The following is a 57671-nucleotide window of genomic DNA, read 5'->3' on the forward strand; positions in this document are numbered from 1 at the left end:
TGCGCATCGCTAAATCGTCCGTTCTTCATCGTAAATCTCCTCAGATATCTTGCCGAGAAAATTCTACTTTTGAACACCACTAATTTTAGGGGGGATTACCCCCGGACGCTTCGGAGAGAACGGTTGAACGCGGCTCTTTCGGTCCGGTCTTCAAGTCCTCGACCGTCGCACGCTTACGCCACTTCGCGACGGTTTTGGGATTGATGTCCAACTCCTTACTCAACTGCGCGAGCGAAGCTTGCGATCGCTGTATTGCAGCTCTGACGGCGTGCGTTGTCGTGGCGCTCTCGTGACGAACTTGTCCCACAATGCTTCCTTCCAGGCCTGAGAAATGATCGCACCATCAAACCATGCGATCAAACACCTAGACAGCCACGGTACCGCTATTCAGCGCAACGCAAACACCACGAGTGCCAGACAAAATATCGTATTAAGCACCCAGATCACAAGAGAAACTCGGTGCCGCAAACTGATATGTCTAAGCTGATTAGTCATAGTCGAAACGCTCCGACAGGATGTGGCGAGACGGAGTGCCTCGCGTTATCAGGTGGTCTTCAACGATATCCATCATGATTCCCGGTCCGCACATCACAAAGAGCCATTCTTTAATTTCAAGTGGCGAGAAAACGCGGTCGATAAGCGCCGGATCTATAAAACCCTTCTCTCCCTGCCATGCCGCCGTTGGTTCCGATACGACATAGGTGACGTCTTCCTCATCCAGCTCATCGCGAAAGGCGATCTGATTATCCGTCCGATTTCCATAGATCAGCTTCACCTTGCGCGGGTCGCCGGTCTGTCGAAGTTCCCTGAGAATGCCCAGCAGAGGCGCAATACCCACACCTCCCGCGATCAAAGCGATGCCCGGTTCGTTGCGGCCATCGACAGTCAGGCTGCCATAGGGGCCATCAAGATAGGCAATTGTGCCAGGTTTTATTTGGCCAACTGTCCGCGTGAAATCGCCAAGCTCTTTAATCATAAAAGAGATTTTTGATCCCGCTGCGGGCGCTGAGCAGATGGAAAATGGGTTCTCTTTCAAGGAGAAAGCACTATGCCCAACATTCAGCCAAACGAATTGCCCCGCCTTGAAATCCAGACCCGGATGTTTTTCAGGCGCGACGGTCACCTCCCATTGCCCGGGCGTCAAACGGGTGACAGAGGTCACGCGCCACGGGCGCGCTGTTTCCCGAAGCGGAGCGACCAGGTAGACATAAATCAACGACACAATTGCCAAGCCGGTCATCACCAACCATAGCCAAGTCATCACGGGTTGCGATCCATAGCGCCCCGCATAGACCGTGTGGTGCAGCAAAAGCGCCGCGATCAACGTGGCGCCAATTCCATGCATCAGGCGCCACGTCTCGTATTTGTAATCCAGCTTGGTACGCCCGACAGCAAGAAGAACAAGGCATGGCAACAGTAGGAAAGCTGTTATGCCGGAAGAAAGATCATAGAAATCAGTGGTGATCGTAAGCTGCCGCGTGGGATCCCACGGACGCTGACCACCGGAAGCCGTGCCACGGTAGAGGAATGGGTGCAGCATCGCAAAAATCAATGCAGTTCGCGCCATCATCTGATGAACCCGCATTGTCACGTCCATCCCGATGCCCGTCGAAATTTTTTTGAACCGACCCGACAGAACGAACTCCATGAGGATCATCGAAAAGGCAAGAATTCCAAGACCAGAGGCGAGTTCATGGCGGAATGGGCGTGGCGGTCCTCCAACAAGCCAAGACGCTAACAACGGCAGCGTGACAGCGGCGCAATAAAGGATAATCAACAAGAGCGGTTTCATAGGCTTCTTCTGATCCCATTCCTCTGCTGGTAACGCATTTCATCTCGAAAGCTCGTTTTCCAGCCACAATTCGTTTTCGCTCCATGCTGCGGGGCGTCAGAGACGTTTCCAAGGCGCTTTTTACAGTCTTAAGGCTCTGGTGTGAGCAAGTGTTAGTTCCGAAGCCCCGCTCGATCAACGTGAACCGCCCTTTCGAACAGAGGTGGTTAAAATAGTGACCGCGACGCTGCTTACGCGAGACCGATTTTGGCAGTTCCAGAGCCGTGAAGGCAACCAAGCGGCGCAGGACAGCACCGAACAAACAACCAGATTTGCATGCTCGGACCAATCCTCCCCAGACAACATATCACACCGCGACAATGGCCTTTTCAAACCCTAATGACCATTACGCCGCGTTGAACCGAGGCCATCATCAAAGACTGATGGTCGGGATCCGATACTAGCGTGCCAGGGTGTCAGCCGATCCGCCCTTTCAGATATCCGACCGCAAGGGCCAGAGTGGCAATTTTCGGATAGTCGACCTCGGGAATATCGACGCCAAGCCGTTGGTGCAGTGCTGTGACAAGGTTCAGGAAATCCATCGAGTCGAGCTCCAGATCGTCTTGCAGGTGATCATCCTCACCAACGTCGCCCGGGTCGATGTCCGGGGCGACTTGGGTCAGCTCTTCAAGAAAGGCTTGGCGGATTTCGGCGTCGGTCATAGGGTCTCCGGTGTCTGTAATGCCGCGTCGATTGCGGACAGGAATTTGGCGCCGCGACGTCCGTCGCTGACACGGTGGTCAGCGGAGAGCGTCACGGTGACGGTCATGCGCGGGGCGATGGTATCGCCGATGATCCATGGCCGGACCAGCGGCGCGCCAAAGCCAACGATGGCAACCTGCGGCGGGTAGATCACAGCCGCCATCGCATCGGCACCGGTGTCGCCCATCGCCGAGATGGTGATCGTGCCATCGGTCATTTCCGAAGACCGCAGCCGTCCGATACGGGCGCGCGCGACCAGATCCCGCATCTGGGTCATGAGTTCGTCTAGCGGTAGGGTTTCGGCATCGTGCAATGCAGGCGCCACAAGCCCGCCACCGCGCAGCGCCACCGCGATACCTGCGTGAACTCCTTTGGCCGGGTGAAAGCCTTCGGCATCGTAGTGGCCGTTCAACTGCGCAATCTGCGCGGCGGCAAGGGCCGAGGCCTTGACGAACAGTGCCCCCATCAAAAGACGCTTATCGGGCGTGCGCGCGGCGTTGGTCGCGGTCAGCCAGTCGATCGCGACTTGCAGGTCGACGGTCTGGGTCAGGTAGTAATGCGGGATCTCGCGTTTTGATCGGGCCATTGCGTTGGCGATGGCCGTGCGCATTGCTGCCATATCCAGCCCGGGCTTGGCACTGGCTTTCAACGGCACCTCAGCAAGCGGGGCAGCTTTTGCGGCCTCGACATCCGCCAAAAGAACCGCGCCGCCGGGACCCGTTCCGGTAAGCGCTGCGAGGTCAATCCCGCGCTCGGCGGCAAGTACCCGCGCGGCCGGGGAGGCAGGTGGGGCTTCGCCGACCTGAGGCACGACGGGCGGCGTCGGCGCGGTTGGCAAAGGGGCCGAAGCCGTCGGCGCGGGGGCCTCGGCAGGTTTCTCAGGCTGGGCGGGCGCTGTTGGTGGTGCGGGCCTGGCCGTGGGTGCGACCTCTTTGCCGGGTGCACGGATCGTCGCCAGTGGCGCGCCCACGGCAACCGTGGCTCCGATCTCTGCGTCGAGCGTTTCGACCGTGCCTTCCTCAAAGCATTCGATCTCGATCGCGCCCTTCTGGGTTTCGACCACGGCCACCACATCGCCCCGGGTGACGGTGTCGCCGGGCTTGATCATCCATTCGACCAGAGTGCCCGCTTCCATGTCGGCACCGAGAGAGGGCATGGCAAAAACGGCCATCGGATCAGCCCTTTCCCATGGCGGCACGCGCCGCCGCAACAATGGCGACAACCTGCGGGATCGCCGCCTGTTCCAGATGCGCGGCATAGGGTATCGGCACTTCGGCCGAACAAACCCGCCCCACCGGTGCATCCAGCCGCCAAAAGACGCCTTCGGTGATCCGCGCCGATACCTCGGCGGCAAGGGAACCGGTGCGCCAGCCTTCATCCACCACCACCGCGCGGCGGGTGCGCGCGACCGAAGCGAGGATGGTTTCATCATCAAGCGGGCGTAATACGCGAAGATCTATCACCTCCGCCTCGATCCCTTCCTTGGCGAGTTCCTCTGCCGCCTCGAGTGTCTTGAAAAGCGAACCGCCGTAGGTGATAAGCGACACATCCTTGCCCGGCCTTCGGATCGCGGCCTTGTCGATGTCGACGGAACCGGCGTTTGCGGCGATCTGGCCTTTCATGTTGTACAGCATGACGTTTTCAAAGATCAGCACCGGGTCCGGATCCGCGAGGGCCGTCTGCAGCATACCGCGCGCATCCTCGATCGTTGCGGGTGCCAGCACCCTGAGCCCCGGAATATGCGCATACCACCCTTCCAACGAATGCGAATGCTGCGCGGCCAGTTGCTTGCCCGCACCGGTCGCCATGCGGATCACAACAGGACAGCCGAACTGCCCGCCCGACATATGCCGGATCGTGGCGGCAGTGTTCAGGATCTGATCCAGCGCCAACAGCGAAAAATTCACGGTCATCAGTTCGACAATCGGCCGCATACCCGCCGCCGCCGCACCGATACCCGCGCCGGTAAAGCCGGATTCCGACAGCGGCGTGTCGCGGATACGGTCCTCGCCGAATTCCGCCATCAGCCCCTTGGACACCGCGTAGCAGCCGCCATAGGCGCCGACATCCTCGCCCATCAGGAATACACGATCATCGTTTGTCATGGCCTCGCGGATCGCCTGTTTGACCGCCTCGCGGTAGGTGGTCTCAACCATCTCACCCGCAGGCTCCGCGACGGGCGGTGCAGGGCGATCCCCGGCCATGACGTGTTTCGTCAGGGTCTCCACCGGCTCCCACGCGCCTGCTTCGGCAAAGGCCACGGCTTGGGCAATTTCGTCGTCGACCTCGGCAGTCATTTCGGCGATATCCGCCTCGTGGATCAGGCCGTTTTCCAGAAACCAGCGCTGAAACCGGACGATCGGCCCCTTGTCCCGCCACTCGGCAATTTCGGCCTTTTCGCGATAAAGCTGCGCGTCGAACATCGAATGCGCGCGAAAACGGTAGGTGCGCGCCTCGAGCAGATACGGCCGCCCGGTTTCCCTGATCTTTGCCACAGCGCGGCGGGCAGCGGCCTCGACGGCGACCACATCCATGCCATCGACCACTTCCCTCTCAACTCCATAGGCTGCGGCCTTGGCGTGGATGTCGGTCTGCGATTCCGTGCGCGCCAGCGCCGAGCCCATCGCATAGCCGTTGTTTTCGCAGACCCATAGCACCGGAAGATCCCAAAGCTCGGCCAGGTTCATCGCCTCGTGAAATTCCCCCTCGGCCACAGCGCCTTCACCAAAGAAACAGGCGGTGACGTGTTTTTCGCCGGTCATCCGATCCGCCAGCGCCAGACCCGCCGCCAGAGGCAGGCCGCCGCCGACAATCGCATTGCCGCCGTAGAAGTTGCTGCCTGCGTCGAACAGATGCATCGACCCGCCGCGCCCGCCCGAACAGCCATTGGCCTTGCCGTACATCTCGGCCAGGATCGGACCCATCGCGACGCCGCGCGCCAGGGCGTGGCCGTGTTCGCGGTAGGTCGCGACGATACGATCGTCCGGCCCGAGAACCGGGATCACGCCCATCGCCACAGCTTCTTCGCCATCGTAAAGATGCAGGAATCCGCGGATTTTTTCACGCGTGTAAAGCTCGGCGCATTTATCCTCGAACCGGCGGATACGGATCATGCCCCGCAGCAATTCGTGGACATGGGCGCGCGTCAGATGTGGCTTGATCTCGTTTGTCATTTCTCGTCCGCCTCCAACGTGGAAATATCCCCTTCGGGCAGGCCCAGTTCCCGGGCCTTGAGAAGGCGGCGCATGATCTTGCCGGAACGTGTCTTGGGAAGCTGCTTGCGAAAGACGATTTCACGCGGCGCCACGGCAGCGCCCAGCCGTTTGCGCGCCAGGCCCCGGATATCCCGTTCAAGCGCCTCGGACGGCTCAAAACCGGGGTTCAGCGCGACATAGGCCTTTACCACCTCGCCCGCGGTTTCGTCGGGGATACCGATGACGGCGGCCTCGGCGACCGCTTCATGTTCAATCAGCGCGCTTTCCACCTCGAACGGGCCGATCAGGTGGCCCGAGGATTTGATCAGGTCGTCGGCGCGACCGACAAACCAGAAATATCCGTCCTTGTCCTGCATGGCGAGGTCGCCCGACAGATACCAGCCACCGACAAAGCATTTGTCATAACGGGCCTGTTCGTTGAGATAGGCGCGCATCATCGAAGGCCAGCCGGGGCGCAGAGCCAATTCACCGATCTCGCCCGAATTGCATTCGCGCACCGCACCGTCTTCGGCGCTGACGATCCCGGCTTCGATACCCGGCAAGGGCTTGCCCATTGATCCGGGATGGATGTCCATTTCGGGGGTATTCGCGATCATGATACCGCCGGTTTCGGTCTGCCACCAATTGTCGTGGAACGGCTTGCCGAATACCTCTTGTCCCCAGACCACCCCTTCGGGGTTCAGCGGCTCGCCGACGCTGGCGAGAAACCGCAGCTTGCTGAAATCATAGGGCTTTGCGGCGTCCTTGCCCGCCCGCATCAACATGCGGATCGCGGTGGGCGCGGTGTACCAGACCTGCACGCCTTGATTCTGCAAGATGCCGTACCAGCGGTCCAGATCGAATTCCGCCTCGTCGACGATCATCGTCACCCGGTTCACCAGCGGCGCGATGATGCCATAAGACGTGCCCGTGACCCAGCCCGGATCAGCCGTGCACCAGTATATGTCGCCGGGTTTCAGATCCAGCGCGAAGCGACCCGTCGCGGCATGTGCAACAACCGCGCCGTGCACATGGACCGCGCCCTTGGGCTTGCCGGTGGTGCCGGATGTGAAATGGATCAGCGCCATGTCATCTGGCGTGGTATTTGCCGTCTCGAAACTGTCGGCGGCGGCGTCCATGGCCGGGCGCAAGGCAACGCAATCCTCGGGCACATTGCCATCGCTCAGGATCAACACCAGCCTCAACGAGGCAAGCTCCTTGCGCCAGGGGGCGATCTTTTTGCGATACAGCGCCTCTGTGGTGACAAGAACGTTGCCCTCGCCAATTTCCATCCGCGACTTGATCGGCTCGGGGCCGAATGCGGCAAACAGCGGGGTGAAGGTCATGCCAGCCTTCAGCGTGCCAAGGGCCGCAGCATAAAGCTCGGGCACCCGCCCCACCAACGAATAGACCCGCGCGCCGGGCTTCAGCCCATGTTCTGTCAGTACGTTTGCAAAACGAGCCGCATCGGTGGCAAGTGCTGCATAGGTGATGTCGCGCTGATCGCCGTCCTTGCTGAGCCAGCGGATCGCGACCTGATCACCATGGCCCGCCGCGACGTGCCGATCAAGCGCCTCATGCACGATGTTAAGCCCGCCGCCCGGCAACCCGTCCAGCATGGCGCGCGCGTCTTCCCAGTTAAACTGTGCACGCACCGCATCTGTCAGATTTGCAGCTGCGCGTGTCGTTTCGTCCTTGGGTATTGTCGGCCATGTCATGAATTGTCCCCCTCAGGTCAGCCTATTCACCCCGGATCCAACTCACCTTGACGTAGGTCAAGAGCGTCCGGTGGAGGATGGCACCCGCACCACCCGAGGGCAGCAATCCTGTATACTCGGACAAACCCTGAACCTGACGTTCATTGATCAATCAGGGCAATACCCGTTTGCCAGCCCCCATAGCACCCGATTTCCTACAGGATCTGAACAGGCATCAAATATGAGACCGAACTAAAGTTGGATGCCGATTGACAATGGTTCGAGCGGCACTTTGCCAAGCGACACATGTCCTGATGCGGCATGGCTGCGGGTCTTTGTTGCGCTACTGTGCAGCGCGGAGCGCAAAACGGTGGAGTGCAAAGACAGCCAAGGTCGCCCTCGCGTGGGATATGGCTGTGGACCGCGCCAGACGCTGGCGGATGCCGACATATCTAAGAAGCGGTCGATGGATCGCAGCAAGTGATATTACGAATCGTAATCCTCGATCGAGAACTCTAAAAACAACCCTCTTTGGGCCTCTTGCCTCGGTCTCGACACTACAGAAGAGGTGGTGCTGCAATGTCGGCCGATTTGCGGCCTTGCCAGTGTGCAGCAACGTTTCACATCAGGCTGCTATTTTGATGGGGTCAGTTTTGTTGGAATGCACATCGTTGGGGGGCAGGATACCGTGGGTCGAATATGGTCACTCGGCGTTATAGACGGTCAGCGATTTGAGGACGGCGCCCCCAGGGTGTGGGCCTTCTGCCGCGTCTACCACAGGTTCTCTGAGCTCTCGCGCTTCGGCTGACAGCACAGGCTGGACTGCATCAGCTTCAGCAACGCGCACTGATGCAGTCCAGCCTGTGCTGTTTGCTCACCATTTTTTGCCTCGCGTCCCGAGCAGTTGCACCGAGGCATCGCCGGAACATCGCGTTCGACAACAAGCTGACGCAACTTCTCGATCCTGAGCGTACTGGCCGTAGCACGATCCGCCCCTCATCGCGTGAACACAGAGGCCATGTTTTGGGCCGCGACTCAAATCCACTTGCTGATCCGCGCTGCATGTGACTCGTACTCCTTCGACAATTCAAGTAACGCCATCTCTTCGAGGATCGCCACCAGCGCGATCCTGGCCTTGAACTCCGAAGTGCCGCCTGCATATGGCGCTGGCCAGTCGGCATGATATGACCACCCAGAAGCCGCCGGACCCAATTCAGAAAAAGATTCACCAGATGACTCCCAGCAGGCAAACGCCCAGATGCTGAAACGACTTGGGACCATATCCGGCCTGACATTGGTCAGCCGCATAGCCGGGTTAGCGCGTGACCTGATGCTGGCCGCCGTGCTTGGGGCCGGGCCACTGGCGGATGCGTTCATGCTGGCATTTCGCCTGCCCAACCATTTCCGCGCGGTCTTTGCCGAGGGCGCGTTCAACGCGGCATTTTTGCCGACCTATGCCGCGACCCGGACACAGGACGGCGAAAGCGCGGCAAACGCACTTGCCTCGACGGTGCTGGTCTGGCTCACGGCTGTGAACCTTCTGCTGCTGGCTGGTGTCATGGCGGCGCCCGGGCTGACGCTGGATCTGCTCGCTCCGGGGGTCGACACGAACGAAGCGGCACTGACGCTGCACCTAATGCGGATCACCTTTCCCTACCTGCTCTGCATGTCCCTTGTGGCCTTTTTTTCGGCGCTGCTGAACGCACACGACAGGTTTGCCGCTGCTGCGGCTGCGCCGATCCTGTTGAACCTGTTCATGATTGGCGGCCTTGGGGTTGCCCATTTGTTTCCCACAGCAGCACACGCCGCCGCCTGGAGCGTCTTTGCAGCTGGCATCGCGCAGGTCACGTTGCTGATCATGGCAGCGCGCAGCGCGGGGATATCGTTGCTCCCCGGTGTTCCGCGGGTGACACCGGCCACGCGGCTTTTCCTGCGCAGGCTCGGGCCTGCCATCCTCACCTCGGGCGCGGTTCAGGTGGCGGTTTTTGCAGACACGATCCTCGCCACCTTTCTACCCGCAGGCAGCCTTTCGCATCTATATTACGCCGACCGAATTTATCAGTTGCCGGTGGGGGTCATCGGCATCGCCGTGGGCACGTTGCTGCTGCCTGACATCGCACGGCGCGCCGGGGCCGGTGATGACAGCGGCATGCTCCGTTCCGCCAGCCGCGCGTTGCGGCTCTGCGTGGATCTGGCGGCACCGCTGACGGTTGTAATGATCGTACTGGGGGACTGGATCATGGCGGTTCTGTTCGTGCGCGGCGCCTTTGACATGGCGACGGCGCAGGCCTCAGCCCTGATCCTTGCGGCCTATAGCCTGGGGCTGGTGCCGGGGCTGTCGGTCCGCGCGCTGGTGTCCTGCTTTCAGGGACGCGGAGATTTGCGCACGCCGTTTCGCGCCCTCGCCATCGCCACGGTGGTGAATATCGCATTGAAGCTATCTCTGGTGGGGTATCTTGGGGCTGCGGGTTTGGCGCTGGCAACCTCTGCCGGCCTCTGGATCTATGTCGGGACTCTGTTCGTGTTGGCACGCTCACGCGGGTTCGTTGATCTCAGAATCGGTGACATTCTCATCTCTGCCTTCCCCTCCCTTTTCTGCGGCGCCGCGCTTTATGCCTTGCGCGACCCGTTGCTGGCCTGGTGCACGGCAGTGGCAGGTGGCTGGGGAATGATGCTGGCGTTGGTCGTAGGAGGCCTGAGTGCAATGGTTTTCGTACTGGCGACCCGGCTGGCCCTGGGCAAGGCTTTCGGCTGACCTAGCTCTGGAACATGAACGCCAGCGCCACCGCTGCGGTGAACAGCAGCGTCGTCGTGGCCAGCAGGACGCCAAAGACCCGCCCCCCCACGTGACGAAGATCCTGCACATTGCTCAGTAGCCCGATCGCGGAAATCGCAAGGATGAACAGCCCCCGGGACAGATCCGAAACGACCGCCCGCACCGCGTCCGTCACTGGCAGCAGGCTGGCAAGAACGAAAAGCACGACAAAAGCCACAACGAACCACGGCATTCCGATCCGCGCCCCCTGCCCCCGTCGGCTAAGCGTCAGCGACACGATGAGCAGCACCACCGGCAGCAGCGCGACCCGCATCATCTTGGTCAGCGTCGCCGTTTCGCCGACCGCATCCGACACGGAAAAGCCGGCGCCGATGACCTGCGCCACATCATGGATACTGGCCCCGATGACGAATCCGGTCTGCCAATCGGACAGACCCAGCGCATGCAGCAGCACCGGGTAAAACACCATGGCAAGAGTCGACAGGCCCGTGGCGATCATGATGACCGCCATCGTATGGCTGCGGGGCACCCTGTCCTGAACCAGCGCGCTCAGCGCCAGCGCGGCGGAGGCACCGCAGATTGACACAGCACCGGCCGCCACGACCGCGGCTTCGGTGCTCCACCCGACGCGGCGGCCCAACCAGATGCCAAAGCTCATCGACAGGACCAGCAAACCGACCACGCTGATCACCGCTGACAGGCCGAGCATTCGGAAGGTGGCGACCGATACGGCCAGCCCCAGCAATGCAACACCGGCCTTGAGCAACGTCCCGGCGGCGAATTCCAGCCCCGGCCGCGCCCGCGCATCTGTCGACAGAAAGGAAAGTGCCATACCAATCAGCAGAGCGAACAACATCGCCGGCGCGTCATACCGCTGCGCAATGAACGTAGCGGCCAGACTGACAGTCGCCGTCACGGCAAGCCCGGGAACGAAGCAATGTAAACGCGCCCAAGCTTTGCGGGAGCGGTTGGCAAGTTCGGGTGCGCTCATGCCTGAAGACTTTCGAGGTTGTGGATGACAGTTTCGTTCACCGAAGAATCCAGAACGTCGTGGGCCCCGAATTTCACGTTGGAGATTGTGAGCAGTAATCAGGTCAAGGCAGAACAGTATTTCGCCTGGGCAATCAACCCTTCGACATGGGTAGTTGCCATTTTTGGCACGTCGCACACCAACCTGGGAACTTGGGGGGCCGTTACGTCACGCCAATGCAGAAAACTCATGCGCCGGTAGCACACGGTTGTACACGACTTTCGCCAAACCGGTGGTGCGCTTGCCCGCCATGGGTGCGGCTGCTAGGACGGCGGCAGGTCATGGAACAGGGCAGCAGATGCGTACGGCCATCGGTACAAGCGACTATTACGTCGGAGGCGAGACCTTCATCAATCGGCACATAGAGCTGCTCTTCGGCGGTGATACGGTGGTGGTCTGTGGCCGCTCCAATGGTGAAGACCCCTATGACAAGCCGATCTTTGAACGTCGGGCGCCGTTGGGCGGCATGGATCTCCTCAGCCTGCCCTTCTGGACCCTCTGGAACCGCGCACAACACGCCACCTCGCGCGTGCCGTTCGGTCAGGCAAAGCGTGATCTGGCGGATTTCCTGCGACGCGAACGGGTCGAGGTCATCCTCGCCGAATTTGGCACCCAGGCGCTGGCGCTGGCACCGCTGGCGAACGAGCTGGAAATCCCGATCTTCAGCTATTACCGCGGAACTGATGCCTCCAAGGCGCTGCGCGCACGGAAAATCCAGGTCGCTTACCGCAAAATGATGCCGCGACTTGCCGGGGTGTTTTCCGTCTCGCAGTTCCTGCTTGATAACCTCGCGCGGCACGGCGTGCGGCACGACAACGCGCATGTGATCCCCAGCGGCGTGGATGTGCGCCGTTTCTTTCCCACCGATAAGGACCCGCTTTCCTGCCTTGCCGTGGGCCGCTTTGTCGAAAAGAAAGCCCCGCTCATTACCCTGCGTTCCTTTGCCGAGGCCACGGTGGGCACCGGTGCAAGGCTGGACTTTATCGGTGACGGCCCGCTCCTTGCCCCCGCCCGGGCACTGGCAGATGAATTGGGAGTCGCCGACCGCGTGACGTTTCACGGCGCGCAGAAACATGACTTTGTACGCGAAATATTGCAGCGCACACAGTTTTTCCTGCAACATTCGGTGACGGCGGCGGACGGGAATACCGAAGGATTGCCAACCGCTATACAAGAGGCGATGGCCTGCGGATGCATCACGGTTTCGACCCGACACGCGGGCATCCCCGAGGCCATTGACGAGGGAGAAACCGGATTTCTGGTCGAAGAGCATGACGCGAGCGGCTTTACCCGGGCGATCCGGACCGCGCTGACCGCTGACAACCTTGCCCAGATGTCGGCCAAAGCCCGCAGCACCGCCGAAGAGCGGTTCGACAACGACATCCTGCTGCACCGGCTTGAGGCTCAGATCCGCATGACGCTGGGGCGCTAGGGATTTGGGTCTCTACCGGGTCCTGATCACCCTTTTCGCGCTGTGGCAGATGGCACGCCTGGCGCTGGCGCGGGACTGGTCCGCGCTGGCGCAGCGGCGCGGTACGGTTCTTCCGGATAATGCCGGTCCGCACCTGTGGCTGCATGCCGCCTCGAATGGGGAACTGGCCTCGGCCCGGCCGCTGCTACTCGCCCTACGCGCCGCGCGGGCCGATCTGGGTGTGCTGATCACCTGCAACAGTGCGACCGGCGTGGCGCTGGCGAAAAGCTGGGGCCTGCCCGGGCTGTCAGCGCACCTCGCCCCGTTGGACTTGACGCGCTTCGTGCGACGCGTGATGCGACACTGGCAGATTGTTGCGCATGTAACGATGGAGGCCGAGATATGGCCGAACCGGGTTCTCCTCTGCCCCGGTCCGGTCATGGTGCTGGGCGGGAGGATGTCCGAGGGTTCGGCGCGCGGCTGGGGCTATGCCAAACGCCTTGCCCGGCGTGTGCTGGCAAGGATCGCATTTCTTTCAGCCCAGGACACCGGTTCGCGGGACAGATTCCTGAAACTGGGGCTACGCGCAGAATCCTGCGGACCGGTTGTTGATCTGAAAGCGCTTTATGCCCCCCCACCCGAACAGGTCCCGGACGAGGCGTTGCGTAATGCCTATCCCCGCGCCAGCACATGGCTGGCCGCCTCTACACATGTCGGCGAAGAACAGGTTGTGATCGAAGCACATCTTGAAGCCCGCAAGGCCCGGCCCGATCTGCGGCTCATCTTGGCCCTACGCCATCCGAGCCGCGCAGAAGAGGTTGCGGGACTGCTGCGCGCGGCGGGGCTGACCTTTGGCCGCCGTTCTTTGGGGGACAGCGGCGCCGAGGTGCTGCTTGCCGATACAATGGGCGAAATGGCGCTTTGGTATGCGCTGGCGGGGGTGGTTTTCATTGGCGGGACACTGACCGACCGGGGCGGGCATACGCCTTACGAGCCGACCTTTTTTGGTGCCGCGATCCTGCATGGCCCCGATCTGCGCAATTTCCAAAAACCTTTTGCCGTGCTGAAAAAGGCCGGTGCCGCGCAGGAAATCAGCGATGCCGCCGCACTGGCCGCAGCACTTGTTGCCTTGAAGGATCCGGCCCGTCAGCGCGACATGGGCACCCAGGCACAGGCGGCCTTGCGACAGGATACGGGGCTTGAGGGATTGATGGAGCGGATTCTTTCACTGCTCCCGAAAAGTTAAATGCTGTTGCCACGTTACCGCGACACTGGCCCCAACCACAGCAGACGTTAACGATTTCTTGAAGTCGCCGCACGAGAGTCTATCTAGGCAGGGTGTGCCAGACGGGACGTTTGCATGATCCAGTACAGCCTTAAATGCGCCAGTGACCACCGGTTCGACTCGTGGTTCCAGTCCGCTGATGCTTTCGACAAACTGCGGCGTAACAAGCTGATCAGTTGTGCGGTCTGCGGCTCGGATTCTGTCGAAAAGGCTATCATGGCCCCTAGGGTGAACAATTCGGCACCGGCGGTTGACCGCGCCCTGAGCACCGCCAAGTCACCGGCAGAGCAGGCACTTGCGGACATCCGAAAACACATTGAAACGACATCGGACTACGTTGGCCAGGACTTCGCGCGCGAAGCCCGTGCCATTCACGACGGCGACGCCCCAGAACGTCCGATCTGGGGCGAGGCCCGTGCGGACGAGGCAAGGAAACTGATCGAAGACGGTGTGCCGGTGGCGGCCCTGCCGTTCCTGCCCACGCGCAAGACCAACTGACACTCAAACAGAAAGTACCGCCCATGACCGTGCTGATCACAGGGGCCAATCGCGGCATTGGCAACGCGCTATACACGACACTGTCAGCCCGGGGGGACAAAGTGATCGGCACCGCCCGGAATGCTCAGGGATTTCTGCCCCTGGATGTAAGCGATCCCGCATCGCAACAGGCCCTCGCCGATGAGATCGTGGGGACGCCGCTGGACCTTTTAGTCTGTAATGCCGGCGTCTATCTGGACAAGGGCCAAAGCCTTGCCGATGGATATCCACCGCAGATGTGGGCCGACATGTTCGCGGTCAACGTAACCGGGGTATTCCTTACCGTGCAGGCGCTGCTGAGCAATCTGAAACTGGCAAAGGGCGCGAAAGTGGCGATCATCTCGTCACAGATGGCGTCGTCCGAACGTGCGCAGGGGGGAAGCTATATCTACCGCGCCTCAAAGGCGGCGGCGCTGAACCTCGGGCGCAATTTGGCGGAGGATATGTCGGACCTCGGAATCGCCGTGGGAATCTATCACCCCGGCTGGGTGCGCACCAATATGGGCGGAAGCGGCGCTGCGATTTCGGTTGATGAATCGGCCGCCGGTCTGGTGCAGCGGTTCGACGCACTCAGCCTTGCGACGACGGGCTGTTTCGAAACCTTTGACGGGCAGGCGCATCCCTATTGAGCGTGGCTGACCCATCCGGGTTCCCTGCCGCCTTTGCTGCCGCCTGGGCCACCCGGGACGGTAGCGCCATTGGTGCACTTTTTACCGAAGATGCGGATTTCGTGAACGTGGTCGGGCTGTGGTGGCGCCAACGTGCGGACATCGCGCGGGCGCATGATTACGCGTTGAAATCGTTCTTTGCCGAAACCTACCTGCGCCCCGGCGTTATCCGGGTGCGACAGCTGGGTACAGATCACGCGGTGGTACACTGCCGGTTCCAAATGACTGGGCAACTTGCATTAGATGGAAGCCGCGCAGGCGACCGCCAGACCGTGATGAGCTTTGTCCTGGAACGCCAAGACGGCGGCTGGCTGGCTGTGTCCGCGCATAACACTGATGTCGTGCCGGGAGCCGAAACCTATCTGTTTGGCGATGAGTTCGGCCCGGTGGACTATCGTAATGGCTGATGAGTCTTCTCTTTTCTGGGGCGGCTACGCTTGCCGCACTGGCAGAAACGAAGGACGCTGGCCTGCGTGCTCCCCGGAGTATTTATGGACAGATGAAACGGAAAAAGGGCAAAGCGCACAAACCCAAAGCGTTCTGCCCCTCTTGCACTGCCACTACACCGCGCGTAAAGCACGTCACGATTGTGACCCCGGGAGAGTCCCATGCCCGTTCTCGTAATGAAATTCGGCGGCACCTCTGTCGCGACGCTCGACCGGATCCGGCGGGCAGCAAAACGCGTTGGCCTGGAAGTGGCCAAGGGCTATGACGTGATCGTCATCGTCAGCGCCATGTCGGGCAAGACCAATGAACTGGTCGGCTGGGTAAATGAAACCTCGCCCTTTTTTGATGCGCGCGAATACGATGCTGTGGTGAGCTCAGGTGAGAACGTGACCGCCGGCCTCATGGCCCTGACCCTGCAGGAGATGGATATTCCAGCCCGCAGCTGGCAGGGCTGGCAAGTGCCGCTTTTGACGACAAGCGCGCATAGTTCGGCACGGATCGAAGAGATCCCCACCGACAACATCAACCGCAAGTTTGGCGAAGGTATGCAGGTGGCCGTGGTCGCCGGTTTTCAGGGCATCAGCCCCGAAGGCCGCATTACCACCCTGGGCCGGGGCGGCAGTGACACAACTGCCGTTGCGTTTGCCGCCGCCTTCGATGCCGAGCGGTGTGACATCTACACGGATGTGGACGGGGTCTATACCACCGATCCCCGCGTCTGTGAGCGTGCCCGCAAGATGGACCGCATCGCCTTTGAAGAAATGCTGGAACTGGCAAGCCTGGGGGCGAAGGTGTTGCAGACCCGCTCGGTCGAGTTGGCGATGCGCTACAAGGTCAAGCTGCGGGTGCTGAGCAGCTTCGAGGAACCGTCGGACACGGCTGGCACGCTGGTCTGTGCAGAGGAGGACATCATGGAAAGCAATGTTGTGGCCGGTGTGGCCTATTCCCGCGACGAGGCCAAGATGACCCTCGTTTCGGTCGAGGACCGTCCCGGCATCGCCGCGGCGATCTTCATGCCTCTTTCCGAGGCAGGTGTGAACGTGGACATGATTGTGCAGAACATCGCCGAAGAAGGCCGCACGGACATGACCTTTTCCTGCCCCACCGATCAGGTGAAGCGCGCACAGAAGGCCCTGGACGACGCAAAGACCAAGGGCGACATCAATTTCAACGATCTGGTCGCCGATACCGGGGTCGCCAAGATCTCGGTCGTCGGGATCGGCATGCGCTCACACACCGGTGTGGCGGCCAAGATGTTCAAGGTACTCTCGTCTGAGGGAATCAATATTAAGGTCATCACAACCTCTGAGATAAAGATTTCCGTTCTGGTTGATCGGAAATACATGGAACTTGCTGTGCAAGCCCTGCATGATGCCTTCGAATTGGAAAAAAGCGCCTGAGGCCATAGAGCCCCGCGCAGTTTGTTGATGGGGTTTTTGGTATGGCCGACCGGACGGAGAGCGAAAGCCGCAAACTGCTGGGTCGGCTGCGCGACACCATGGCTGAACAGGCCGCAGGTCAGGCACGGCTGGACAAGATCACCCACCTGACCGCGGATTCAATGGGCACCGAAGTGTGTTCGATCTATCTGTTCCGGGACCTTGAAACGCTTGAGTTGTGCGCATCCGAGGGCCTGAAGGCTGAAGCCGTTCATCAGACTCGGATGAAGCTGGGTGAAGGCTTGGTGGGGCGTGTCGCGCGTACAGGCCATTTGATGAACACCGCCGATGCGCCATCTCAACGCGGCTTCCGGTACATGCCCGAGACTGGCGAGGAGATCTATTCCAGCTTCCTGGGCGTGCCAATACAGCGGCTAGGTGAAAAGCTGGGCGTTCTGGTGGTGCAGTCCAAGGTGGCGCGGGAATTCACTTCTGACGAGGTCTATGCGCTGGAAGTCGTCGCCATGGTGTTGGCCGAGATGGCCGAGTTGGGCGCTTTCGTAGGCGAAGGTGCTGCGCTGACTGCTCGGCATACACAGCCTGTTCTGCTGCGCGGCACCACGGGTCAGGAAGGCACAGCCGAAGGCCATGTCTGGCTACATGAACCACGCGTAGTCGTGACCAACTTTGTGACAGACGATCCGGTAAAGGAAAATGAACGCTTGGCCGAGGCGGTCGAGACCCTGCGGGTCAGCGTCGATCAACTGCTCGCAGGTGCCGCTGATCCGGAACAGGTGCAGATACTCGAGGCCTACCGGATGTTTGCCAACTCCAAAGGCTGGATGCGCCGGATGGAAGAGGACATCACCCGCGGCCTGTCGGCAGAAGCGGCGGTAGAAAAAGAACAATCGTCGGCCCGGGCACGGATGGGACAGGTCACGGATGCCTATTTGCGCGAACGGCTGCAGGATCTGGACGACCTCAGCAACCGATTGCTGCGCATCTTGACCGGACAAGGCAAGGAAACCGGTGCCGACATGCCAAGCGATCCCATTCTGATCGCGCGCAATATCGGCCCCGGAGAGTTGCTGGAATATGGCCGCAGTCTCAAGGGCATCGTTCTCGAGGAAGGTTCGGTTGGCAGCCACGCGGCAATTGTCGCCCGCGCGCTGGCGATTCCACTTGTGGTGCATGCGGGGCGGATCACAAACGAGGCGCTGAACGGCGATCATGTGATGATTGATGGCGATCAGGGTATCGTGCATTTGCGCCCAGATGATACCGTGGTCAGCGCCTTTCGCGACAAGATCGCGATGCAGGCGCAGGCCTTGGAACGCTATGCGTCCATCCGCGAAACGCCCTGCGTGGCGGCCTGCGGAGCCCGGATCGAACTGCACATGAACGCCGGGCTTATGGCGGATTTGCCGAGCCTGGTATCTTCGGGCGCCGAAGGGGTCGGCCTGTTTCGAACCGAATTGCAGTTTCTGGTGCGAAACCAGATGCCGCGCCGGACCGAACTTGCCGTGCTTTACAAGCGGGTTCTGGATTCGGCCCAAGGGCGCCGCGTAGTGTTCCGTACGCTCGACATCGGGTCGGACAAGGTGCTGCCCTACATGAAGCCCAATGACGAGCCGAACCCGGCGTTGGGATGGCGGGCGATCCGCGTAGGACTGGACAAGCCCGGCGTGCTGCGCATGCAGTTGCAGGCGCTTCTGCGCGCTGCCGAAGGCGGTCCGTTGACGGTGATGTTCCCCTTTGTTGCCCAGTTCGAGGAATACAGAGCGGCGCGCGCCGAGATGAACAAGGCGCTGGAGCGCGAACACATTCTCGGACATCCAATCCCGTCAAAGCTGGAAGTCGGGGCGATGCTGGAGACACCCAGCCTTGCCTTTGCGCCACGGCAGTTTTTCGAAGAGGTCGAGTTTCTGTCGATCGGCGGCAATGACCTGAAGCAGTTCTTCTTTGCCGCAGACCGGGAAAACGAGCGCGTGCGGAGGCGTTATGACACACTGAACGTAAGTTTCCTGAGCTTCCTTGAGACCATCGTCGAGCGCTGTCGCGAAACTGGCACCCATCTGTCCTTTTGTGGCGAGGACGCCGGCCGTCCGATTGAAGCGATCTGTCTTGCGGCCATCGGACTGCAGTCTCTATCAATGCGCCCGGCATCGATCGGTCCGGTCAAGCATCTGATGATGCGCACTAATCTGGATGACCTTCGGTCAGTGATCGCCAATGCAAAGGTGCAGGGCGATCAGTCCGTGCGCCCTGCTGTGATGGAGTTTCTGCGCGACCGAGCGTAACAATTACAAATACGCCGCACAGGAACAGTTCCGGCCCTGCTTGCCAGAACACATACAGTTTTTGAAAGTAGGAAATGGGTCCCTGCGTCCCACCATGGGGGGGTGCCTCGACCACTGGCGCGCCTGCCGCATCTGCCGTGCTACAGGGCCTTAGGGTCTTGGCGGTGAGACGCAGGGCTAGCTTTGGTTCCCCAACCTTAGCTGTGCAACTACGTCACCACGTTAACCTTAACATATAGTTAACGGCTAACGACTCGCGTGAGCTTTTCATAACGCGATTTCTTCACAAAGCGTTGATGGCACCGCGAAGATCTTCCACAAGTTCCGCCCGAGTGCGGCCGGATTTTTCCGACAAACGGCGCAGGCCAAAGTGCACATGCGCCATTTCCTGATAGTAGCTGGTGTAGGCATAATTCGTAGCCGCCCCTGCAACGGCGCCAATCACGGGTATAGTCTGAGTCGCCAGTTTCTGGCCCAGCACGGTGGCAAGGCGTGGCGCGACACGGGCGATCAGCCCATGCACCGTTCCCCCGGTCAACGTAACGCGCGCCGAAAGAAAAGCCATGTCGGCACCATCATCGGCCGCCAGTGGCCCGGCGGACCCAAAGACCAAAAGGCACTCTTTCTGGACATCGGGGTCGTCAGGATTGAAACCATGTTGAAAGGCAATTCCCTGAATCGTTCGCAGCAGGACAGTTGTGGTGACGGGCAGCTCGGCGAGCGCGGTAGGAAGGCCCCCTGCCCCCCCCATTGCGCCCATGGCCGTCGTCATCGCAGTATTCAGCCAGCCCTTCTGGTCCGGCACCAAACCACGGGACTGGCTCGCCGCGCGCATCGCAACGTTCAGCGCACGGGCCGTCGCATCCTCAAGCCGGTCCTTGACCCTGTCGGGCAGCCGTTCCAGCAAATTCTCAGCCTGACCACCAACAAAGTTCAACACCTGCAGACCGAGGCCGCCGGCGCCTTTGTGCCGCCGCGCCAGCGCGGTCAGTTCCAGATCTATATCCACCACTTCGACAAGATCGGTGCCAGTCATCTGCTGCCTCCTGTTTGCCCGATTAACATTGGGGCACGCATTGCCGGTTTCAAGCGACCCGCGTCACCGACCCGCAGATACCTTCCCAGGCACCGGGCCTCAGATCAAAGCCCAGGATCCGGTCGGGGTTGGTCGGCGGTGGCATTTCCACCCCTGTCAGGCGGAAAAAGCCAAAGCGCTTATAATAGGGCAGATCCCCGACCAGAAGCACCCTGTCCCAGCTTTCGGCCGCCTGCGCGAGACTGTCGCGGATCATTGCTGCGGCGAGCCCCTCTCCCTGTGCGGTGGGATGCACCGCGATAGGGCCCAACAAAAGCACATCGGCTTGACCGACACGGACGGGCCAATAACGTATGGCGCCGCCAAGAATGCCGTTTTCGTCCCGCGCGATACGCCCCAACGCAGCAACAGGCGGGACATCATCGCGAAGCCGATAGGAAGACAGCGCTGTTCGCCCCGGCGCAAAGCAGAGATCGAAGAGCGCTTCGACCTCCCACCAATCCTCGGGGCTTTCTTTTTTCAGGACGAACACAGGCGTACCTCGTGCATTCAGGGCAAATCCCGCCTATCACGGTGCAACGCCTTGGGCAAACAGGAGAAAAGCATTCATGTTCTACCGACCTTCCGAAGGCCACGGCCTGCCGCACAATCCGTTCAACGCCATCGTCACACCACGCCCCATCGGCTGGATCTCGACCCGCGGGGCAGACGGATCAGAGAACCTCGCGCCCTATTCCTTTTTCAACGCAGTGGCTTACACGCCGCCCCAGGTCATGTTCGCGTCGACCTCGGCCAAAGAAGATCGCGGCGACACAAAGGACAGCGTCGCCAATATCCGCGACACTGGCGTGTTCTGCGTGAACATCGTCGAATACGCGATGCGCGATGCGATGAACCAGAGCTCCGGTGCCTGGGCAAAGGAAACGGATGAATTCGACCTGGCGGGAATCGAGCGTGCACCCTGCGAAACGGTAGCCTGCAGCCGCGTCGCCCGCGCACCGGCCAGCCTGGAATGCAAGCTGACCCAGATCGTGCAACTGCCTGGAGAAGCCAACTTTGCCGTATTCGGCGAAGTTACCGGCGTGCATATGCGCGACGATTGCATCGTCGACGGTCTGTTCGATATCCTGAAGTTCAATCCGCTGACACGGCTTGGCTACAAGGATTACGCGGTGATCCGCGAGACCTTCAGCCTGAACCGTCCCGGACAGTCCTGAACTCCGGCCTTAAGCCAAAGAAATCAGGGCTTCCCGCAAGGGCGGAGGAACTTCTCCGTCCCTGCGGGCATATTTGCGTCAGTGCCCGCCCAGGATCCCTGTGCGCACACCGTAGTTGACCGCGAGCGCATAATCGGGGTCATCATCGCTATCGACCATCAGGTGGCCGGCCTTTTTCAACAGCTTATGACAATCACGGCTGAGGTGACGCAGCTGTATACGTTTGCCTACGGCTTCGTATTTCCCGGCCAGCGCCTCGATCGCCTGCAGGGCGGATTGATCCACCACACGGCTGTCAGCAAAATCGATGATCACCGTCTGAGGGTCCCCGCTGATATCAAACATCTCGGAAAACCCTTCGGCCGACCCAAAGAACAGCGGCCCCTGCACCTGATAAACCCGCGCGCCTTCCGGCGTGGTGTAGGTTTTGGCGTGAATACGCCGCGCATTGTTCCACGCATAGGCCAGCGCGGAGACGATGACCCCGACAACCACTGCCACGGCGAGGTCTTCATAGACGGTCACGATGGTCACCAGAATGATCACGAAAGCATCCATCTTGGGGACCCGCGCCAGAATGGTTAGCGAGTTCCAGGCAAAGGTGCCGATCACCACCATGAACATCACACCGACCAGCGCCGCCAGTGGAATCAGCTCGATCAATGGTGATGCGAAAAGGATAAAGCTCAGCAAGAACAGTGCGGCGGCGATACCGGCAATCCGCGTACGTCCTCCCGATTTCACATTGATCATCGACTGTCCGATCATCGCACAGCCACCCATTCCCCCAAAGAACCCGGTCACGGTGTTCGCGATCCCCTGTGCGATGCATTCCTGCGATGCGCCGCCCCGCGTGCCAGTCATCTCGCCCACAAGGTTCAGCGTCAGAAGCGATTCAATAAGGCCAATAGCTGCCAGAATGACCGCATAAGGCAGGATGATCTGCAGCGTCTCATAGTTCAGCGGCACCATCGGTATGTGGAGCGAAGGCAGCCCCCCCTGGATCGACGCAAGATCACCGACGCGCGGCACATCGATGCCAAAGCCGATGACCAGCGCCGCCACGATGCCGATTCCGGCCAGTGGTGCGGGAATGATCTTGGTGATCTTGGGCATAGCCCAGATGATCCCCATGGTCAGTGCCACCAATGCCAGCATGGTCACAAGCGGCATCCCGGAAAGCCAAGTGCCACCGCTCATCCCGTGCCCGGAGTTCACGATCGAACCCGGCACCTTGAATTGCGACATCTGCGCCAGAAAGATCACGATGGCGAGGCCGTTCACGAAGCCCAGCATCACCGGATGAGGCACCAGCCGGATGAATTTGCCCCATTGCATCACGCCTGCGAAAATTTGCAGCAGGCCCATCAGTACCACGGTCGCGAAAAGGTATTCGACACCGTGCTGCGCCACCAGCGCCACCATCACCACCGCAAGCGCACCGGTCGCGCCGGAGATCATCCCCGGACGCCCACCGATCACCGCAGTGATCAAGCCGACCAGAAACGCCGCATAAAGCCCGACCAGAGGATGCACCCCTGCGACAAAGGCAAAAGCAACCGCCTCGGGGACCAGTGCAAGCGCAACCGTAAGACCAGAAAGGATCTCGATCCGCAGGCGCGAGGGTGTCAGCCGCTCAGGCGGAAGCAGGTTGAGGTCTGGCAATGAGATGCGATTGGCGAAATTCGCCAGAATGGTTCTAGGCACTGTCGGAATCCTCGTATTCGGTTTGCCTGCGCTAATACTGCACTGCAGCATTAAAGACCACCCAACGGGTGGCGAAACGCGCGGCCTCGCACCGCAAATAGCGCAATTGACACCAATAGCACGTTAAATCTGGCCAAATCCGGCCCCATTCAAGGTTGCGGTTGCGCACCGCCGAACCACCCGGCACATATTTAGTGACACAAAAGCAGGGGACGACGATGACCGAAACGAAAATAGGCGTGATCGGCGGCTCTGGCCTTTATGAAATGCCGGGGTTGCAGAACGCTGAATGGATCACGGTCGACAGCCCCTGGGGCGCACCGTCCGACCAGCTTCTGACAGGCGTTCTGGACGGTGTCCCGATGGCCTTTTTGCCTCGGCATGGACGCGGGCACGTGCATTCACCCTCGACCGTGCCCTACCGCGCCAATATCGACGCGCTCAAACGGCTTGGGGTCACTGACGTGATCTCGGTCTCGGCCTGCGGATCGTTCCGCGAAGAGATGGCCCCGGGGGATTTCGTTGTCGTTGACCAGTTCATCGACCGCACGTTTGCACGCGAGAAATCCTTTTTTGGCACCGGCTGTGTGGCGCATGTTTCGGTCGCGCATCCGGTCTGTTCGCGGCTTGCGGCCGCCTGTGCCGCCGCGGCGGACACCGCCGGGATCAGGGTACATCGTGGTGGCACCTATCTTGCGATGGAGGGGCCGCAGTTCTCGACCCGGGCCGAGTCGGTGATGTACCGCGACGTCTGGCGGGCCGATGTGATCGGCATGACCAACATGCCCGAGGCCAAACTCGCCCGCGAGGCCGAACTCTGCTACGCCAGCGTCGCCATGATCACCGACTACGACAGTTGGCATGTCGGACACGGCACCGTCGATCTGGCCGAGATCATCCGTATCCTGACCGGCAATGCGCGAAAGGGTCAGGAAATGGTTGCCAGCCTTGCTACGGCTTTGGGATCAGGTCGCGCGCCATGCCCCGACGGTTGCGATCACGCGCTTGAAGGGGCCATTCTGACGGCACCGGACAAACGGGACCCCGCCCTGATCGCGCGTCTCGACGCGGTGGCGGGCCGGGTGCTCTGAACGGGAACCGTCACCGTAATATGCCTGTGCAAATAAGGCGGAGAGGCGACAGAACACGTCTGTTCAGCCGCGTCTCCGCCCCGTTGGACCGTGTATCGCCCTCACTATTTTGCCGGCGATACTGGAATTAACCGACGATGGTGCCTTCAGTGGCGGCGCGCAATTCGGCTTCTGTCACGCCTTCGGCGCATTCGACGATCTTCAGGCCGCCTTCGACCACGTCCAGAACACCGAGGTTGGTGATGATGCGGTCCACAACACCCGTGCCTGTCAGCGGCAGCGTGCAAGCCTTGAGCAGCTTGGATTCACCCGCCTTGTTGGTGTGATCCATGACCACGACCACCCGCTGTACACCGGCCACGAGGTCCATCGCACCGCCCATGCCCTTGACCAGCTTCTTGGGGATCATCCAGTTGGCCAGATCGCCGTTTTCGGCCACTTCCATCGCGCCGAGGATCGCCATCGCGATCTTGCCGCCGCGGATCATGCCAAAGGACATCGCGCTGTCGAAATACGATGTGTGCGGCAGTTCGGTGATCGTCTGCTTGCCCGCATTGATCAGGTCGGGATCTTCCTCACCCTCATAGGGGAAGGGCCCCATGCCCAGCATGCCGTTTTCAGACTGCAGCGTAACCTCAACCCCTTCGGGGATGTAGTTGCTGACCAGCGTCGGAATACCGATACCGAGGTTCACATAGGTGCCGTCCTGCAGCTCCTGCGCCGCACGGGCAGCCATCTGTTCGCGATCCCAAGGCATCAGGCGTCTTCCTTCTTGCGTGTGGTGACTTTTTCGATGCGCTTTTCGTGCTGACCCTGAATGATACGGTGCACATAGACGCCCGGAAGGTGGATCTTGTCGGGGTCAAGCTCGCCGGGTTGTACGATCTCTTCGACTTCGACCACGCAGACCTTGCCACACATGGCCGCAGGCGGGTTGAAGTTGCGCGCCGTCTTGTTGAAGATCAGGTTGCCGGTGGTGTCGGCCTTCCACGCCTTGACGATGGAAAGGTCCGCGAACAGGCCGGTTTCCATGATGAACGTCTCACCATTGAAATCCTTGTGTTCCTTGCCTTCGGCGATCTGTGTGCCAACGCCGGTCTTGGTGTAGAAGCCCGGAATGCCACAGCCGGCGGCGCGCATCCGCTCGGCCAGGGTGCCCTGCGGATTGAATTCGAGCTCTAGTTCGCCCGACAGGTACTGGCGCATGAATTCAGCGTTTTCGCCTACGTACGAGCTGATCATCTTTTTGACCTGCTTCGTCTGCAGCAGGATCCCGATACCAAAATCATCGACGCCCGCGTTGTTGGACGCAAAGGTCAGATCCTTGGTTCCGGCCTCCTTGATGGCCTGCAACAGCAGTTCCGGAATGCCGCAGAGACCGAAGCCCCCCGAGGCGATGAACATGCCGTCGAACAGCAGACCGTCGAGGGCCTCTGCTGCTGATCCGTAGACTTTCTTCATTGAAAACTCCTCACCTGATTGCCCGTTTTGTGCCGCGCAGCCGCAGGAGAGTCAACGTAGGGTCAGTCCAGCGCCCCGTGTTTTCTGCGGAGCAGCATCAGATCAGGCGCACCTGAGTGCCAACAAGGGTGACGTCAAACAGCTCGGCGATCTTTTCGTTGAACAGGCCGATACAACCGTCCGAGGAGCGTCGCCCGATCTTGCGCGTGTCCTGCGTTCCGTGGATCAGGTAAGCCGGCCAACCAAGGTACATCGCATGGGTGCCAAGCGGATTGTCCAGCGCACCGGCTGCAACAGGCTTCCAGTCAGGAAAACGCTCAAGCTGGCTGGCGGTCGGCGTCCAGGTGGGGCCGACCTTTTTGCGCACGATCTCGGTATAGCCCCGCTTGGTAAGCTCATCGGACTTGGGCACAGACGTCGGGTAGATCCGGTAATCACTGCCATCCGCGTTCCAGTAATGCAACGCGCGGCTGGTCGTGTCGCAGACGATAGCCCCCTTGCCAAGCGACTCGAAATGGTCGCGCCAATCCTGCCGGGAAAAGCTGGAAATGTTATTGCGCGCGCCACTGTTTGCCAGAGCGGGCAGTGGCAAAAGCGATGCCGCCGCCCCCGCGATCAGGGTACGGCGGTTGGGTTTATAGACCATGAAAGTGCCTTTCTGCGCATGCCTCTTTTGCCCGAACCTGCGGGTAAAAGAGGCAAGATACCAATCACATATTCTTGAATCAAAATGTAATCGGCGGAAAGGTCACAACAGCTTGCTCACTCGGCGTCTTTTGGCTCTGCCTTCGCGGCAGGTGCCTTTTTCGCCGCTGGTTTTTTGGCTGCTGGCTTTTTGGCTGCGGTCGTTTTTGCGGTACTGCTCTTGGCTGCGGCTTTTTTGGCCGGTGCCTTTTTCGCAGCGGCCTTCTTGGCCGGAGCCTTCTTGCCCGTTTTAGCTGCCTTCTCGGCGATCAGGGCGACCGCCTGCTCCATCGTCACATCTGCCGGTTCCGTCTCTTTCGGCAGCGTGGCGTTGATTTTTTCCCATTTGATATAGGGGCCATAGCGGCCTTCCATAACGTTCACGGGTCCGCCACCTTCGGGATGTTCGCCCAGCTCCTTGAGCGGCTTGACAGCCGCACGCCCCGCCCCACGCGAGGCAAGTTTCTGCGCCAGCACATCAACGGCACGGTTGATACCAATCTCGAAGACCTCGTCGACCTCTTTGAGGTTGGCATACAGCTTGCCATGTTTGACGAAGGGTCCGTAACGCCCGATCCCTGCCTCGATGGGTTCGCCATCTTCGGGGTGTTTGCCCACTTCGCGCGGAAGGCTGAGAAGGGTCAGCGCTTTTTCCAGATCCATGGCGTCCGCCGCCCAGCCCTTGGGCAGGCTGGCGCGCGGCGGTTTCTTGTTCTCTTCCGTCGCCTCGCCGCGCTGCACATAAGGCCCGAACCGGCCAGAGCGCAGAGAAATCTCATCACCATTGTCTTCACCCAGCACACGATCGCCGCCCTCGGCGGAATCCCCCCCAATGGGACGTGTGTAACGGCATTCCGGGTAACGGCCACAGCCAACAAATCCGCCCGAACGGGATGTCTTGAGGTGCAACTGCCCCTCACCGCACAAAGGACAACTGCGCGGATCCGAACCGTCCTCACGTGGCGGGTAAAGCTGTGGCGCAAGGGCCGCGTCCAGCACATCGAGAACCTCGGTGATGCGCAGTTCAGAGGTTTCCGCGATCGCGACCGAAAAATCCTTCCAGAAGCGCATCAGCACATCTTTGTAATCGGCCTCGCCGGCGCTCACATGGTCAAGATCGTTTTCCAGTGCGGCAGTGAAATCGTATTCGATATAGCGCTTGAAGAAGTTCAGCAGGAAGATCGTGACGATGCGCCCCTTATCCTCGGGGAACAGGCGATTCTTGTCCTTGCGCACGTATTCGCGGTCCTGGATCGTCGTGATCACCGATGCATAGGTCGACGGGCGCCCGATGCCGAGCTCTTCCATCTTCTTGACCAGCGTCGCCTCGGTGTAGCGTGGCGGCGGCTGGGTAAAGCTTTGCAGCGCCAGCACGGAGGTGTTGTCCGACAGAACGGCCGAGGGGCTCTTGTCCGCCTCGACAACGTCGTCATCCTTGGTGGTCGCCTTGGCGAATTGTTCCTTCAAACCCGCCTTGGCAAAGGCCGCCGGTTCGCCCTGGCTGATCTGCGGCAGGCGGTTGTCATCTTCGTCGCCGACATCGTCGCGGCCTTCCTCATAGACCTTGAGGAAACCGTCAAACAACACAACCTGCCCTGTCGCGCGCAACTCAATCTGCCCGTCACGGCTGGAAATATCGACGGTGGTACGCTCGAGTCGCGCGCCTTCCATCTGACAGGCAAGCGTGCGCTTCCAGATCAGATCGTAGAGTTTGCGTTGATCGGCGTCGCTCAGTTTCAGCGCGGCTGCATCCTTGGCCATATCCGTCGGGCGGATACATTCGTGGGCTTCCTGCGCGTTCTTGGCCTTGTTCTTGTAGATCCGCGGGCTGGCGGGGACATAGTTATCGCCGTAACGATCCTTGATCGCGGCGCGCGCCTCCTGCACAGCCTCGGGGGCCATGTCGATGCCGTCGGTTCGCATGTAGGTGATGTGCCCGGCCTCATAGAGACGCTGCGCGGCGGACATGCACATCTTGGCGCCCATGCCGAACTTGCGGCTCGCCTCCTGCTGGAGAGTCGAGGTCATGAAGGGGGCCGAAGGGTTGCGGGAAGCCGGCTTGGCCTCGACCGATTTCACGGTCAGCTCCCGGGATGTGACCGCCTGTACAGCCAGTTCGGCCTGGGTACGGTTTTCAATGTCGTAGCGGTCGAGCTTTTTGCCTGCCAGCACGGTCAGGCGCGCCTCGTAGTCCTGCCCACGAGGAGTGGAAAACAGCGCCTTCACAGACCAGTATTCGCGATTTTTGAAGGCCTCGATCTCCATCTCGCGCTCGACGATCAGGCGCAGACAGACGGATTGCACGCGCCCGGCGCTACGCGCACCCGGCAGTTTGCGCCAGAGTACCGGCGAGAGGTTGAAGCCGACAAGATAGTCTAGAGCGCGGCGGGCCAGATAGGCCTCGACCAGAGGCGCATCGATCTCGCGCGGGTTTTTCATGGCCTCGGTCACGGCGGCCTTTGTGATCGCGTTAAAGGTGACGCGGCTGACAGCCGTATCCTTTTTGATCGACTTGCGCTTGGTAAGCGCCTCTTGAAGGTGCCAACTGATCGCTTCTCCCTCGCGGTCAGGGTCAGTGGCAAGTATCAGCGAATTGTCCTTGGCCAGCGCATCGGCGATGGCTTTCATATGCTTCTTGGAGTCGTTGCCGACCTCCCAGATCATCTCGAAACCATTTTCCGTATCGACCGAACCGTCCTTGGCCGGCAGGTCGCGAACGTGTCCATAGGACGCCAGAACGGTGTAGTCCGAGCCCAGATATTTGTTGATTGTCTTGGCTTTAGCCGGGGATTCGACAACGACGACGGGCATGAAATGCGCACCTTTCGGGAAAAAGTCTGAGGCTCGTATGGCGGGGCAGCATGTGGGGTGCAAGCGGGAATTGTCAATTCGAACGACTTGGCTGTTTGCACGCAGGCCTGCTGGGAGAGAAGGCCGGCACACTAAGTGTTGGGGGATACCACTTTAGCTTTTATAAATGATTACAATGCCTTTCCCTCTTTTCCTCGCCATGTGCAGGAGTGCCCCCCAAGCGTGATTCGGTGGATCACGCTACATTAATGGGTATGCTCTGTTCGCATGCCGAATGGGCGTTCGGGCGTCGCTGCTGTTCTTGCGGGACGCCTGCCACACTCGGGTGAAGTTGGTTTTAAGGATCTTGTAGCAGCCCTTGACAAAAGGCGCGGCGTTCGCGTGACGACCAGAATTGTGGCGCCGGTCCGGGTGCTCTAAGCGCAATGGGACTACGCCATGCCGACCGGACCGACGTAACCAGTCGGCGTGCAATGATTGCCCAATTACGCCTATACCCAAGGCAGCGCCTAGATCCATGCGGCTAGTCAACACGTGACAGCAAGCCACCGGATTGGCGAAGAATCCGTCCCTCCAGTTCAAGTTCTGTCAGGGCCGGTGACACGTCTTTTGATGACACGCCGACATCGCGGATCAACTGGTCTTCGGCCAAGGGCGACGGCCCGAGCCGTGCGAGGATCTGGCTATGCAACGATGCAGTGGCCTGCAGACTGCGGCGATCGGGCGGTGGCGTTTTTGGCGGTATCGGCAGCTCGAAATGGGGCTGCCATCGAAGCGTTTCGAACGCGGGCAGTGCTTCGATCACGTCATCGGCGTTGCGCACCAATGTAGCCCCATCCCGCAGCAGCATGTTGCAGCCCGCCGCGCGCGCATCGAAGGGATGCCCTGGCACCGCCAGGACCTCGCGTCCCTGATCCAGGGCACAGCGGGCAGTGATCAGAGATCCGGACTTTCCTGCGGCTTCTACCACCACCACCGCCCGGGCCAGGCCCGAAATGATACGATTGCGCACCGGGAAGTTCCGCGCCTGAGGCTGCATGGCGATGGGCATTTCGCTGACCCGCAACCCGCCCGCCGCCACGATATCCTCGCCCAGCCTGGCGTTTTCCGAGGGATACAGCACATCAACCCCGCCCGCCATGACCGCGACCGTCCCGGTGCCAAGACTGGCAAGGTGCGCGACGGTATCGATACCGCGCGCCAGCCCGGAGACCACGACATAGCCCTGCTCCCCAAGGCCGCCCGCCAGCGCCTTGGCCATACGAGTGCCCAGCGAAGAGGCATTGCGCGCGCCAACCATTGCCACCATGGGACGGTCAAGAACGGAGGGATCGCCGACGACCCAAATCATGGGTGGCGCATCCGCCAGGTCGCACAGCGCGGATGGATACAGCGCCTCACCGCGGCAAATCAAACGTGCGCGGGCGTGCCGTGCAGCTTTCAACTCGGCATGAACCACGCCTTCAGGGCATATGGAGTAGTCAATGACACCGGCTTCAGCTGCAATCTGCGGCAGCGCGGCAAGCGCCGCACCGGCCGATCCGTGTTCGGCCATCATTCGATAAAATGTAGAGATGCCAACTCGGCGAGAGCGCAAGAGACGGAGCCAGTCCAGCCGATCATCTTCCGTGGTGGGTGGGAGTAGGGGGTGAGTGGAAGAAAGGGTATCTTCGGTCATCCTGGCTCCGTCGCTTGCTGAGTCTTGATAGCGCGCGATTGGTTAATGGATGATGAAGGCGTCCCTTCCCCCAAATGTTACCCGCGCGCCAGCCTCAGTTCTGCGCCCCGCCCACGGTCAGCCCGCCGATCATAACCGTCGGCTGCCCCACGCCAACCGGCACCCACTGGCCCTGCTTGCCACAGTTACCCATTCCCGGATCCAGCGCCATGTCATTGCCCAAGGCGCGGATTTGTTGAAGCGCCGTGGCACCGTCACCGATCAGCGTCGCGCCTTTAACCGGTGCGCCGACCTTACCGTTTTTGACCCTGTATGCCTCGGTGCAGGAAAAGACGAACTTGCCGTTGGTGATGTCCACCTGCCCGCCGCCGAAACCGACCGCATAAATCCCGTCCTTCAGGTCTGCGACAATGTCGGCGGGATCGGCATCGCCGCCCAGCATATAGGTATTGGTCATCCGTGGCATGGGCGTGTGCGCATAGGATTCGCGCCGTCCGTTGCCCGTGGGTGCCACGCCCATCAGCCGCGCATTCTGCCGGTCCTGCATGAAACCGACCAGAATGCCGTCTTCGATCAACACGTTCTTGCCGCTGGGTGTGCCTTCGTCATCGACAGTGATTGATCCGCGCCGATCCGGGATGGTGCCATCGTCCAGAACAGTCACCCCGCGTGACGCCACCTGCCGGCCCATTAGACCTGCAAAGGCAGAACTGCCCTTGCGATTGAAATCGCCCTCAAGCCCGTGCCCCACCGCTTCGTGCAGCAGGATACCGGGCCAGCCCGGGCCAAGCACAATATCCATCACGCCCGCAGGTGCCGATTCGGCGCGCAGGTTCACAAGGGCGATGCGCAACGCCTCGCGCGCCTTGGCCTGCCAGTCGGCGGGATCGAGCAGCCCGTCCAGCAACAGCCGCCCGCCGCCACCCGAGGTGCCGCTTTCGCGCCGTCCCTGATCTTCGACGATGACCGAAACGTTTACGCGCGTCATTGGGCGCGTGTCGGTCACCAGCGTGCCGTCGGCGCGTAAAATCGCAACTTCTTGAAGCGACGCAGCAATGGTCGCCGTCACCTGCACGACGCGTTGATCAAGTTCACGGGCAAAAGCATCTATCTCGCGCAGTGTTTCGACTTTGACAGGAAAGGCATGGCCCGCGATCGGATCGGCATCGGTATAAAGCTTGGCGTTGGTGCGCTGCGGTGCGTCGGCAAGGATGCCACCGCCATCGCCCACCGCAAGCCGCGCCGTTTCAGAGGCGCGCAGAATCGAAGATTCGCTGATATCGGTCGAATGCGCGTATCCCGCCACCTCTCCGCGCACCGCGCGCAGGCCGAATCCTTCAGATGCGTCGTAACTGGCCGTCTTGATACGACCATCGTCGAAGACCAGCACTTCGGACCGGCTGCGTTCCAGAAACAACTCGCCATCATCGGCCCCCGCAAGCGTATTGCGCAACTGGGACAGGGTGTTTTGCTGGTCCAGCGCAGTCTCGAATGGGCGAAAGGGGGCGTCGGTCATGGGACATTCCTGTATGGTGTTCACTGTCGCAGCCAGAGCGCAAATCAGAGAAAGCGTCTGTTTGCCGCAAGCAACATTCTTTATCTACACGCAAGAATATGGTTTTAAGCATCGACAACACAATGGGGTGTGCCGGTTCGATGCCAAACATCGGCCCGCGCGCCCCGCCCGCGACAGATGAAGACACACAACCGATCAGGGTGACACATGCGAATTAAAACGATGCTGGCGGGTCTTGCCGCTGCCCTCACCGCCGGACCGGCACTGGCTCAGGACGGGCTTGAGACTGTTGGCCACCCCAAGGACGGTATGATGGGCTTTCAGCCCGCCGTAACCGAACTGGCGCGTGACATTCACTGGCTGGACGGCATGATCAACATCATCATGATCGCCATCGTGATCTTTGTGACCGGCCTGATGATTTACTGCATGGTCCGTTACAACCGGAAGGCCAACCCGACACCGTCTGCATTCACCCACCACACGCCGATCGAAATCGCCTGGACCATCGTCCCGATCGTCATCCTGGTGTTCATCGGTGCCTTCTCCCTGCCCGTGCTGTTCAAGCAGCAGGAAATTCCCACAGCCGACATCACGATCAAGGTGACCGGATACCAGTGGTATTGGGGTTATGAATACGTCGACAATGATTTCGCCTTCGACAGCTACCTGATCGGTTCGCCCGCCACCGGTGGCGACAACCGCTTTACCCCCGAAGTCGAACAGCAGCTGATCGATGCGGGCTATACCAAGGACGACTGGCTGCTTGCCACCGACACCGCCGTCGTTGTGCCTGTGGGCAAGACAATCGTCATGCAGCTGACCGGCGGCGATGTGATCCACTCCTGGACCATTCCGGCCTTTGGCGTAAAGCAGGACGCCGTACCCGGTCGTCTGGCGGAACTGTGGTTCAAGCCTGAGCAGGAAGGCATCTACTTTGGCCAGTGCTCTGAACTGTGCGGCCTGAGCCATGCCTACATGCCCATCACCGTCAAGGTGGTCAGTCAGGACGCCTATGACGAATGGCTGCAGGGCGCGATCGAGGAATATGCCGGAACGCCCACCGGCTACGACGTGGCTCTGGCCAACTAAGCGACATCAGGCAGGGCGCCACTGGGTGCCCTGCCCCGTTTTCAGTCCTCGCCCGCTTTCGGTTCGGGACACCAAGCAGACAAGATCAGCAAGGAAGACACCGCATGAGCGATGTGAGCATCAACAGCCCCGAGTTCACGGGCCAGGGTTTTGAAGGCGAGGCGCAGTTCGGCGACTTTTTCGCCCTGCTCAAACCCCGTGTGATGACGCTTGTGGTCTTTACCGCCGCTGTCGGTCTGCTGGCGGCACCTGTGCCGGTGCATCCCTTCGTGGCCTTCTGCGCGATTCTCTTCATTGCCGTGGGCGGTGGCGCCTCGGGCGCGCTCAACATGTGGTGGGACGCGGATATCGATGCGGTGATGAAACGCACGGCGCGCCGCCCCATCCCCGCCGGCAAAGTCACCGGGGACGAAGCGCTGGCGTTTGGCCTCACGCTTTCTGCGTTTTCCGTCGTGTTTCTTGGCCTCGCATCGAACTGGTTCGCCGCGGGCCTGCTGGCTTTCACAATCTTCTTTTATGTCGTCATCTACACCATGTGGCTCAAGCGCTGGACGCCCCAGAACATCGTGATTGGCGGTGCCGCAGGTGCATTCCCCCCGATGATCGGCTGGGCCGTGGCGACCGGCGGAATCAGCGTAGAATCGGTGCTGATGTTCTGCCTGACTTTCATGTGGACCCCGCCGCATTTCTGGGCGCTGGCCCTGTTCATCCGCAAGGACTACGACCATGCCGGAGTGCCTATGCTGACAGTGACGCATGGGCGCCGCTCGGCTCGCAACCATATCCTGGTTTATACGCTTCTGCTGGCCGTTCTGGCCATCGCCACGGCATTCACCAGCGTCGGCGGACCGGTCTATCTGGTCGTGGCCCTGGTGCTGAACGCACTCTTCGTGAAGGGTGCCTATGATATCTGGCGCCGGGACGAAGACGTGTCCGAAACTGACAACTTCAGCGTCGAAAAGAAGTTCTTTAAGCTGTCGCTGCTTTACCTTTTCGCGCATTTTGGCGCGATCCTGATCGAAGCGGTGCTGACACGCATGGGCATGGGGGGCTGGACATGAGCTTGAACCCACTTCACGAAATTCACACCCGCCGGTTTAGCCGCAACCTTGGTCTGGGTCTGACGCTGGGCGCGTTCATCGCGATCATCTTTGGCCTGACCATCGTCAAGGTGTCACGCGGCGATTACGAACCGCCGCGTGCCCCCACAGCGACAGAGGCGACGCAGTAATGGCGACGGACCCGAAAACCAGAACCCTGACAGCGTTGGTCGGTGTGGTTCTCACGATGGGCGCGCTCGCCTGGGCATCGGTGCCGTTCTACAACTGGTTCTGCAAGGTCACCGGCTTTGGCGGCGTGACGCAAGTCGCTTCGGCGGGAAGCAATCAGGTGCTGGATCGCAAGATCACGATCCGATTCGACGGTACCGTGGACAGTGCCATGCCGTGGGAATTCAAGCCCGTGGTCCGCACGATGGAGTTGAACATCGGCGAGGACGGCCTGGCCTTTTACGAGGCGTACAACCCCACCGACCACCCCATCGCCGGTCAGGCAGCCTACAACGTCACACCCTATGAGGCTGGCGGTTATTTCAACAAGATCCAGTGCTTCTGCTTTACCGAGCAGGTGCTGATGCCGGGCGAACGTGTGCAGATGCCGGTGAACTTTTTCGTCGATCCGGCGATTGTCGATGATCGCGATGCCAAGTACATCCATCAGATCACTCTGTCCTATACCTTCTACCAGATTGACCTGCCCGAAGAGGTTCAGGCCTCTTGGGATGCAGGACAAAACAAGACAACAAACGTAAACTAACGCCTTCCACAACGAGGGAACCCAAATGGCGCATGCAAAAAATCACGACTACCATATTCTGAGCCCCTCTGCCTGGCCACTGATCGGCGCGGCAGCCGGATTTGTCATGCTCTTTGGGGCGGTTCTGATGTTCCACGATCATGGTCCATGGATGTTCCTGATCGGCCTGATTGCTGTTCTTTACACAATGTTCGGATGGTGGTCCGAGGTTGTGACCGAAAGCCAAATCGGGGATCACACGCCTGTGGTTATGATTGGCCTCAAGTACGGCTTTATCCTGTTCATCATGTCCGAAGTGATGTTCTTCTTCGCTTGGTTCTGGTCTTTCTTCAAACATGCGCTTTACCCGATGGGTCCGGACAGCCCCGCAATTGATGGCGTCTGGCCCCCCGCCGGGATCGAGACCTTTGATGCGTGGCACCTGCCGCTGATCAACACGCTCATCCTGCTGTGCTCGGGTGCGGCAGCGACATGGGCGCACCACGCGCTGGTGCATGAAAACAACCGCAAGGACATGAAGAACGGCTTGATCATCGCTATCGTTCTGGGCGTACTCTTTACCTTCTTTCAGGTCTACGAATACAGCCATGCGGCCTTTGGCTTTTCCGGCAACATCTATGGCGCCAACTTCTTCATGGCGACCGGCTTTCATGGTGTGCATGTGGTCATCGGAACGATCTTCCTGTTCATCTGCCTGCTGCGCCTGATGAAGGGTCACTTCACCCCCGAAAAACATATCGGGTTTGAAGCGGCCGCCTGGTACTGGCACTTCGTTGACGTGGTCTGGCTCTTCCTCTTCGCTGCGGTCTACGTCTGGGGCGGCTGAGGTTTTCAGACTTAATTTAGTCAAACGCCCGCTTCTGGCGGGCGTTTCGCTTTTCGGCACCCTGCCCCGTATACCGGCATGTATTTGACCCAATGAAACGCCATCACTTGCGTTGGCAGGCTGTATTGCGGTTGAAGACGTCGGGCGAGGCAGGATAAGTCGGCCTTACAAGTGCAGCGACGAAAGGTCTGAGATTTCGTGAAACGCATCATCGCCCCGCTACTGTTCGGCCTGATCGGTGCCGCCATTCTGGTGGGCCTTGGCCGGTGGCAGCTGCAGCGCCTTGAATGGAAGCAAGGGATCCTTACCCAGATCGAAAGCCGCATCGGAGGTGAGCCTCTGCCCCTGCCGACATCGGTCGATCCAGAGGCCAATAAATATCAGCCTGTTGACCTGCCTGGCGAAATCATCCCCGATGAACTGCATGTTCTGGTTTCGGTCAAACAGGTCGGCGCCGGCTATCGGGTGATATCCCCTTTTGTGACCGGGGGGCGTCGGGTGCTTCTGGACCGTGGGTTTATTCCGGTCGAGGATGTCGCGCTGGATCGCCCCGGAGGCACGGCCGAGGTTCAAGGCAACCTGCATTGGCCGGATGACCGCAACTCCTCGACTCCCGAAAATGATATGGTCGGCAACATCTGGTTTGCGCGCGATATCACCCAGATGGCCGAGGTCCTGAAAACCGAACCGCTGCTGATCATAGCAAGCGATGTGACGCCCGCTGATCCTGGCGTGACGCCTTTGCCATTGAACGCCAGTGGCATCCCCAACGATCATTTGCAGTATGCGATCACCTGGTTCGCGCTTGCGCTGGTCTGGTTGATCATGACCACTGGCTATATCTGGCGGCAACAGAATCCGAAAAGAGACGAGCGATGAAATATATCTCGACCCGGGGCCGCGCCCCTGCCCTGTCCTTTGAAGACGCCATGCTGAGCGGGCTGGCCCGTGACGGCGGCCTTTATGTGCCCGACAGCATTCCGCAAATGTCGGCGGCTGACATCCGCGCCTTGCACGGCCTGCCCTATGAAGAGGTGGCGTTCCGGGTGATGCGCCCCTTTGTTGGCGACGGCTTCACGGATGAGGTCTTTGCCGATCTGATCGCCAAGGCCTACGCCGGGTTCGGCCACGGCGCGCGCGCACCGCTGGTGCAGCTGGCCCCGGGGCATTTCCTGCTGGAGCTGTTCCACGGCCCGACGCTGGCGTTCAAGGATTTCGCGATGCAGCTGATCGGCCAGCTGTTCGAAGAGGCGCTGACCCGGCGCGGAGAGCGTGTGACCATCGTCGGTGCGACCTCTGGCGATACTGGTTCTGCGGCGATCGAGGCGTTTCGCGGGCTCGATGCCGTCGATGTCTTTATCCTCTACCCCCATGGTCGGGTGTCCGAAGTGCAGCGCCGCCAGATGACCACACCTGTTGAATCCAACGTCCATGCCATCGCCATGGACGGGCATTTCGACGACTGTCAGGCCCGGCTCAAGGACATGTTCAACGATTTCGAATTCCGCGACGGGGTGCGTCTGGCCGGGGTGAACAGCATCAACTGGGCCCGGGTTCTGGCACAGGTGGTCTATTTCTTCTCCTCCGCCGTCAGCCTTGGCGCGCCGGACCGCAAGGTCAGCTTCACGGTGCCAACGGGCAACTTCGGCGACATCTTTGCCGGCTACATCGCCAAGAAGATGGGCCTGCCCATCGACCGGCTGGTGGTGGCGACGAACCAGAACGATATCCTGCACCGCTGCCTGTCCACCGGCGGCTATCTGACAGACACGGTCACCCCGTCCATCAGCCCGTCGATGGACATTCAGGTCAGTTCGAATTTCGAGCGCGCGCTTTTCGACGCCTACGGGCGCGATGGTGCTGCGGTGGCTCAGCTGATGGACGAGCTCAAGGCCGGTGGCTTTAACGTCAGCCAGGGCGCGCTGCAGGCCCTGCGCGAACATTTCGATTCCGGCCGCGTCAGCGAAGAGGAAACGCTGGCCACAATCCGCGACGCCAAGGATACCATGGGCGAACTGCTGTGCCCGCATTCCGCCGTGGGCGTCCGCGTCGCCGAGGCGCAGCGCGACAAATCGGTGCCGATGATCACCCTTGCCACCGCGCATCCGGCGAAATTCCCCGACGCTGTCGAGAAGGCGAGCGGCATCCGCCCCCCCCTTCCCGACCGCATGGCAGACCTCTATGACCGACCCGAGCGTGTGACCCGCGCCGCGAACGACCTTGCCGAACTGCAAACCCTGATCAAGGAGCGCATCCCCTCGTGACTGTGCAATTTACCACCCTTCCCAATGGCTTTCGCATCGTGACCGAACATATGCCGGGGCTGCAATCCGCCTCGATCGGCGTTTGGGTCACGGCCGGCGGGCGGCATGAACGACCCGAGCAGAACGGCATCGCACACTTTCTTGAACATATGGCGTTCAAGGGCACCAAGACCCGCAGCGCCCTGCAGATAGCCGAGGCCATCGAAGACGTTGGCGGCTATATCAACGCCTATACCAGCCGCGAGGTTACCGCCTTTTACGCGCGGGTGCTGGCGGCAGATGTGGCGCTTGGCCTTGATGTGATCGCGGACATCCTGATGAACCCGGTGTTCGACCCCAAGGAAATCGAGACGGAACGGCATGTCATCCTGCAGGAAATCGGTCAGGCGCTGGACACGCCCGACGATGTGATTTTCGACTGGCTTCAGGAAAAGGCCTATCCGGATCAGCCCATCGGCCGCACGATCCTGGGCGAGGCGGCGAATGTGAACGCCTTTGACCGCGACGATCTGGCCGGGTTCGTCAAAGAACATTACGGCCCCGATCAGATGATCCTGGCGGCTGCAGGTGCCGTGGATCACGACACGTTGGTCGCGCAGGCGGAAAAGCTGTTTTCCCATATGGTGCCGCGCGATGCGGACCGTGCCGATGTTGCCCGCTTCTCCGGCGGTGAGGCGCGCCGCCAGAAGAAGCTGGAACAGGCACACTTTGCACTGGCCTTTGAGTCGCCCGGTTACCGCGACGATGGCTTTTACACCGGTCAGGTCTATTCCATCGCCCTTGGCGGCGGCATGTCGAGCCGCCTGTTTCAGGAGGTGCGTGAAAAACGTGGTCTCTGCTACACGATCTTTGCCCAGTCCGGTGCCTATGACGACACTGGCATGATCACGGTCTATGCCGGCACCAGCGCGGACGAGGTGGGCGATCTGGCAAACATCACCATCGATGAAATGAAGCGCGCCGCCAGCGACATGACCCCGGAAGAGGTCGCCCGCGCCCGCGCCCAGATGAAGGCCGGGCTGCTGATGGGTCTGGAAAGCCCATCAAGCCGCGCCGAGCGTCTGGCGCGGATGATCCAGATCTGGGGCAAGGTACCGCCAATCGAGGAAACCGTGGCGCGGATCGATGCCGTCACCACCGGCGACGTAAAGGCCTTTGCCGAACAACTGATCGGCAAGGCCCCGGCGGCGCTGGCGCTGTATGGTCCGGTCAAGAAGGCCCCCACCCTGGCCGATCTGCAGGCCAGACGGGTCGCCTGATGCTGCTGGGGCGGCGCAAGCTGCGGATCGAGACCGAGCGTCTGACGCTGCGCCCGCCCCAACATGCGGATTACAACGGCTGGGCGGCCCTGCGCCAGGCCAGCGAGGAATTTCTCACCCCGTGGGAGCCGAGCTGGGCGCAGGACCACCTGAGCCGCAAGGCTTTTACCAACCGGGTCTATTGGGCACAGCGGTCCATCACCAACGGTTCGGCTGTTCCTCTGTTCCTTTTTCGGCGCGAAGATGACGTGCTGCTGGGGGCGATCACGCTCGACAACCTGCGGCGTGGCCCCGCGCAGGCCGGGACACTGGGCTATTGGATCGGCCAACCCTATGCGCGGCTGGGGTATATGGCCGAAGCGATCGAAGCGATGGTGCACCACGCCTATGAACGTCTCGATCTCAGCCGGATCGAGGCAGCCTGCCTGCCCGAGAATGTCGCCTCGCGCGGGCTGCTGGAACGTTCGGGGTTCAAATATGAGGGCGTGGCGCAGAGCTATCTGCAGATCAACGGGCGCTGGCGGACCCATGTGCTGTACGCTGCGCTGCGAATGGACCGGCGCGGGCGCACCCAGGCCGGCTGAACTCCTAAACTGCGAAAAACCTGCCCCACGGCTTTGTGGGCTGACGTATGGGCCTGTTGCGTTATCCTGTCATACAGGAGGTACCTCGCAATGGCCCAAATATTCCCATCTCTGATCACTCTTTTGCTATGTGCGGGCACACTCAGCGCACAGGAAATCCGCCGCCCCAGCCATTGCATCGCGATTGCCGATGCCGCTCCGGGGATGGAATTCCTTCACAACGCCAGCTTTCAGGACCCGGTGCCGGAATATTCGGTACGGATCAGCTATATCTCTCATGCCTCTTTTCTGATTCAGACCCCCGGCGGGCTGAATGCGGTGACGGATTTCACCGGCTATATCGGTAACACCACCCTGGTCCCCGACGTTGTGACGATGAACCATGCCCATGACACCCACTGGACCGCATATCCTGACCCTGCAATCCCCCATGCCCTGCCCGGCTGGGGGCCGTTCGGGATAGGCATCGAACACCACCTTGATCTGGACGAGATGCTGGTCCGGAATGTATCTACCGATATTCGATCACAATTCGGCGGACGCGAGGACAAAGGCAATTCTATCTTTGTGTTCGAGGTTGAAGGCCTCTGCATCGGCCACCTCGGCCATTTGCACCACGAACCCAACGGCCAACAATATGCCGCGTTGGGGCGTTTGGACGTGGTGATGGTGCCTGTCGACGGTGGCCTTACACTGGATCTGCCCACGATGATCCGCGTCGTGGAGCGGCTGAAATCCAGCGTTGTCATTCCGATGCACTGGTTTTCGGTCAATGCACTGGAATCCTTTCTGAGCGGCGTTTCCGATGTCTTTGCCATCGACCGTCGCCGCGAAAGCAGCCTTGAGGTGTCCCTGCGCGATCTGCCCACGCGCCCGACCGTGATAGTGCTGCAACCACAATGGCTGAGCGATGGCGAATGACGATCATCACACCCCGAAATATTCGCATGTGATCAACCTCACCGATGTCTCGACCGACATTTTTGTCTCTGGCGCAGGTATTTCGGGCCTGATGAAGCAGCAAGTATCCTTGCGGAACTGGTTCTTGACCCTGATAGGCAACTGTCCTCTTTGGTTCCCTGCCCCGACAGGCTAAGTCACGGTACAGACCCGACACTTTGGAGATGCCTATGACACTCGCCGCCGCAGACGACGCCTTTGCCGCCGACCTTGCCGCACAGCTGCCCGCCGATACCCTGCGCGCAACTGAACCGCGTTATCTGGAAGAGCCGCGTGGCCGCTGGACGGGCACCTCACGTCACCTCGCCCTGCCCCGCACCGCCGAAGAGGTCGCGACGATCCTCAGGGCCTGTAACGCTGCCCAGGTCGGTGTCATTCCCTATGGTGGCGGCACTGGGTTGGTTGGCGGGCAAATCGCACCGCAAGGGATGCCCGAGCCGCTGATCCTGTCGCTGGAACGGATGAACGCGATTCGCGGGGTTTTTACCGAAGAGAATGTCTTGATTGCCGAAGCTGGCGTGATCCTTGCCGATGTTCAGACTGCCGCTGCCGATGTGGACCGGCTGTTTCCCCTGTCGCTTGCGTCCGAAGGATCGGCGCGGATTGGCGGATTGCTTGGGACCAACGCGGGTGGCGTGAATGTGCTGCGCTACGGAAACACCCGCGATCTGGTTCTGGGGCTGGAGGCGGTGCTGCCCGACGGGCAGATCTGGCACGGCCTCAAACGGCTGCGCAAGGACAACACCGGCTATGACCTGCGCCACCTGCTGATCGGGGCGGAAGGCACGCTGGGCGTCATCACTGCTGCCGCGTTGAAACTCTCACCTATCCCGGCGGGGCGCGGCACGGCGCTGATGGTGGTCGAAAGCCCCACCGCCGCGCTGAAACTTCTCTCCATGGCCCGCAGCCAGATGGGCGAAGGCGTCTCTGCGTTCGAACTCATGAGCCGCATGGGGCTCGATTTCCTTGCCGAAAAGGTGCCCGAAGTACGCCAACCCTTTGCTGAACGACCGGAATGGATGGTGCTTATCGATGTCGGTCTTGCGCGCGGTCTGGACCCTTCCGAGGCGCTCGAGACCTTGTTCGGCGAAGCGTTGGAGGCCGGGCTGGTGTCGGACGGTCTGATCGCCCAATCAGAGGCTCAGGCTGACGATTTCTGGCAGGTGCGCGAGCGTACCCCCGAAGCGAACCGGATGATCGGCGCCGTGTCGAGCCACGACATTTCGGTCCCGCTGAGTGCGATCCCCGACTTTATTGCCAAAGGCTACGAGGTGATCGGCGCCCTTGGCGATTTCCGGATCAACTGTTTCGGCCATATGGGCGACGGCAACCTGCACTACAACATCTTTTCCGCACCCGGTCGGAATCGCGCCGACCACGATAATCAGCGGGATGAAATCAAGCGCACCCTTCATGACCTCTGTCACGAGATGGGCGGATCTGTCAGCGCCGAACATGGCATCGGGCGGCTCAAGGTCGGCGATCTGGAACGCTACGGCGATCCGGCCAAGCTTAGCGCCATGCGCGCGATCAAGGCGGCGCTTGACCCGTCCGGCATCATGAACCCCGGCGCCGTCCTGCGCACCGTGTGACGCCACGAGGCGGCAATCCGCAATGGATGGGTACGGCAGCGTCGCGCGCAACCATTGCGGGATACGGAATGGACAAGAGACAGCCGGAGATGTCTCAGCTTTTGCGATTGCAGCATAACGCTACGGTTCGAAACGATTCTGTTGCACTGTCTCTGGAATTTCCGCTTGACGGCACCCGCCAGCTTTCGTACCCAGCCGCACGGTACGGCGCGGTAGCTCAGTTGGTTAGAGCGATCGACTCATAATCGATAGGTCGGGAGTTCAAGTCTCCCCCACGCCACCACAATCCCCTTTAGAACTCACTATTCACGTATCCAACGCGCCGCTATCCCTCGACAGGTTCCACAGGGGCGGACGGACCCGCTTGGCACAATGCCTGCTGCACAGTGGCGCGCAACAAAGTCCGATCAATGGGTTTCTGCAGGAACGGGACGTCGCGTATCAGCCCCAGGTTCCCGCGCCCCTGGCCGGATTCATACCCTGACATCAGGATGATACGGATCGACGGGTAGAGTTCTGCGATGACCTTCGCCAATGCGTTTCCCTGCATCTCGCCCGGCATCACCAGATCCGAAAGCACCAGATCCGGTAGCTGCTCACCGGCAAGAATGGAGAGGGCCTGTTCCGCATTCAAAGCGACGCGTACACGGTGGCCATCAAATTCAAGCTGACGGGCAAGAACACGCGTCACCTGCAGCTCATCATCGACAATCAGGATGTCGCCGCCCTCGAACGCGTCGGGACGGCTGATCGGCTCCGGGATGGTATCCGATTTTGGCTCTACCTGGATCACCGGAAATGCCATCATCACCTTCAGCCCGCCGCCCGGTTGGCTCGACAATTTCAGCCCGCCCCCCGACTGACGGCAAAAACCGGCTACGACAGACAGCCCCAGGCCCGATCCTTCGCCAACGTCCTTGGTGGTAAAGAACGGCTCGGCGGCACGGGCTAGCGTTTCCGGCGGCATCCCCGGGCCCTTGTCGCATACGGCAATGGTCACATAGAGACCATCCGGCAAACGCTCGCCGTCATTGAAACCCACGACAGTTTCGTGCGACAGCTGCCCCACCTCTGAATGGATGTGGATCGCGCCACCTTCCGGCTGCGCGTCGCGCGCGTTGATCAGAATATTCAAAAGAGCCTGCTGCATGTTCGCCACATCCACCAGAACAGTGGCATGCGGCGCGGACAGCGCGGTGGACACCGAAATGTTTGCCGGGGACACCCTGCGGAACATCGACAATGTTGTCTCGATCAGATCGTCCAGCACACTTGGCAGCGGCTCGAGCCGCGACTTGCGGCCATAGGCCAACAGTTGCCGGGTCAGCTGCGCCGCATGGTTCGACGCGATTATGGCTTCTTTGACGTAGATGGCGCATTGATTCTCGTCCTCATCCTCTTCGATAAGTTCGAGATTTCCCAGGATGACCGTCAGCGTGTTGTTGAAATCATGCGCCACCCCGCCGACCAGGTTGCCCAAGGCTTCGACTTTCTGGGCGCGAATGACGGCCAGTTCCGTGGCCTGGCGCGACCTCTCGCTTTCGCGCAGCATGTTGTCGGCCCGTTGGGCGCGGCGTTCCGACATATTGGTCAGATGCGCAAAATAAATCGCGGCCGACTCGGTGGTAAAGATCATCGCAAAGATTAGCATCGCCGCCCGGGCGATGATCTCAACCTTGTCCGAGTGTCTGCGCCATCTGCTTTTCATCATATACGGGATCAAATATAATCGCTGCGGACCGCTCCAGACGTCGCGAAAAACCGTAGCAAATCCCCGATAGGCCAGAATGATCGTCAGAAGAATTGCATGTCTCGTGTCCCTGCTGGGCGCGCTGATGATCAGTGGCTGTGCCGGGGGTACCGCGATGAAGAACACCCCCGATGACGTCAAGATTGCAGAACTTTCCCGCGCCATCCTTTCCCTGGGACCCAATGTAGACCCGTCCGAGGCCAGTCGTGCCGCGCGCATCGCAGTCACCTATCCACGCAGGCTGGCAATCGAATACGAAATCACCGACCCGCCGATTATCCACAACATGAAGGTCAACGCCGGTCTGCGTCCGCGCGGGCTGTGCTGGCACTGGGCGCATGACATGGCGTCCCGCCTGCGTCAGGAGGATTTCCAGACGCTGGATCTGCACCATGCCATTGCCAATGCCGATGTCACGCTCCGCATTGAACACAGCTCGGTCGTGATCAGCGCTGCGGGTGACGACATGTACGACGGGCTGATCCTCGACCCATGGCGCTACGGTGGCGCGCTGTACTGGGGGCCGCCCGTGCAGGATACCGCGTACAAATGGCGCCCCCGCCAGAAGGTTTGGGATTACAAACGTGAAAAGCGCGCGGGGCTGAACCCGGCACCGCTCTAGTACCTGCGGTCAGCCCTGAATGAACGCCGTGGCCTCGATCTCCAGCAGGGCCTCATCCTCGACCAGCGCCAGCACCACCACCATCGTCATTGCCGGAAAGTGACGCCCCAGCACTGCCTGATAGGTCTTCCCGATCTCGGCCTGATGCGCCAGATAGGTGCTCTTGTCCGTCACGAACCAGGTCATACGCAGAATATCCGCCGCCGTGCCGCCAGCCGCTTCCACAACGGCCAGGATGTTGCGCAGGGCCTGTTCCATCTGGCCGATGAAATCCTTTGCCTCGAACACCTGATCGCCGGTCCAGCCGATCTGCCCCGCGACATACAGGGTTCCGTCCGCCCCCAGCATTCCGTTGGCATAGCCCTTGGCCGGCTTCCAGCCTTCGGGGTGAATGATACGGTGGGTCATCTGGATACTCCGGTGTCAGTCGTCAGTTTGGTGCGGATCATGTCCGGCCACGGCAGGGGTTTGCCCGCTTCATCGACATTCACAATAGTCGAGCGGACCTCAAAGCGCAGCTCATCGCCGCATGTCACCGCAAAGGCAAGACCCAGCGACGTACGTCCCGGCGCAGAATTGCTCAGCGCGAAATTCAACATGTCACCGTGCCGCGACACCCGCCGGAAGGTCGCCGAGATTTCAGCCGTGGGGATGGCGCCGGTCTTGTGCACCTCTTCGAACGGCCAACCAAGAGCCGTGTCAAAGAAGGCCTCGACACAGTCGTTGATCATCTCGAAATAACGGGGGTAAAAGACGATCCCCGCCGGGTCGCAATGCTTGAACAGCACCTTCTGGGTAAAATGGAATGTCATACGGGTTCTGTCCCGACGCGCGGCCAGACGGATGGGTTGCGCGTCTTATGCATCGGCTGTGGGTTTCAGGGCAAAGCGCTGGATCTTGCCGGTCTGCGTCTTGGGCAGCGCATCACAGAACCTGACCGAACGGGGGTATTTGAACGGCGCGATCACCGCCTTCACATGGTCCTGCAAAGCCTTGACCATCACGTCGTCCGGCGCGTGGCCTTGGGCCAGCACGACATGCGCCTGCACGATCATTCCGCGCGCCTCATCCGGCACCCCGATCACCGCACATTCCGACACGGCCGTATGGGCCAGCAGCGCCGCCTCAACCTCGGGTCCGGCGATGTTGTATCCGGACGACACGATCATGTCGTCGTTGCGTGCGGCAAAGTGCAGATATCCGTCATCGTCCATGGAAAACGCATCTCCGGTGATGTTCCAGCCATCCAGCACATAGCCCCTTTGCCGGTCATCTGCCAGATAACGGCATCCTGTCGGCCCGCGCACTGCCAGGCGTCCGACTGTGCCACGCGGCACCTCCTGCCCGTCACCGTCAATGACTTTTGCCTCGTACCCGCGAACGGGCTTGCCGGTACAGGCGGGCTTGTGATCGTCAAAGCGGTTCGAAACGAAGATGTGCAACATCTCGGTCGCGCCGATCCCGTCCAGCATCGGCTTGCCCGTCTTTTCCATCCAGGCCTCATAAATCGGCGCAGGCAGCGTCTCGCCCGCCGACACGGCGGCACGAAGGCTCGACAGATCAGCCCCCGCCTCCATCGCCTGCAGCATCACGCGATAGGCGGTCGGCGCGGTGAAACAGATCGTCGCCTTATATTTCTGGATGATCTCGATCATGTTCGCAGGCGAGGCGTTTTCGAGCAACGTCGCCGCCGCCCCAAATCGCAGCGGAAACACAGCAAGGCCACCCAGCCCAAAGGTGAAGGCCAGCGGTGGCGAGCCGACAAAGATATCCTCGGGTGTGACGCCCAGCACCTCGGCCGCATAACCGTCGGCGATAATCATCAGATCGCGATGGAAATGCATCGTCGCCTTGGGTGAACCGGTCGTCCCGGACGTGAACCCCAGCAGCGCCACGTCGTCCCGCCCCGTTGGCACCGCATCAAACAGCACCGATTTTTCCAGCGCGAGCCGGTCCAGCTCGGCATCATGGTTCGAGGTACCGTCAAAGCCCACAACGGTGGTCAGGAACCGACTGTCCTTGGCACATGTCGCCAACTCGTCCATCAGCCTTGTGTCACACAGGGCATGGCTGATTTCGGCCTTGTCCACGATGGCCGACAACTCCCCCGCGCGCAGCATCGGCATGGTGTTGACGACAACCGCCCCGACCTTCGTCGCCGCCAGCCAGCAGGCCACCATCGCCGGGTTGTTGGCCGACCGGATCATCACTCGGTTGCCGGGCTTGACGCCAAAATCCTCGACCAGCACATGGGCCAGCCGGTTAGTCCAGTCGGCCAGCTCCTTGTAGGTGCGCCGCCGCCCGTTGCCGATCAGTGCGGTGCGGTCCCCAAATCCGCGGGCGACCATCGCATCGGTCAGCTCAACCCCGGCATTCAGCCGTTCGGGATAGTCAAATCCGTCCAGATTGAACTCGGGCCACAGATCGGGCGGGGGCAGGTTATCCCGCGTGAAGCTGTCCACATGGGCAGAGGGTCCAAGCGGTGTCATGCATTGGCCTCTTCTGGCAGGAAATCAACCTCGTGCTGTGCGGACAGCTCAACCACACGGGCAACATCTGTCAGTTCGTGCAACGCCTCGAAAAGATCCTTCAGCTTGCCAGCCGGGGACACCCAGAACAGCGCACGGGCCGGTTTGTCGGACTTGTTAAAATAGCCGTGCGGAATGCCCTTGGGCATACGCACAAGGTCTCCGGCGCGCGCTTTGGTCCAGACACCGTCCAGTTTCAGGTCCAGCTCGCCTTCCTGCACCAGAATGAATTCGTCCTGTGTGGTGTGGATATGGACCGGCACAAACTGGCCCGGCGCTGAATTCGCCTCAAAGGCAAAGGTCGTCTCGCCCACCGCCTTGGGATAATAGGTCTGGCCCAGGATATTCCATGTCACACCGTCATATCCGGTGCCGTTTTCGGTAATGCCTTTAACGAGTTCGGTCATGGTCAGTGCTCCTGTTCAGGGGTTTGAAATCATAGATCCGTGCGGACGTGCCAAAGTTCCGGGAAAAGCTCGACCGCCAGCATCATCTTGAGGTAGTCAACGCCGCCGGTTCCGCCGGTGCCGCGCTTGAACCCGATCACCCGCTCGACCGTGGTCACGTGGTTGAATCGCCAGCGGCGAAAGAAATCCTCAAGATCGACCAGCTTTTCGGCCAGTTCGTACAGCGTCCAATGTGCCGTCGTATCGCGATAAATCTGCGTCCACAGCGCCATGACAGCCGGATCATCCCTGTGCGGCGCCCGTGACGGCGTGGTGGTCAGCGCTTCGGGCATGTCCCACCCCTGTCGGCCCGCATAGGCCAGCACTTCCTGATACAGGCTCAGCCGCCCCAGTTCCGCGTTCAGCAATCCCAGCGCCATCTCATCATGCGCATGCGGCTTCAGCATCGCCGTATTCCGGTTGCCCAAGGCAAATTCGATCAACCGATATTGCAGGGACTGAAACCCCGACGAACGCCCAAGACGGTCGCGGAAAGTGGTGTAATCGCTCGGCGTCATGGTGCGCAGCACATCCCAGGCCGAATTCAGCTGCTCCATGATCCGGCTCACACGGGCCAGCATCTTGAACGCCTCGGCCAACCGATCCGCCGCAATCGCCTTTCGCGCGGAATTCAGTTCTGACAGCAACAGTTTCATCCAAAGCTCGGATGTCTGGTGCTGGATGATGAACAGCAACTCGTCCGGCGCGTCCGACAGCGGGCGCTGCGCGTTCAGCAGCTTGTCGAGCCCAAGATAATCCCCATAGGACATCTTGTCGGAAAAATCCGTTTCGGCGCCATGATCGCTCATGCCCCGGCCTCCGCCAGCGTAGCCCGGGCGATGATCACCTTCTGGACATCGGACGCTCCCTCATAGATGCGCAGCGCCCGTATCTCGCGGTACAACCGCTCCACCACAGCCCCGGATCGCACCCCGTCACCGCCGTGCAGTTGCACCGCCGCGTCGATCACCTTTTGGGCTTCATCTGTCGCGTACAGCTTGGCCATTGCCGCCTCGCGCGTCACCCTCGGTGCGCCCATATCCTTGGCCCAGGCGGCGCGATAGACAAGCAGCGCGCTTGCATCGACCCGCAGCGCCATTTCGGCCAGATGCGCCTGCACCATCTGCAAATCAGCCAGCGGCGCCCCCTGCACCTGACGTGCCTGCACCCGCGCCAGCGTTTCGTCCAGCGCACGGCGCGCAAAACCCAAAGCCGCCGCCGCCACCGTGGTGCGGAACACATCCAGCACCGACATCGCAATCCGGAACCCCTGCCCCGGCGCGCCGATCATGGCACTGGCCGGAATCCGGCAGCCGTCAAACCATAATCTGGCCAGGGGATGCGGCGCGATGGTCTCCAGCCGCTCGGCCACGTTCAGCCCCGGCGTGTCAGCGGGAACCAGAAAGGCCGACAGCCCCTTCGCCCCCGGAGCCTCGCCTGTGCGGGCAAAAACCGTGTAGACATCCGCAATCCCACCGTTCGAGATCCAGGTCTTTTCGCCCTCAAGAACGTAGTCACTGCCATCCCGCGTCGCCGTCATCGTCGAATTCGCCACGTCAGACCCTGACTGCGGCTCGGTCAGCGCAAATCCCGCGATCGCCGCGCCGCTGCGCGTCAAAGGCAACCATTCCGCCTGCTGCGCGGCCGTGCCGAACAGCGACACCGCCCCGGTCCCCAGCCCCTGCATCGCAAAGACAAAATCCGCCAGCCCGTCATGCCGCGCCAGCGTCTCGCGGGCGAGGCACAGGGTCCGCACATCCAGCGGGCGCGGGTCGGACGGATCCACCGCCGTCGGCAACAGCCAACCGCCCTCGCCCAGCGCCTTTACCAGGGATCGGCAGGCCGTGTCGGTATCGCCATGATCGACGGATGCCAAAGCGGTCCCGGCCCAGTCGTCCAGCGCCATAGCCCAGTCTTTGTGACGCGGCTCAAGAAACGGCCAGTCAAGGAATGTCTTGTCAGCCACGTCTTGCCCCCGACTCTTTCACATCAAAAATACACAAACCCGACGCAGACATGTCTAATCCCCCTCGAAAACAGGGCGTTCCTTGGCGACGAATGCCTCATACGCCCTTGTGAAATCACCCGTCTGCATACAGATCGCCTGCGCCTGCGCTTCGGCTTCGATGGCCTGCTCCAGCCCCATCGACCATTCCTGCATCAGCATCGTCTTGGTCATCATATGCGCAAAGTTCGGCCCCGCCGCGATCTGCTGCGCCAGTTGCAGTGCCTCATCCTCCAAGGCACCCGCCTCGACCAGACGGTTGAAGAATCCCCAGCGCTCGCCCTCTTCGGCCGACATCGACCTGCCGGAATACAGCAACTCTGCCGCCCGCCCCTGTCCGATGATCCGCGGCAGGATCGCGCAGGCCCCCATGTCGCAACCGGCAAGCCCGACCCGCGTGAACAGAAACGCCGTTTTCGCCTCCGGGGTCGCCAGCCGCATGTCCGACGCCATTGCGATGATCGCCCCCGCCCCGACGCAGATCCCGTCCACTGCCGCGATCACCGGCTTGCCGCAGTTCAGGATCGCCTTGACCAGATCACCGGTCATACGGGTGAACGCCAAAAGCTCTTTCATGTTCATCCGGGTCAGGGGCCCGATGATGTCATGCACATCCCCACCCGAACTGAAGTTCCCGCCGTTCGATCCAAAGATCACAACCTTGACCGTGTCATCATAGGCCAGATCCCTGAACCAGTCGCGCAACTCGGCGTAGCTATCAAATGTCAGGGGATTCTTGCGTTCGGGCCTATCGAGCGTCACATGCGCGATATCCGCGTTCACCCGACAGCGGAAATGCTGAACGTCCGTTCTCATGCACCGTCCTCCCTGTGCGTCACTTCATCGAACCGTGCTGCCAGCGCGGTGGCGTCCTCAACGCTGAAATCCGCCAGCAATTCGTCAATCCATCGCTCATGCGCCGCTGCCTGCCGGGCGAATTCCTCGTGGCCTTTGCGGGTCAGCCGCACCAGCGTCGCGCGCCTGTCACCGGGGACCTGCACCCGCACCACCAGCCCATCTTCGGCCAGCCTGTCGACGATGCCGGTCACATTGCCGTTCGACACCCGCAAAACCCCCGACAGCGCCGACATTTTCAGCCCCGCCTCGAAACGCTCAAGCGCCGCCATCACGTCAAACCGTGGCAGGGTCGATCCGAATTCGGTGCGCAGCCGTTCGCGTAACTCCGCCTCGACTCCACGCGCGCTTTTCAGCATCCGCAGCCACAGCCGCAGCCGCGCCTTTGAGGTGGCCGTGCCACCGACAGCTTCGGGATGGGTGCTCATATCTCTCCTCCCGACAGGGACAGCGTATGCCCGTTGACCGACCGCGCCGCGTCAGAGCATAGCCAAAGCGCCGCACCCGCCACCTCATCCGTCTGGATCAGGCGTTTCTGCGGATTGCCTCTGGTCAGGTCGGCAACGGCCTCTTCGCGCGTCTTGCCGGTTTTCTCGACGATATTCTCAACGGACCGCTCCAGCATGGGTGTCTCGATGAATCCGGGGCACAGCGCGTTTACGGTGATGCCGGTCTTTGCCAGTTCCAGCGCCAGTGCCTTGGTCAATCCCACGACGCCGTGCTTGGCCGCAACGTAGCCCGCCACATAAGGGTAGCCTTTGAGCCCGGCGGTCGAAGCGACTGCGATCATCCGGCCCCAGCCCAGCTCTTTCATATCGCCAAGCGCGGCCTGCCAAACGTTGAACACCCCAGTCACGTTGACGGACAGCATGGATTCCAGATCTTGCGCAGACATCTTGGAAAACGGTTTGCTGACGGCGGCCCCGGCATTGCCAACAACGACAGAAATCGGACCGCGTTCGGCGCGTGCTGCTTCAAATGCTGCCACAACAGCCCCCGCATCCGTCACGTCACAGACCTGATAGGGAAATCCCTGTGCGGCAAGCGTGGATTCGGTGCGGCCCAGAATGGTGATCTTGGCCCCCTCAGCGGCGAACAGCCGGGCCATATCGGCGCCGACGCCAGTCCCGCCCCCGCTGATCACAACATGTTTCCCCGCGATGCTCATGCCCGGGTCACCTCTGCATCGCGATCGGCCAGACGCCATGCCTGATCCCGCCCGGGGTGATAGGGCAGCGGCCAGTTTTCCTGCCGGTCCCCCAGCGCGGTGGCGGCATGCAGCAACCAATAGGGATCGGACAGATGCGGACGGGCGAGGCAGACCAGATCGGCCCGTCCCGCCATCAGGATCGAATTCACGTGATCCGCCTCGAATATATTGCCGACGGCCATGGTCGGAATGCCCGTCTCATTCCGGATACGGTCCGAAAACGGCGTCTGGAACATGCGGCCATAAACCGGGCGCGCCTCGGTCGAGGTTTGGCCCGCCGAAACATCGACGATATCTGCCCCTGCCTTGGCGAACATCTTCGCAATCTCGACCGACTCCTCGGGCGAAATACCCTTGTCGCTCCAATCCGTGGCTGAAATGCGCACCGACATCGGTTTGCCCTCGGGCCAGACGGCACGCATGGCGGCGAAAACCTCCAACGGATAACGCATCCGGTTTTCCAGACTGCCGCCATAGGCGTCGTCGCGGACGTTCGATAGCGGTGAGATGAAGGACGAGATCAGATAGCCGTGCGCCGCGTGCAGTTCGATCATGTCAAACCCGGCGCGGTCCGCCATTTCCGTTGCGGCCACAAACTCTGCCGTCACCGCGTCCATGTCATCCCGGGTCATTTCGCGGGGCGTATCGTTGTCCGCGGACCATGGCAGGGCTGATGCCGACATCAGCGGCCAGTTGCCCGCCGCCAGCCTTTGATCCATCCCTTCCCAGCCGATGCGCGTCGATCCCTTGCGCCCCGAATGGCCGATCTGACAGCAGATCTTTGCCTCGGTCTCGGCATGGACAAAATCCACCAGACGCCTCCACGCCGTTTCGTGCTCTGGTGCATATAGCCCCGGACAGCCCGGCGTGATCCGCCCATCGGGCGAAACGCATGTCATTTCGGTATAGACAAGACCCGCGCCACCCTTTGCCCGTTCGCCGTAATGGACCAGATGCCAATCGGTGGGGCAGCCATCGACGGCCTTGTATTGGGCCATGGGCGATACGACGACGCGGTTCTTCAACTGCATGTCGCGCAAGGCGAAAGGTGCGAACATCGGCGCGCGGGCGGGGCCGCTGACAGCCGCCCCGGCCTGTTCCTGAAACCAGCGTTCGGCAGCGCCCAGCCACACCGGATCACGGGCACGCAGGTTTTCATGGCTGATGCGCTGCGATCGCGTCAGCAGCGAATAATTCAGCTGAATGGGGTCGAGGTCGAGGTAGCGTTCCACATCCTCAAACCATTCGACCGAATTGCGCGCAGCCGATTGCAGGCGCAAAACCTCTAGCTGGCGCTGGTCTTCGTAGGCCTTGAACGCCTCGGGCACCGTAGGCTGTGCGGTCAGGTTCTCGGCAAGGGCGATAGCCGATTCCAGCGCCAGCTTGGTGCCCGACCCGATGGAAAAATGCGCCGTGGCCGCGGCGTCCCCCAAAAGGACAACATTCCCGTGGCTCCAGTGCTGGCATAGCACGCGCGGAAAGCGGATCCAGGCAGAGCCACGGATATGGCCCGCGTTGGTCATCAGCGGATGGCCGCCAAGGTGGTCCCGGAAAATCTCCTGACAGGTCGCGATGCTGTCCTGCTGGGACATGTCGGCGAAACCATAGGCGTCATACGTCGCCTGAGAACATTCGACGATGAACGTCGCGGTGTCAGCGTCGAATTGATAGGCATGCGCCCAAAGCCAGCCCTTGTCGGTCTTCTCAAAGATGAAGGTGAAGGCGTCGTCGAATTTCTGATGCGTGCCGAGCCAGACGAACTGACAGGTGCGCAGGTCGATATCGGGCTGAAAGGCCCCTTCGAACGCAGTGCGGGTACGGGAATTCAACCCATCGCTGGCCACCACCACATCGTAGTCGGCCATGTATTCGTCGGCGGTCCCGACCTCGGTCGAAAACCGCAGATCAACGCCCAGCTCGCGGGCACGATCCTGCAGGATCATCAGCAGGCGCTTGCGCCCGATGCCGCAGAACCCGTGCCCGGTCGAGACGACTTTTTGCCCCTGATGCACCAGCGCGACATCATCCCAATAGGCGAAATGCGCGCGGATCTGCGCGGCACTGACGGGGTCATTTTGCGCAAGGTTGTCAAGGGTTTCGTCCGACAGAACCACCCCCCAGCCGAATGTATCGTCGGCGCGGTTACGCTCGAACAGAACCACCTCGGCATCCGGCTGGCGCAGCTTGAGCGATATCGCGAAATAGAGGCCTGCGGGCCCTCCGCCGAGACATGCAATGCGCATGGCGTTCCCCCTTTTGGTGGCGTGGATCCGCCACCCCTCCTCAAACGCTAGGACGGCGCCGAATTTATTTCAAGCAAAAATGTTTTGAGCTTGAAATACTTTTGGGATCTGCCTAGCGTCGACTCAACCGGCCCCGTCCAGAGCCGCTTTTCAAGGCCGACGCCCGCGCAGGGCAGCGGTTTAAAAAGGCAGCATGGACGGCATCTGCCGGGCTGACTAGGGTGCTTTTCAACGGTGCGGCAACGCACGGATACGAGAGGGAAATCCGATGAATGGCTTTACGATCTCCGACTGGGACGACGCCTATGAGAATGGGCGCAACATTCCGAACGGATCGGACTGGCCGGGCGTCTGGGTCTCTCCTGCCCAAAAATTCCGCGACCAGGGCCGCAACCGGCTGGACATCCCCTATGGCACTTCCGAGCGCGCGAAATACGACCTGTTCCTGCCCGAAGGCACGCCAAAGGGATTGTTCGTCTTTGTGCATGGTGGCTACTGGGTCGCGCTCGACAAATCCTACTGGTCACACCTCGCCAAGGGCGCAGTCGACAGCGGCTGGGCCGTGGCAATCCCGTCCTATGACCTTTGCCCGACGGTCAGCATCGCGCAGATCACCACGATGATCGGCGCGGCGATCGATCATGCGGCGGGTGCCGTTGCGGGTCCCATCGTGCTGTCGGGGCATTCAGCCGGCGGGCATCTGGTCACCGCAATGATGTGCGAAGACACCCCCCTGTCAAAGCCCACACAGAAACGGCTGCGGCATGTGGTGTCGATCTCGGGCCTGCACGATTTGCGCCCCCTGCTAAAGACAAACCGGAACGAGACGCTGCAAATGGATATGCACAGCGCCACGGCCGCCAGCCCCGCCCTGCAGCGCCCCCTGCCGGGCGTGCGGATGACCGCCTGGGTCGGCGGTGGCGAACGTCAGGAATTCCTGCGCCAGACGCAGCTGTTGGCCAATGTCTGGTACGGGTTGGGCTGCGATACGCGGGCCGTGACGGAACCGGACAGGCACCATTTCAACGTCATCGATGGGCTGGCCGACCGGGGTTCACCCTTGACGCGGGCCGCCCTGAACGATCCTGATGAAGAATGAGGCGTTCGCCGGAACGCTGATCGGGAAAAAGGAATACACCAAAGGACTCACTTGACCGGCGATAACCTTCAAGCCCTAAATATCGAAATTCAAAATATATGTGCTCAAACAATACCGACTCGAACAACCGGGCGGCTGAGCATGACAACAACGGGAGTTACCTCATGAAAACCAAGACAAAACTGCTGGCGTCGACCTTTGCCGCCCTGACCGCCGCCCTGCCCGCCACTGCGCAGGAATTGCCCTCTGCCAGCGATGGCGTGCTGAAGATCGGCCTCGTCTACACGCTGTCCGGCCCGGCTGCGGCGCTTGGCACGCAGGCGCGCGACGGCTTTCTGCTGGCGGTGAACCAGATCAAGGAAATCGGCGGCCTGCCGACTGAAATCATCATCATCGACGATGAACAGCGCCCCGACCTCGCCGCCGACAAGGCCCGTGAACTGGTGGCCCGCGATCAGGTAGATTTTGTCGTCGGTCCGATCTTTTCCAACATCCTTGGCGCGATCCACAAGCCCGTGACCGAAACCGGCACGATCCTGATTTCGACCAACGCCGGCACGTCCAGCTATGCGGGCGCAGAGTGCAACGAGAATTTCTTTGTCACCTCCTACCAGAACGACCAGAACCACGAAGTCATGGGTGCCTATGCCCAGCAGCAGGGCTTTCAGAACGTCTTCCTGATGGCGCCGAACTATCAGGCCGGCAAGGACAGCCTGAACGGGTTCAAACATTCCTACACCGGTGGCGTCGCAGGTGAGGTGTTCACCGAACTCGGGCAGCTTGATTTCAGCTCGGAACTGGCACAGATCGCGGCATTTCAGCCCGACGCGCTGTTCACCTTCATGCCCGGCGGCATGGGTGTGAACCTTGTGAAACAATACAGCCAGGCGGGCCTGACCTCGATCCCGTTCCTGTCGGCCTTCACTGTGGACGAAACCACCCTGCCCGCGACGCAGGACGCAGCATTGGGCCTGATGGGCGGCGCGAACTGGGCCCCCGATCTGGACAACGCCGCCAACAAGGCCTTCGTCGATGGCTACCTTGCCGCCTATGACGCCGTGCCCGGCACCTATGCGATGCAGGCCTATGATGCGGCTCAGCTGATCGATGCCGCAGTGCATTCGGTGGGCGGTGACCTGACCGACCGGGCGGCCCTGAAGGCGGCGCTTCACAAGGCCGATTTCGCCAGCCCGCGCGGTGATTTCAGCTTTGGCAACAACAACTTCCCGATCCAGGACTTCTATCTGGTCAAGGCGGAAAAGCGTGCAGACGGCAAGTTCCAGACCGCAATCGTGGAAAAGATCTTTGACGACTACAAGGACAACTACGCCGATCAGTGCCCGATGTGATCTGAACGACCCGATCTAGAAAACATGGGCCGGAGAGACGCATGACAAACCTGTTCATCCTGCAACTGCTGAACGGCGCGCAGCTGGGGATTCTGCTTTTCCTCATCGCTGCGGGTCTGACGCTGGTGTTCGGAATCATGGATGTGATCAATCTGGCCCATGGCGTGCTTTACATGATCGGGGCCTATCTTATCGCGACCTTTGCCGCCCTCACGGGCAGCTTCTGGGCCGGGCTGCTGCTGATGCTGCCCGCTGCCCTTGTTGTCGGGCTGGTGATCGAACGGCTGGTGATCCGGCCGCTCTATGCCCGCTCGCATCTGGATCAGGTTCTGGCAACCTTTGGCCTCGTGATGATCGTGAACGAAGGGGTCAAGATCCTCTGGGGTGCATCCCCCCTGTCCGTACCCATGCCGGAATTGCTGAGCGGGTCGATCCCGCTGATCGGGCCGCTGCAATACCCCGTCTACCGCCTTGCGATCATCGCGGCGGGGCTGGGCATCGCCGCGGGGCTTTATGTTCTGGTCAATCATACCCGGGTGGGGATGCTGCTGCGCGCAGGCGCCACCAACCGTGAAATGGTGTCTGCCCTTGGCGTCGACATCGGCAAGCTGTTTTCGCTGGTCTTTGCCCTTGGCGCACTGCTCGCCTGTTTTGCCGGGGCCATCGTCGCGCCCATCCTGTCGGTGGATACCGGCATGGGGGAAAGCGTGCTGA

General features: G+C 60.8%; 51 protein-coding genes, 1 tRNA gene and 1 pseudogene (1 of these 53 running past the window's edge). 26 read left to right on the forward strand and 27 right to left on the reverse strand.

Annotation, left to right across the window (positions count from 1 at the left end):
* Window positions 1-112 precede the first annotated feature (112 nt).
* From CHB75_RS22035 to acsA, 6 genes and pseudogenes are all read right to left on the reverse strand, one after another.
* Window positions 113-307, reverse strand: a pseudogene (locus CHB75_RS22035) (transposase); the annotation flags it as partial.
* Window positions 308-487: 180 nt separating this feature from the next.
* Window positions 488-1792: a ferredoxin reductase family protein gene (locus tag CHB75_RS10055; RefSeq protein WP_089270424.1), complete on the reverse strand. Its 1305-nt coding sequence runs from the start codon at window positions 1790-1792 to the stop codon at window positions 488-490.
* Window positions 1793-2247: 455 nt separating this feature from the next.
* Entirely contained in the window at window positions 2248-2493 is a 246-nt protein-coding gene (locus tag CHB75_RS10060) for an acyl carrier protein (protein ID WP_089270425.1), read from the reverse strand.
* Window positions 2490-3704, reverse strand: a complete 1215-nt coding sequence (locus tag CHB75_RS10065) for a dihydrolipoamide acetyltransferase family protein (RefSeq protein WP_089270426.1) — start codon at window positions 3702-3704, stop codon at window positions 2490-2492. The genes CHB75_RS10060 and CHB75_RS10065 overlap by 4 nt, the downstream gene beginning before the upstream one ends.
* Window positions 3705-3708: 4 nt before the next feature.
* The gene (gene pdhA, locus CHB75_RS10070) at window positions 3709-5706 is read right to left on the reverse strand and encodes a pyruvate dehydrogenase (acetyl-transferring) E1 component subunit alpha (RefSeq protein WP_089270427.1); all 1998 of its coding nucleotides are present in this window, start codon (window positions 5704-5706) and stop codon (window positions 3709-3711) included.
* Window positions 5703-7445, reverse strand: coding sequence for an acetate--CoA ligase (gene acsA, locus CHB75_RS10075; protein WP_089270428.1), 1743 nt, complete (start codon window positions 7443-7445; stop codon window positions 5703-5705). Before acsA ends, pdhA begins: the two co-directional genes overlap by 4 nt.
* Before the next feature lie 1237 nt (window positions 7446-8682).
* On the opposite strand from acsA, the gene murJ reads away from it, so the two are divergent.
* Window positions 8683-10179, forward strand: a complete 1497-nt coding sequence (gene murJ / locus CHB75_RS10080) for a murein biosynthesis integral membrane protein MurJ (RefSeq protein WP_089270429.1) — start codon at window positions 8683-8685, stop codon at window positions 10177-10179.
* Between the two features lies 1 nt (window position 10180).
* Here the strand turns inward: murJ and CHB75_RS10085 are convergent, their stop codons facing one another.
* Window positions 10181-11191, reverse strand: a complete 1011-nt coding sequence (locus tag CHB75_RS10085; RefSeq protein WP_089270430.1) for a YeiH family protein — start codon at window positions 11189-11191, stop codon at window positions 10181-10183.
* A 337-nt stretch (window positions 11192-11528) separates the two neighbouring features.
* Here CHB75_RS10085 and CHB75_RS10090 point away from each other — a divergent pair, with 337 nt between their 5' ends.
* The 7 genes from CHB75_RS10090 (at window position 11529) to ptsP (ending at window position 19257) form a co-directional block, all read left to right on the forward strand.
* The gene (locus tag CHB75_RS10090) at window positions 11529-12662 is read left to right on the forward strand and encodes a glycosyltransferase (RefSeq protein ID WP_089270431.1); all 1134 of its coding nucleotides are present in this window, start codon (window positions 11529-11531) and stop codon (window positions 12660-12662) included.
* Window positions 12663-12666: 4 nt separating this feature from the next.
* Window positions 12667-13887, forward strand: coding sequence for a 3-deoxy-D-manno-octulosonic acid transferase (locus CHB75_RS10095; protein WP_089270432.1), 1221 nt, complete (start codon window positions 12667-12669; stop codon window positions 13885-13887).
* Between the two features lie 114 nt (window positions 13888-14001).
* Entirely contained in the window at window positions 14002-14424 is a 423-nt protein-coding gene (locus CHB75_RS10100) for a DUF1178 family protein (RefSeq protein ID WP_089270433.1), read from the forward strand.
* A gap of 23 nt (window positions 14425-14447) precedes the next feature.
* The gene (locus CHB75_RS10105) at window positions 14448-15092 is read left to right on the forward strand and encodes an SDR family NAD(P)-dependent oxidoreductase (protein WP_089270434.1); all 645 of its coding nucleotides are present in this window, start codon (window positions 14448-14450) and stop codon (window positions 15090-15092) included.
* 2 nt (window positions 15093-15094) lie between these two features.
* On the forward strand, window positions 15095-15538 hold the full coding sequence (locus CHB75_RS10110) for an SgcJ/EcaC family oxidoreductase (protein ID WP_245840894.1): 444 nt from the start codon (window positions 15095-15097) through the stop codon (window positions 15536-15538).
* Window positions 15539-15739: 201 nt separating this feature from the next.
* Complete coding sequence (locus CHB75_RS10115; protein ID WP_089270436.1) at window positions 15740-16978, forward strand: aspartate kinase; 1239 nt, start codon at window positions 15740-15742, stop codon at window positions 16976-16978.
* Window positions 16979-17019: 41 nt separating this feature from the next.
* Window positions 17020-19257 carry a phosphoenolpyruvate--protein phosphotransferase gene (ptsP, locus tag CHB75_RS10120; RefSeq protein WP_089270437.1) on the forward strand — a complete coding sequence of 746 codons (2238 nt, stop codon included), beginning with the start codon at window positions 17020-17022 and terminating at the stop codon, window positions 19255-19257.
* Between the two features lie 283 nt (window positions 19258-19540).
* Here the strand turns inward: ptsP and CHB75_RS10125 are convergent, their stop codons facing one another.
* Both CHB75_RS10125 and CHB75_RS10130 read right to left on the reverse strand, forming a co-directional pair.
* Window positions 19541-20293, reverse strand: a complete 753-nt coding sequence (locus tag CHB75_RS10125; protein WP_089270438.1) for an EcsC family protein — start codon at window positions 20291-20293, stop codon at window positions 19541-19543.
* Between the two features lie 49 nt (window positions 20294-20342).
* Entirely contained in the window at window positions 20343-20825 is a 483-nt protein-coding gene (locus CHB75_RS10130; RefSeq protein WP_089270439.1) for a GNAT family N-acetyltransferase, read from the reverse strand.
* A gap of 76 nt (window positions 20826-20901) precedes the next feature.
* Here CHB75_RS10130 and CHB75_RS10135 point away from each other — a divergent pair, with 76 nt between their 5' ends.
* A complete protein-coding gene (locus CHB75_RS10135) occupies window positions 20902-21510 on the forward strand; it encodes a flavin reductase family protein (protein WP_089270440.1) in 609 nt (202 codons plus the stop codon).
* 78 nt (window positions 21511-21588) lie between these two features.
* Here the strand turns inward: CHB75_RS10135 and CHB75_RS10140 are convergent, their stop codons facing one another.
* Complete coding sequence (locus CHB75_RS10140; RefSeq protein ID WP_245840878.1) at window positions 21589-23217, reverse strand: SulP family inorganic anion transporter; 1629 nt, start codon at window positions 23215-23217, stop codon at window positions 21589-21591.
* Window positions 23218-23435: 218 nt separating this feature from the next.
* On the opposite strand from CHB75_RS10140, the gene CHB75_RS10145 reads away from it, so the two are divergent.
* The gene (locus CHB75_RS10145) at window positions 23436-24308 is read left to right on the forward strand and encodes an S-methyl-5'-thioadenosine phosphorylase (RefSeq protein WP_089270442.1); all 873 of its coding nucleotides are present in this window, start codon (window positions 23436-23438) and stop codon (window positions 24306-24308) included.
* Between the two features lie 127 nt (window positions 24309-24435).
* Here CHB75_RS10145 and CHB75_RS10150 read toward each other — a convergent pair whose 3' ends face one another.
* From CHB75_RS10150 to tldD, 6 genes are all read right to left on the reverse strand, one after another.
* Window positions 24436-25065 carry a 3-oxoacid CoA-transferase subunit B gene (locus CHB75_RS10150; RefSeq protein WP_089270443.1) on the reverse strand — a complete coding sequence of 210 codons (630 nt, stop codon included), beginning with the start codon at window positions 25063-25065 and terminating at the stop codon, window positions 24436-24438.
* A complete protein-coding gene (locus CHB75_RS10155; RefSeq protein ID WP_089270444.1) occupies window positions 25065-25769 on the reverse strand; it encodes a CoA transferase subunit A in 705 nt (234 codons plus the stop codon). The genes CHB75_RS10150 and CHB75_RS10155 overlap by 1 nt, the downstream gene beginning before the upstream one ends.
* Window positions 25770-25866: 97 nt before the next feature.
* A complete protein-coding gene (locus CHB75_RS10160) occupies window positions 25867-26415 on the reverse strand; it encodes a L,D-transpeptidase (RefSeq protein ID WP_089270445.1) in 549 nt (182 codons plus the stop codon).
* Window positions 26416-26531: 116 nt separating this feature from the next.
* Window positions 26532-29264: a type I DNA topoisomerase gene (topA, locus tag CHB75_RS10165; protein ID WP_089270446.1), complete on the reverse strand. Its 2733-nt coding sequence runs from the start codon at window positions 29262-29264 to the stop codon at window positions 26532-26534.
* 523 nt (window positions 29265-29787) lie between these two features.
* Window positions 29788-30942 (reverse strand): DNA-processing protein DprA, encoded by a 1155-nt coding sequence (gene dprA, locus CHB75_RS10170; RefSeq protein WP_089270447.1) that lies wholly within the window; start codon window positions 30940-30942, stop codon window positions 29788-29790.
* Between the two features lie 94 nt (window positions 30943-31036).
* Window positions 31037-32458, reverse strand: coding sequence for a metalloprotease TldD (gene tldD / locus CHB75_RS10175; RefSeq protein WP_089270448.1), 1422 nt, complete (start codon window positions 32456-32458; stop codon window positions 31037-31039).
* A gap of 207 nt (window positions 32459-32665) precedes the next feature.
* Between tldD and coxB the strand changes: the two genes are divergently transcribed.
* The 12 genes from coxB (at window position 32666) to CHB75_RS10235 (ending at window position 43133) form a co-directional block, all read left to right on the forward strand.
* A complete protein-coding gene (gene coxB / locus CHB75_RS10180) occupies window positions 32666-33550 on the forward strand; it encodes a cytochrome c oxidase subunit II (RefSeq protein WP_089270449.1) in 885 nt (294 codons plus the stop codon).
* 104 nt (window positions 33551-33654) lie between these two features.
* Complete coding sequence (gene cyoE / locus CHB75_RS10185) at window positions 33655-34611, forward strand: heme o synthase (protein ID WP_089270450.1); 957 nt, start codon at window positions 33655-33657, stop codon at window positions 34609-34611.
* Window positions 34608-34781 carry a hypothetical protein gene (locus tag CHB75_RS21655; RefSeq protein WP_176439112.1) on the forward strand — a complete coding sequence of 58 codons (174 nt, stop codon included), beginning with the start codon at window positions 34608-34610 and terminating at the stop codon, window positions 34779-34781. Before cyoE ends, CHB75_RS21655 begins: the two co-directional genes overlap by 4 nt.
* Window positions 34781-35365, forward strand: a complete 585-nt coding sequence (locus CHB75_RS10190) for a cytochrome c oxidase assembly protein (protein WP_089270451.1) — start codon at window positions 34781-34783, stop codon at window positions 35363-35365. The genes CHB75_RS21655 and CHB75_RS10190 overlap by 1 nt, the downstream gene beginning before the upstream one ends.
* A gap of 25 nt (window positions 35366-35390) precedes the next feature.
* Window positions 35391-36191, forward strand: coding sequence for a cytochrome c oxidase subunit 3 (locus tag CHB75_RS10195; protein ID WP_089270452.1), 801 nt, complete (start codon window positions 35391-35393; stop codon window positions 36189-36191).
* 198 nt (window positions 36192-36389) lie between these two features.
* Window positions 36390-37070 (forward strand): SURF1 family protein, encoded by a 681-nt coding sequence (locus CHB75_RS10200; protein ID WP_089270453.1) that lies wholly within the window; start codon window positions 36390-36392, stop codon window positions 37068-37070.
* A complete protein-coding gene (thrC, locus tag CHB75_RS10205; RefSeq protein WP_089270454.1) occupies window positions 37067-38455 on the forward strand; it encodes a threonine synthase in 1389 nt (462 codons plus the stop codon). The genes CHB75_RS10200 and thrC overlap by 4 nt, the downstream gene beginning before the upstream one ends.
* A complete protein-coding gene (locus tag CHB75_RS10210) occupies window positions 38452-39714 on the forward strand; it encodes a M16 family metallopeptidase (protein ID WP_089270455.1) in 1263 nt (420 codons plus the stop codon). Before thrC ends, CHB75_RS10210 begins: the two co-directional genes overlap by 4 nt.
* Window positions 39714-40298 carry a GNAT family N-acetyltransferase gene (locus tag CHB75_RS10215; RefSeq protein ID WP_089270456.1) on the forward strand — a complete coding sequence of 195 codons (585 nt, stop codon included), beginning with the start codon at window positions 39714-39716 and terminating at the stop codon, window positions 40296-40298. Before CHB75_RS10210 ends, CHB75_RS10215 begins: the two co-directional genes overlap by 1 nt.
* 90 nt (window positions 40299-40388) lie before the next feature.
* Window positions 40389-41219, forward strand: a complete 831-nt coding sequence (locus CHB75_RS10220; RefSeq protein ID WP_089270457.1) for an MBL fold metallo-hydrolase — start codon at window positions 40389-40391, stop codon at window positions 41217-41219.
* Between the two features lie 209 nt (window positions 41220-41428).
* Entirely contained in the window at window positions 41429-42850 is a 1422-nt protein-coding gene (locus CHB75_RS10230; protein ID WP_089270459.1) for an FAD-binding oxidoreductase, read from the forward strand.
* Between the two features lie 206 nt (window positions 42851-43056).
* Window positions 43057-43133 (forward strand) — tRNA-Met (locus tag CHB75_RS10235).
* A 42-nt stretch (window positions 43134-43175) separates the two neighbouring features.
* Here the strand turns inward: CHB75_RS10235 and CHB75_RS10240 are convergent.
* Entirely contained in the window at window positions 43176-44561 is a 1386-nt protein-coding gene (locus tag CHB75_RS10240) for an ATP-binding protein (RefSeq protein ID WP_176439113.1), read from the reverse strand.
* Window positions 44562-44664: 103 nt separating this feature from the next.
* Here CHB75_RS10240 and CHB75_RS10245 point away from each other — a divergent pair, with 103 nt between their 5' ends.
* Window positions 44665-45222, forward strand: coding sequence for a hypothetical protein (locus tag CHB75_RS10245; protein ID WP_245840880.1), 558 nt, complete (start codon window positions 44665-44667; stop codon window positions 45220-45222).
* A 9-nt stretch (window positions 45223-45231) separates the two neighbouring features.
* Here CHB75_RS10245 and CHB75_RS10250 read toward each other — a convergent pair whose 3' ends face one another.
* Genes CHB75_RS10250 through CHB75_RS10295 form a run of 10 tightly spaced genes read right to left on the reverse strand, consistent with a single transcriptional unit; the run spans window position 45232 to window position 54509 of the window.
* Window positions 45232-45630, reverse strand: coding sequence for a RidA family protein (locus CHB75_RS10250; protein WP_089270462.1), 399 nt, complete (start codon window positions 45628-45630; stop codon window positions 45232-45234).
* Window positions 45627-46034, reverse strand: a complete 408-nt coding sequence (locus tag CHB75_RS10255) for an acyl-CoA thioesterase (protein ID WP_089270463.1) — start codon at window positions 46032-46034, stop codon at window positions 45627-45629. Before CHB75_RS10255 ends, CHB75_RS10250 begins: the two co-directional genes overlap by 4 nt.
* Before the next feature lie 45 nt (window positions 46035-46079).
* Complete coding sequence (locus tag CHB75_RS10260) at window positions 46080-47711, reverse strand: AMP-binding protein (RefSeq protein WP_089270464.1); 1632 nt, start codon at window positions 47709-47711, stop codon at window positions 46080-46082.
* On the reverse strand, window positions 47708-48157 hold the full coding sequence (locus tag CHB75_RS10265; protein ID WP_089270465.1) for a cupin domain-containing protein: 450 nt from the start codon (window positions 48155-48157) through the stop codon (window positions 47708-47710). Before CHB75_RS10265 ends, CHB75_RS10260 begins: the two co-directional genes overlap by 4 nt.
* Before the next feature lie 29 nt (window positions 48158-48186).
* Window positions 48187-49005, reverse strand: a complete 819-nt coding sequence (locus tag CHB75_RS10270) for a tryptophan 2,3-dioxygenase (RefSeq protein ID WP_089270466.1) — start codon at window positions 49003-49005, stop codon at window positions 48187-48189.
* Entirely contained in the window at window positions 49002-50162 is a 1161-nt protein-coding gene (locus CHB75_RS10275) for an acyl-CoA dehydrogenase family protein (RefSeq protein ID WP_089270467.1), read from the reverse strand. Before CHB75_RS10275 ends, CHB75_RS10270 begins: the two co-directional genes overlap by 4 nt.
* A gap of 54 nt (window positions 50163-50216) precedes the next feature.
* Window positions 50217-51017, reverse strand: coding sequence for an enoyl-CoA hydratase family protein (locus CHB75_RS10280; RefSeq protein ID WP_089270468.1), 801 nt, complete (start codon window positions 51015-51017; stop codon window positions 50217-50219).
* Window positions 51014-51484, reverse strand: a complete 471-nt coding sequence (locus CHB75_RS10285) for a MarR family winged helix-turn-helix transcriptional regulator (protein ID WP_089270469.1) — start codon at window positions 51482-51484, stop codon at window positions 51014-51016. The genes CHB75_RS10280 and CHB75_RS10285 overlap by 4 nt, the downstream gene beginning before the upstream one ends.
* Window positions 51481-52224 carry an SDR family NAD(P)-dependent oxidoreductase gene (locus tag CHB75_RS10290; RefSeq protein WP_089270470.1) on the reverse strand — a complete coding sequence of 248 codons (744 nt, stop codon included), beginning with the start codon at window positions 52222-52224 and terminating at the stop codon, window positions 51481-51483. The genes CHB75_RS10285 and CHB75_RS10290 overlap by 4 nt, the downstream gene beginning before the upstream one ends.
* Window positions 52221-54509 (reverse strand): bifunctional salicylyl-CoA 5-hydroxylase/oxidoreductase, encoded by a 2289-nt coding sequence (locus CHB75_RS10295; RefSeq protein ID WP_089270471.1) that lies wholly within the window; start codon window positions 54507-54509, stop codon window positions 52221-52223. The genes CHB75_RS10290 and CHB75_RS10295 overlap by 4 nt, the downstream gene beginning before the upstream one ends.
* A gap of 268 nt (window positions 54510-54777) precedes the next feature.
* Between CHB75_RS10295 and CHB75_RS10300 the strand changes: the two genes are divergently transcribed.
* The 3 genes from CHB75_RS10300 to CHB75_RS10310 form a co-directional block, all read left to right on the forward strand.
* A complete protein-coding gene (locus CHB75_RS10300; protein WP_089270472.1) occupies window positions 54778-55608 on the forward strand; it encodes an alpha/beta hydrolase in 831 nt (276 codons plus the stop codon).
* A 164-nt stretch (window positions 55609-55772) separates the two neighbouring features.
* A complete protein-coding gene (locus CHB75_RS10305) occupies window positions 55773-56957 on the forward strand; it encodes an ABC transporter substrate-binding protein (RefSeq protein WP_089270473.1) in 1185 nt (394 codons plus the stop codon).
* A gap of 41 nt (window positions 56958-56998) precedes the next feature.
* Window positions 56999-57671: the 5' portion of a branched-chain amino acid ABC transporter permease gene (locus CHB75_RS10310; RefSeq protein WP_089270474.1), read on the forward strand. The gene runs 248 nt beyond the window's last position; 673 of the gene's 921 nt are visible here — the first part of the coding sequence; it begins with the start codon at window positions 56999-57001; its stop codon lies off the right edge, out of view.

Origin of the sequence: Puniceibacterium sediminis, from assembly GCF_900188035.1 — a bacterium.
Classification (GTDB): Bacteria; Pseudomonadota; Alphaproteobacteria; order Rhodobacterales; family Rhodobacteraceae; genus Puniceibacterium; species Puniceibacterium sediminis.

Coding starts and splice junctions, on each gene's coding strand:
- CHB75_RS10055 (WP_089270424.1), bottom strand. CDS start 1,792: ATGAAACCGCTCTTGTTGATTATCCTTTATTGCGCCGCTGTCACGCTG.
- CHB75_RS10060 (WP_089270425.1), bottom strand. CDS start 2,493: ATGACCGACGCCGAAATCCGCCAAGCCTTTCTTGAAGAGCTGACCCAA.
- CHB75_RS10065 (WP_089270426.1), bottom strand. CDS start 3,704: ATGGCCGTTTTTGCCATGCCCTCTCTCGGTGCCGACATGGAAGCGGGC.
- pdhA (WP_089270427.1), bottom strand. CDS start 5,706: ATGACAAACGAGATCAAGCCACATCTGACGCGCGCCCATGTCCACGAA.
- acsA (WP_089270428.1), bottom strand. CDS start 7,445: ATGACATGGCCGACAATACCCAAGGACGAAACGACACGCGCAGCTGCA.
- murJ (WP_089270429.1), top strand. CDS start 8,683: ATGCTGAAACGACTTGGGACCATATCCGGCCTGACATTGGTCAGCCGC.
- CHB75_RS10085 (WP_089270430.1), bottom strand. CDS start 11,191: ATGAGCGCACCCGAACTTGCCAACCGCTCCCGCAAAGCTTGGGCGCGT.
- CHB75_RS10090 (WP_089270431.1), top strand. CDS start 11,529: ATGCGTACGGCCATCGGTACAAGCGACTATTACGTCGGAGGCGAGACC.
- CHB75_RS10100 (WP_089270433.1), top strand. CDS start 14,002: ATGATCCAGTACAGCCTTAAATGCGCCAGTGACCACCGGTTCGACTCG.
- CHB75_RS10105 (WP_089270434.1), top strand. CDS start 14,448: ATGACCGTGCTGATCACAGGGGCCAATCGCGGCATTGGCAACGCGCTA.
- CHB75_RS10115 (WP_089270436.1), top strand. CDS start 15,740: ATGCCCGTTCTCGTAATGAAATTCGGCGGCACCTCTGTCGCGACGCTC.
- ptsP (WP_089270437.1), top strand. CDS start 17,020: ATGGCCGACCGGACGGAGAGCGAAAGCCGCAAACTGCTGGGTCGGCTG.
- CHB75_RS10125 (WP_089270438.1), bottom strand. CDS start 20,293: ATGACTGGCACCGATCTTGTCGAAGTGGTGGATATAGATCTGGAACTG.
- CHB75_RS10135 (WP_089270440.1), top strand. CDS start 20,902: ATGTTCTACCGACCTTCCGAAGGCCACGGCCTGCCGCACAATCCGTTC.
- CHB75_RS10145 (WP_089270442.1), top strand. CDS start 23,436: ATGACCGAAACGAAAATAGGCGTGATCGGCGGCTCTGGCCTTTATGAA.
- CHB75_RS10150 (WP_089270443.1), bottom strand. CDS start 25,065: ATGCCTTGGGATCGCGAACAGATGGCTGCCCGTGCGGCGCAGGAGCTG.
- CHB75_RS10155 (WP_089270444.1), bottom strand. CDS start 25,769: ATGAAGAAAGTCTACGGATCAGCAGCAGAGGCCCTCGACGGTCTGCTG.
- CHB75_RS10160 (WP_089270445.1), bottom strand. CDS start 26,415: ATGGTCTATAAACCCAACCGCCGTACCCTGATCGCGGGGGCGGCGGCA.
- topA (WP_089270446.1), bottom strand. CDS start 29,264: ATGCCCGTCGTCGTTGTCGAATCCCCGGCTAAAGCCAAGACAATCAAC.
- dprA (WP_089270447.1), bottom strand. CDS start 30,942: ATGACCGAAGATACCCTTTCTTCCACTCACCCCCTACTCCCACCCACC.
- tldD (WP_089270448.1), bottom strand. CDS start 32,458: ATGACCGACGCCCCCTTTCGCCCATTCGAGACTGCGCTGGACCAGCAA.
- coxB (WP_089270449.1), top strand. CDS start 32,666: ATGCGAATTAAAACGATGCTGGCGGGTCTTGCCGCTGCCCTCACCGCC.
- cyoE (WP_089270450.1), top strand. CDS start 33,655: ATGAGCGATGTGAGCATCAACAGCCCCGAGTTCACGGGCCAGGGTTTT.
- CHB75_RS21655 (WP_176439112.1), top strand. CDS start 34,608: ATGAGCTTGAACCCACTTCACGAAATTCACACCCGCCGGTTTAGCCGC.
- CHB75_RS10190 (WP_089270451.1), top strand. CDS start 34,781: ATGGCGACGGACCCGAAAACCAGAACCCTGACAGCGTTGGTCGGTGTG.
- CHB75_RS10195 (WP_089270452.1), top strand. CDS start 35,391: ATGGCGCATGCAAAAAATCACGACTACCATATTCTGAGCCCCTCTGCC.
- thrC (WP_089270454.1), top strand. CDS start 37,067: ATGAAATATATCTCGACCCGGGGCCGCGCCCCTGCCCTGTCCTTTGAA.
- CHB75_RS10215 (WP_089270456.1), top strand. CDS start 39,714: ATGCTGCTGGGGCGGCGCAAGCTGCGGATCGAGACCGAGCGTCTGACG.
- CHB75_RS10220 (WP_089270457.1), top strand. CDS start 40,389: ATGGCCCAAATATTCCCATCTCTGATCACTCTTTTGCTATGTGCGGGC.
- CHB75_RS10230 (WP_089270459.1), top strand. CDS start 41,429: ATGACACTCGCCGCCGCAGACGACGCCTTTGCCGCCGACCTTGCCGCA.
- CHB75_RS10240 (WP_176439113.1), bottom strand. CDS start 44,561: ATGATGAAAAGCAGATGGCGCAGACACTCGGACAAGGTTGAGATCATC.
- CHB75_RS10250 (WP_089270462.1), bottom strand. CDS start 45,630: ATGACCCACCGTATCATTCACCCCGAAGGCTGGAAGCCGGCCAAGGGC.
- CHB75_RS10255 (WP_089270463.1), bottom strand. CDS start 46,034: ATGACATTCCATTTTACCCAGAAGGTGCTGTTCAAGCATTGCGACCCG.
- CHB75_RS10260 (WP_089270464.1), bottom strand. CDS start 47,711: ATGACACCGCTTGGACCCTCTGCCCATGTGGACAGCTTCACGCGGGAT.
- CHB75_RS10265 (WP_089270465.1), bottom strand. CDS start 48,157: ATGACCGAACTCGTTAAAGGCATTACCGAAAACGGCACCGGATATGAC.
- CHB75_RS10270 (WP_089270466.1), bottom strand. CDS start 49,005: ATGAGCGATCATGGCGCCGAAACGGATTTTTCCGACAAGATGTCCTAT.
- CHB75_RS10280 (WP_089270468.1), bottom strand. CDS start 51,017: ATGAGAACGGACGTTCAGCATTTCCGCTGTCGGGTGAACGCGGATATC.
- CHB75_RS10285 (WP_089270469.1), bottom strand. CDS start 51,484: ATGAGCACCCATCCCGAAGCTGTCGGTGGCACGGCCACCTCAAAGGCG.
- CHB75_RS10290 (WP_089270470.1), bottom strand. CDS start 52,224: ATGAGCATCGCGGGGAAACATGTTGTGATCAGCGGGGGCGGGACTGGC.
- CHB75_RS10295 (WP_089270471.1), bottom strand. CDS start 54,509: ATGCGCATTGCATGTCTCGGCGGAGGGCCCGCAGGCCTCTATTTCGCG.
- CHB75_RS10300 (WP_089270472.1), top strand. CDS start 54,778: ATGAATGGCTTTACGATCTCCGACTGGGACGACGCCTATGAGAATGGG.
- CHB75_RS10305 (WP_089270473.1), top strand. CDS start 55,773: ATGAAAACCAAGACAAAACTGCTGGCGTCGACCTTTGCCGCCCTGACC.